Source organism: Mesorhizobium sp. GbtcB19 (genome assembly GCF_019091085.1).
In the GTDB taxonomy this organism is placed as follows: domain Bacteria; phylum Pseudomonadota; class Alphaproteobacteria; order Rhizobiales; family Rhizobiaceae; genus Mesorhizobium.
The window spans coordinates 1-49352 of sequence record NZ_JAGXJY010000030.1; the positions used below are offsets into that span (position 1 = coordinate 1).

Genomic DNA, 49352 nt, shown 5'->3' on the forward strand with positions numbered 1-49352 from the left:
GCAAACTTCCTCGGCTTCGTCAAGCTCGCTGCCATCATGCTCTGGCTCAAATAATTAAATTGTCACTACAGCCTAGAGCGTTTCGCGGAAACGGCGAACCGCTCTATCTCTTTGTTTTGACGCAATTCCTGACGGAAATCGTCTCACACTTTCCTGGAATACCGCCGGCCTATGGCGGGCGGACGATCTTACGCCGCGGGCTTGTCCGGCTTGGCTTCGTCGGTGCCTCCTTCGGCGGCTTCCTCGAGGCGCGACGCGATCAGTTCCTGGATGTCGCCGACCTCTTCCTGGATGTCCTCCAGGAGAATGCCTGCCTCGGCTGCCTTGGCGCAGCATTCCTTGGCGAGGGTCTCGGCTTGTTCGTCGATCTTGATCGGCGAATGCTGGCATTGGACCTTTTCGCCAATCCATCCGCGCAAGAACTCGATCGCATGTTCACTCATACTGCTTCTTCCCTAGCGGCTAAGCCGGTTGGTAGCCATGAACGCCCAGTTCCATTCGAGCCGAGTCGGCCTCGACCGGCAAGGCTTCTTGCCCATTGTCCGCGGAGCCGAAGGAATGGAAGGGTTCAAGGTGCACGTTCAGATCAATGAGAATGATGGTACCGTTGGCTGGGATCGAACCAGCGACCTCCGGATCCACAATCCGGCGCTCTAACCAGCTGAGCTACAACGGCACGCCTGCCTGAGCGAGATCGAGGTGAAAGCTTCATTCTCCGTGATCCGCTCTGTCGTTCGGCGATGCGTCAAATACGGGCTATCGGATTCTAATTCAAGGGCCTTGATAAGGTAAAGGATTGGTTTCCCCATTCGCCTTTCGTCAAGGCAAAAGAAAAGGCCGGCGGGAGGAGGTGCCGGCCTTTTCCTGTTACGAGCCAGCGGGAGGAGGTGCTGGCTGGTCACCCCGGAAACGGAGGGAGGAGGTTCCGTTTCCGGGTATCTGGTTGCTCAACCCTATCGCACGACTATTTGTCTGACGAAATGCGACGTTTTGATGCATCGCAGGGGTTGTGCGCGAAAATCAGGCAGCCTTGACGTCCTTGATCGCCTTCTCGAAGGCGGTCTTGACCGGCTTGGAGACGTCCTCGACCGCCTTGGTGGCGACGGCCTGGAACTCCTTCGCCTGCTCGACGGCCATCTCGACGCGCTTGCGCAGGAAGGAGGTCTGCAGCTCGACGACTTCCGAAAGGGTCTTGGCGCCGACCAGGGCTTCGAGATGCGAGAAGCTCGCCTCGGCATTGGCGCGCAGCGCGGCGATCGCCTTGAGCGAAACGTCGCTGGAAACGGTCTTGGCGGTCTCGTAGGTCGACTCCAGAACCTTCTGGGTCTCTTCGGCGCCGGTCTTCAGCTTGGAATAGGCTTCCTTCGACTGCTCGACGCCCTTCTCGGCGAAGGCGCGGATCTGGTCGGTGGCTTTGGAAGCGTCGAAGCTCGGGAATTCTACGTTTTCGATGGTCTCGGCGGTCTTGGCAGTGGTCTTGGACATTTTCCAACCTTTCGGGGCAGCGGCTTTGACAGAAAGCCGTCTCGTTCATGTATGATGGCAATATAAAGGCATTTTTTGTGCATTGCAATATCTTTGTTGCACTGCACCATAAAAATCTTCCCATACGTCAGCCATCAAACCCGTTAACCAAGAGCCCAGAGATTTCGACCGTTGCAAGCCAGGGCTTGTGGACCTTCGGGCCGCGGGCTTTTATTAACAAAGCGTTAACTGAAATGCCCGCTCCGGAGGGTTGGCCAGCGCATGCCGCCTGAAAACTACTCCTTCCTCGACGTCGCCGTGCTCGACGCGGTGCGCCAGCGCTTTGCCGCCGGCGACGCTTTGGCCATTTTGTCGACCGACCTCGAACAGGTGATCTGGGCAAACGGTCCGGGGGCATCGATGTTCGGCTATCCGGATATCGAGGCCATCATCGGCGCATCGGCGCGGCTGACGCTGATCGCGCGGCGGCAGATCATGGCTACCAGCGGCTTTCCCGAGATCGGCAACGACCGCGCCATCACGGTGCGACTGGCCACCGGCATGGTGAGCCGCGCCGTCGGCTTCCTGGCCAGCGCCGTGACGATGCCCGACGGCGAAAAGGCAATCATGCTGGCGGTGCCGGCAGCGCAGACCAGCTCGCGCAGCGCCGGCGAGATCGCCAGTCGCGCCATCGGCGGTTTCACCGAAGCCGGGCATTTCATCGCCTTCGTAGACGCGCAAGGCGGTGTCGAGGCGGCTTCGGACGGCTTTGCGGCACTCGGCATCGAGCCGGGCACGCTGGCCGCCCTGGTTGCGGATGTGACCGCCAGCGGCGACCGCCTCGTCAAGCGCCTGGTGCCGGGTACCGGCACCTCCTACCCGGCCGGCTTTGCGCGGCTCACCGACACGCGCCATCTGCTGGTGGTGATCGATGAGGACCAGCTCGACGGCTCGGACGGCGATCAGCCGGCGGCCGGCCAGGACGATCAGCCAGCCGGTCAACAGCTCGCGTCGCCGGAGGCGGTAACGGCCACGCCATCGGATGAAAGCCAGACTGCCGCGCCCGTTCAGGACAACAGCCCGGCGCCGGCAGTGGCGACCGTAGAGCGGGCTGAAGCGGCTGCGGAAAGAACCGAAGACAATGAGCACGGCGCCGCGGAACCCGTGGTAGAGCCGGAAGAAGCGGCTCCGCCAAAGCCCGAAGGCGGCGTGGAGGCCGTCACGGAAATCGTGGCCGACCAGCAGCCCACCCACATCGATCATCAGGCCAGCGCCACCGGCCAACAGGCCGCCGATGCCGGCCAGCACGACCATTGGTATTTCAACGCCGGCGAAGATGATGCCGGGCATGATCAACCGGAAGCAGTGGCGAAGGACGAGCCGAAGGAAGCCATCGCAGCCGAAGACCGTCGGCCGGACGTCGGCGGAGCCACCACGCCAGCGCAGCCGGCCCCTCCCCGCGACCTCGACCGCTCGGCGCCGCCGCTGCGCTTTGTCTGGCGTACCGACGCCGAAGGCAAGTTCAGCGCGCTGTCGCCCGAATTCGCCGAGATCGTCGGCCAGCCGGCCGCCGATGTGATCGGCCGCCGCTTCAAGGACGTCGCCACCACTTTCGGCCTCGACGCCTCGGGCGAGATCGCCGGCCTGCTCGAACGCCGCGACACCTGGTCCGGCCGCTCGGTGCTGTGGCCCGTGGCCGGGACCGGTCTGAAGATCCCGGTCGACCTGGCGGCGCTGCCCGTCTATGGCCGCAGCCGCGCCTTCGAGGGTTTTCGCGGTTTCGGCGTCGCGCGCGCGGCCGACGCCGTGGTCGACCCGGAAGCGCTTGGCATGGCCCTGGTGCCGAACGCCGCAGCAGCCGGAGCCGCCCCGGCGGGAGGCGAGCCGTCGGCAGCGGAGCAGACCACGCCCGAACAGCCGAAGCCTGAAGATCCGTTCCAGGGCGAAGTGCCGGCGCTGGCCATCGTGCCGAAGCCCGAGCGGCGCTTCGCAGACAAGGTGATAAGGCTGGCCGAACATCGCCAGCCGGCCAACGACAAGCAGCCGGGAAGCGACACACCTCACAAGGGGCTGTCGATCCTCGAACGCAGCGCCTTCCGCGAGATCGGCGAGCGGCTGCGCAAGGACAGTTCCGCTCCGGCCGGGCCGAGCGGCGCCGAAGCCGACAAGCAGCCCGACACGGCTGTTGTTGCCGGCAAGGACGAGACAACGGCGAAGGAGCCGGCCAGCGAAACGAAGCCCGAGGCAAACGAGCCGCCCGCGCTTGAAGCAGCCGCGCACGAGCATTCCGCTCGGGAAGCGACCGCGACAACCGCGCCGGAAGCTTCGGAGACTGTCGACGCGAAGGCCGATGCGGAGACCGCGGAAGCCCAGACCGAGGCGGAAGACCAGGAAGACCTGGCGCGCCTCGACGGCATCGATGACGAAACGAGCGATACGGGCCGGGCCGGGACGCCCGCCGTTTCCGGCTCGCTGCTCAGCTATGCCGACGGCGAGAAATCCACGGAAGAAGCCGGTGTCACGCCTGTATCCGAAACCGAGCAAGAAGCGGGTGCCCAGCAAGCGGCCGAACATGCCGCCGCTGAGCCGCAGCAGCTGGTCGAACAGCCAGCGACACAGCCGGTCGCGGCCGGGCCGTCCGCCCCAGACTCGACGGCGGACGACGACAGCATGACCGCCGACGATTTCCGCGATGCGCAAGACAGTGAGGATTGGGCCGACTCCGATGCCGATGCCGCCACGGCAGCAGAAGAACAATCGGAAGCGGTAGCGCCGGCGCGGTCGCGGCTCGAAGTGCCGCCACTCAAACTCTCGGGTTTTATGCCATCCGCTTTTTCGACCGGCGAGGAAGCCAAGGCGCCCGATACGTCCATCCTGGCCAGGCTGCCGGTGCCGCTGCTCATCCATTCGGGCGATGTGCTGCATTATGCCAATGAAGCCTTCCTCGAGCTCACCGGCTACGACGCGTTGGACGACCTGGTGGATATTGGGGGCCTTGGTGCGCTGTTTGCCGATCCTTACGCCGAGGACGCCGCCGCGGAAGAAAGCGACCACTCGCTTAAGCTCAAGACCCGCCAGGGTCAGGAATTTCCGATCGACGCGCTGCTGCGCTCGGTGCCGTGGCGCGGCGGCAAGGCGCTGATGCTGGTCGTGCGGCGCTCCGGCGAGGACGACGCGGCGCATTTCACCGCCGCCAATGACGAGCCGGCGCTGCAGCCGGACGTGCCGGAGTTGAAGTCGCGCATCGCCGAGATGCGCACCATCATCGACACCGCCACCGACGGCGTCGTGCTGATCGGCCGCGACGGCAACATCCGTTCGATCAGCCGGCCGGCGGAAGCCTTGTTCGGTTTCGACAGCGACGAGGTCGCCGGCAAGCCCTTTGCCTCGCTGTTCGCCATCGAAAGCCAGCGCGCGGCGCGCGATTATCTCGCGGGCCTGTCCGAGCCGGGGGTGGCAAGCGTGTTGAATGACGGCCGCGAGGTCATCGGCCGCGAGGCGCAGGGGCGTTTCATTCCGCTGTTCATGACCATCGGCAGTCTTCCCAACGACAGCGGCTTCTGCGCCGTGGTGCGTGACATCACGCAATGGAAGCGGGCCGAGGAAGACCTGACACAGGCACGCGCCGTGGCTGAGCGCGCCTCCTCGCAAAAGACGGATTTCCTGGCCCGCATCAGCCACGAGATTCGCACACCGCTCAACGCCATCATCGGCTTTTCCGAGCTGATGGTGGACGAGAAATTCGGTCCGGTCGCCAATGACCGCTATCGCGATTATCTGCGCGACATCAACCGCTCCGGCAACCACGTGCTCGATCTCGTCAACGACCTGCTCGATATCTCCAAGATCGAAGCCGGCCAGCAGGAGATGGATTACGAGGCGGTGTCGCTCAACGACACGCTGGCCGAGACGGTGGCGATGATGCAGCCGCAGGCCAATCGCGAGCGCGTCATCATCCGCTCCAGCTTCGCCTCGCGTCTGCCGGAAGTGGTGGCGGATTTGAGAAGCGTTCGCCAGATCGCCCTCAACATCCTGTCCAACGCCATCCGCTACACCCAGGCCGGCGGCCAGGTGATCGTCTCGACCGCCTACGAGGCCTCGGGCGATGTCGTCATGCGTGTGCGCGACACTGGCATCGGCATGACCCCGGCCGAGATCGAGCAGGCGCTGAAGCCGTTCAAGCAGATCAATGCGCTGAAGCGCGGACGCGGCGACGGCACCGGCCTTGGCCTGCCGCTGACCAAGGCCATGGTGGAAGCGAACCGCGCCCGTTTCGCCATCACCTCGACGCCCGGCGAAGGAACCCTGGTCGAGGTCGCCTTCCCCTCGACCCGCGTGCTTGCCGAGTAGCTGGCTTCGGACGGGATCCGGCCAAAGAAAAAAGGCGTCCTGGGGGACGCCTTGAGAAATGGGATGCTGTCACAACGGGGGCTTGAGCTGAACCTCAGGGGACGAGGAACGGGATTTCTCCCTCAAGTTACTCGCGACTATCGGGGGCGTCCCTTAACAAGTCCTTACCGGGCCGAGAAAAAATTTACGAATGTGTACCACCCGTGAAATCTAGGTAAATTCGACAGCCACATTTTGTTAACTATGCGGGATGCTGTTCGACGGCCTAACAGACCGCATGCCTTGGCGATTAGCCGAGTCCCTCGCGGCGTCGTCATCCTTGGGCGAAGCAGGAGCGAAGCGACGCGCGGAGACCCAAGGATCCATTCCGTTACCTCGGCCGAAGACTGCAGCGGAGCAGAATTCTGTAAACGTTGCAACGCCTTAGCGTCACGGAATGGATCCTAGGGTCTGCGCGCGTCGCTTCGCTCCTTGCTCCGCCCTAGGATGACGACCGCGAAGGGGGCAACCAGGAAAATCTCAGCTGGCGAAAATCCGTCTGGCTCTAGCTCGCCAGCTGCGGCAGGTCGCGGAACAGCTCCAGCGCCTCGGGATTGGCCAGCGCTTCCTTGTTCTTGACCATGCGGCCATGGACCATGTCGCGCACCGCGAGCTCGGTAATCTTGCCGGATTTGGTGCGCGGGATGTCGGAGACGGCGACGATCCTGGCCGGCACGTGGCGCGGGCTGGCGCCGGTGCGGATCTTGGCGCGGATGCGCTTCTCCAGATCCTCGTCCAGGCTCACACCGGCAGCCAGGCGAACGAACAGCACGACGCGGACGTCATTGTCGAAATCCTGGCCGATGCAAAGCGCCTCGAGGATTTCCGGCATCTGCTCGACCTGATTGTAGATCTCGGCCGTGCCGATCCTGACGCCACCCGGATTGAGCGTGGCGTCCGAGCGGCCGTGAATGATCATGCCGCCATGTGCCGTCCATTCGGCGAAGTCGCCATGGCACCATACATTGTCGAAACGCTCAAAATAGGCGGCGTGGTATTTCTTGCCTTCGGGGTCGTTCCAGAAGCCGATCGGCATCGCCGGGAAGGCCTTCGTACAGACCAGCTCACCCTTCTCCCGCCGGACCGGCTTGCCGTCGTCGTCCCAGACATCGACGGCAAGGCCGAGGCCCGGCCCCTGGATCTCGCCGCTCCAGACCGGCTCGGTCGGCACGCCGAGCACGAAACAGGACACGATGTCGGTGCCGCCCGAGATCGAGGCCAGATGCACGTCCTTCTTGATACCGTCATAGACGAAGCGGAAATCCTCCGGCGACAGCGGCGAGCCGGTGGAAGAGAGCGTGCGCACGGTCGACAGGTCGTGGGTCGAGATCGGCTTCAGCCCGGCCTTGCGGACCGAATCGATGAACTTGGCCGAGGTGCCGAAATAGGTCATCTGCTCGGCATCGGCGAAATCGAACAGCACATTGCCGTCGGGGTAGAAGGGCGAGCCGTCATAGAGCAGAAGCGTCGCGCCCGAGGCGAGGCCGGAGACCAGCCAGTTCCACATCATCCAGCCGCAGGTGGTGAAGTAGAACAGGCGATCGCCGTCGAGCAGGCCGGCATGCAGCCGGTGCTCCTTGACGTGCTGAACCAGCGTGCCGCCGGCCGAATGGACGATGCATTTCGGGATGCCGGTCGTGCCGGACGAGAACAGGATGTAGAGCGGATGCGCGAAGGGCAGCCGCTCGTAGCTGAGGGTCCTGGCGGCGAAGGGCGAGAGCGCCTCCTCGAGCGCGGCCGCCTTGTCGATGGTGGCGGCAACGTCGGCCGAGGTGCCGAGATAGTCGACGATCAGCACCTTGCGCAGCGTGGCGAGCTTGGCCGCCACCGCGCGGACCTTGTCGGCCACCTCGATCGCCTTGCCGTTATACCAATAGCCGTCCGGCGCGATGAAGACGACCGGCTCGATCTGGCCGAAACGGTCGAGCACGCCCTGTTCGCCGAAATCGGGAGAGCATGACGACCATACCGCGCCGATCGAGCTTGCCGCCAGCATCGCGGCGATGGTTTCGGGCATGTTGGGCATCATGGCGGCGATGCGGTCGCCGGCCTTGACGCCGAGCGACAGGAAGAGCTGCTGCAGCCGAGAGGTCAGCGCATGCAGCTCGTTCCAGGACAGCCGGCGCTCGACCTTGTCCTCGCCGCGAAAGATCATGGCGGAACCGCTGCCGGTCTTCTTCAACAGGTTCTCGGCAAAGTTCAACCTGGCGTCGGGAAAGAAAGCCGCTCCGGGCATCCTCTCACCGTCGATAAGGTTGCGCTCACCCTTGTCGCCGACGAGATCGCAAAAATCCCAAACCAGGTTCCAAAAGCCCTCGCGATCCTCGATCGACCAGCGGTGAAGCTCGGCATAGTTGGAGAATGACAGCCCGGCCTGCGCTTCCGCGGCTTTCGTGAACGCGGTCAGCGGCGCTGCGTCGATCCGATCCTGCGTCGGGGTCCACAAAGGCGTATCGGCTGCCATGATCGCTCCTCCCAAAGCGCGTCGCTTTTTGAGCCGTTTAGCTCAAGATCGCTTATGCCATCGTCCCAAAAACGGCGCGCAACCGCGGACCGGGATCGTGCAGACCGCTTATGCATATTGCAGCGCAGCAGAGCAAGATTTTGTTCGCCCAGCCCATGGCGGGCGCTGCGCAAATGCCATCGCAAGGCCATAAAGACTTGAAAAGCGTCGGCGCTCGGTTACACCCGTCGGGGGATTTTGTCGGCAACAGAAGCATACGGGGCGAAATGCCATCATCTTTGATCCGGCGTGGGGTGTGGGCGATCGGCGTTGCCGTGCTCGTCATCGCGCTCGCGGTCGCGGCGCTGCCACTGATTGCCTCGACCCGCATCGTACGCGACCGCATCGCCTGGGAACTGAGCGCCTGGAGCGGCTTCCGTGTCACCATCGACGGCTCGCCGCGCATCGAGGTGTGGCCGAAGTTCCGGGCCATCCTCAGCGACGTGACGCTGTCGCAATGGACCGAGACCGACGCGCCTCCGGTGGTCGAGGCCGATCGCCTGGAAGTCGATCTCTCGGCGATGGCCGCCTTGCAGGGCGATGTCGCCTTCTCGACGGCCAGGCTGGTGCGCCCGACGATCAGGGTGCAACGCACGCCAAGCGGCTTCTATCTGCCGCCGCTGCCGACCGGGGGGCGCATCACGCGCTCGATCGACACCGCGCGCGGCGTGGTCAGCGCCAATCCACAGAAGCCCGATCTCGGCAGATTGCCTTCCGATCCGTTCGGCACCGTCGAATTCCGCGATGGCCGCGTCGTGACCACGGCCGACGGCAAGGACACTGAAATCCTGAGCAGCCTGGGCGGCCAGGTGAACTGGGAAGCGATGAACAGCGAAGCATCGCTGACCGCGACCGGGATCTGGCGCGGCGAAAGCGTGCAGCTCGATTTCTCCTCGGCGAAACCGCTGGTGCTGTTTGCCGGAGGAGCCGCCCCGATCACCCTCTCCTTCAAGGCGGCGCCTGCCACGTTCTCCTTCGACGGAACGGCCTCGATGTCGGACAATGCCTATCTCGACGGCCAGGCAAAGTTCGCCGCGCCGTCGCTGCGGCGTGTGCTGGAGTGGTCGCAGGCCGGGCTTGCGCCGGGCGCTGCGATCGGCGCCGTCTCGATCGCGAGCAAAGTGAACGCTTCGGCGGGGCGTGCAAAGTTCGAGAACACTACCGTCATGCTCAACAACAATCCGGGCATGGGCGCGCTGGACCTCTCTTTCGCCGAAGGGCGCCCGGTGGTTGCCGGCACGCTCGCCTTCGACACGCTCGATCTCAAATCTTTCCTGTCGGCCTTCACGCCTGTGGTGCCGACCGGCGAGGCCGGCCCCGGCGATATCGACACCAGCTTCGCCGACCGCATCAACCTCGACCTCAGACTGTCGGCGGCGCATGCCACGGCGGGACCGGTGCAACTCGCCGACGTCGCGGCGACCGCGCAGGTCAAGAACGGCCTTGCGGTCTTCGACATATCCGATGCATCGGCCTTCGGCGGCACCGTCCAGAGCAGCCTGCGCTTCGACCGCAAGCCCGAGGGCACACAGGTCGAGATGCGGCTCCTGGCATCGGATGTGGATACGGGAGCCTTCGGCACGGCGGCGGGAATGACGCGGCTGGTGCCGGCCGGCACCGGGACGGTGTCGGTCATCCTCAAGGGACCCGGCAAAGCGTGGAACTCGATCTTCGAGAATGCCGACGGATCGTTCTCGGCGACGTTCGGGCCGGGCACACTCAACGGACTCGACCTGCCGGCCTTCCTGAAGCGCAACCAGCAAGGCGGCTTCTTCGCGCTCGACGACGTCTCCAAGGGTTCGCTGCCGATCGACGGCGCCGAGATCAAGGCAAGCATTTCGAAGGGCGTGGCGCGCCTCGACAAGGCCGAGATCAACGCGCAGAAATACAAGATCTGGCTGTCCGGCATCGCCTCTTATGTCGGGCGCGGACTGGCGCTCTCGGGCGGCGTCGTGCCCACCGGACAACCAGCACAGCAACCCCAGCCGGCCGGCGGCCAGGCAGCCAGCCCGGCTCCCGCGCCGCCCAGCCAGTCGCTGTTCTTCGTCGGCGGCAACTGGAGCGCGCCGTTCATATCGCCGATCGCTCCCGGCGTTTCGGGCCAGTAAAGAAGGCAGGGGGCGCGAAAGAGCGCCCCCGCTCCCGCGATCAACCGCGCTGCGCCGCCTGCTCGTCGAGCTGGCGCTGGATCTCGCGGCGCTTGTTGGCGATCGAGGCGATGATCACGCCGACCGCCACCACCGCGATCAGTATCGTGCAGGCGGCGTTGATTTCCGGCGTCACGCCAAGGCGCACCTGGCTGTAGATCTTCATCGGCAGCGTGGTGGCGCCGGGGCCCGAGGTGAAGCTGGCGATGACCAGGTCGTCGAGCGAGAGCGTGAAGGCCAGCATCCAACCGGAGATGATCGCCGGCAGGATGACCGGCAAGGTGATCTGGAAGAAGGTTTTCACCGGCGGCGCGCCGAGATCCATCGCCGCCTCCTCGAGCGAGCGGTCGAAAGAGACCAGGCGCGACTGCACGACGACGGCGACGAAGCACATGGTGAAGGTGATGTGCGCGAGCGTCACCGTGAAGAAGCCGCGGTCGAGCCCGACGGCGACGAAGAGCAGCAGCAGCGAGAGGCCGGTGATGACTTCCGGCATGACCAGCGGCGCAAACACCATGCCGGAGAAAAGCAACCGCCCCCTGAAGCGCGTGTAGCGCGTCAGCGTGATGGCGGCGAGCGTGCCGAGCACGGTCGCCACCGTCGCCGAGATGACGCCGACGCGCGCCGTGACCCAGGTGGCGTCCATCAGGCCCTGGTTGTGGAACAGCGAGACGTACCATTTGGTCGAGAAGCCGCCCCAGACGGTGACGAGCTTCGATTCGTTGAAGGAAAAGACGATCAAGAGCACGATCGGCAAATAGAGAAAGGCAAAGCCCAGCACGATCGAGGTGATGTTGAAGCGGCTCCAGGTCGCGTTCATCTGCCCTGCTCCTGTGCCTTCGCCTGCGCCTGCTGGAAGAACATGATCGGGATGGTCAGCACCAGAAGCAGGATGACGGCGACCGCCGACGAGACCGGCCAGTCGCGGTTGGAGAAGAATTCGTTCCAGAGCGTCTTGCCGATCATCAGCGTCTGCGAGCCGCCGAGGAGATCGGGGATGACGAACTCGCCGACAGCCGGAATGAAGACCAGCAGGCAGCCGGCGACGACGCCGGGCAGCGACAGCGGAAAGGTGATCTTCCAGAAGGCGCCGGTCTGCGGGCAGCCGAGGTCCTGCGCGGCCTCGATCAGCGAATAGTCCATTTTCTCCAGCGAGGAATAGAGCGGCAGCACCATGAAGGGCAGGTAGGAATAGACGATGCCGATGAAGATCGCGGTGTAGGTGTTGAGGATGACCAGCGGCTGGCTGATCAGGCCGGTCGCGAGCAGGACCTGGTTGAGCAGTCCCTCGGGTTTCAGGATGCCGATCCAGGCATAGACGCGGATCAGGAACGAGGTCCAGAACGGCAGGATCACCAGCATCAGCAAGGTCGGGCGGATCGTCGCCGGCGCGCGCGCCATGCCATAGGCGATCGGATAGCCGACGATCAGGGTGAGTATCGTCGAGATCCCCGCGATGATCAGGCTGGTCACATAGGCGTTGAAGTAGAGCGCGTCCTGGGTGAGCCAGGTGTAGTTGTCGAAGTTGAGCGCGCGGAAGCCGGCGAAGAATCCCGAGACGCCGTCCTTGAAGTCGAGCACCGGCGTATAGGGCGGCATCGAGATCGCCGTCTGCGACAGCGATATCTTGAAGACGATGATGAAGGGAACGAGGAAGAAGAACAGCAGCCAGAGATAGGGAATAATGATGACGAGGCGGTCGACAAAGCCTTTCACCACTCTTGTCGGCAGTGCGGCGGCAGTTTTGGCTGATGGAGCGGCGGTCGCAGCGATGTTTGTCATCTCCGCCTCCTATCTCGCCAGCACGACGCCGGCGTCGGGCCGGAAGGAGACCCAGGCGCGGTCGTTCCAGGTTAGCGGGTCCTCGCTCACACGCGAGGCGTTCATCGCGCTCGCCCGTACGATCTGCCCGTCGTCCAGCTTGATATGATAGACAGTCATGTCACCGAGATAGGCGACGTCATAGACCTCGCCCTCCAGCGCATTGACCGCATCAGCCGGTTTCTTCGACGTGACCTTGATCTTCTCCGGCCGGATCGCGAAGACGATGTCGGAACCGGCGGTGGCCTCGCCGCCATTGTCGACCACGATCTGAGCGCCAGTCGCGCCGGTGATGCGCGTCGTGCTTGCGCTGCGCTCGGTGACCTTGCCCTCGAACATGTTCACATTGCCGACGAAATGCGCCACGAAGCGCGAGGTCGGCGCTTCATAGATCTCGGCCGGCGTGGCGACCTGCATCACCTCGCCCTTGTCCATGATGGCGATGCGGTCGGCCATGGTCATGGCCTCCTCCTGGTCGTGGGTGACGACGACGAAGGTGAGGCCGAGTTCCTGCTGCAGGTCCATCAGCTCGAACTGGGTTTCCTCGCGCAGCTTCTTGTCGAGCGCGCCGAGCGGCTCATCGAGCAGCAGAACCTTGGGGCGCTTGGCGACGGAACGGGCAAGCGCCACGCGCTGGCGCTGGCCACCCGAGAGCTGGTGCGGTTTGCGCTTGGCGAACTGCTCGAGCTTGACCAGCTTCAGCATCTCGGCGACGCGCCTTTCGATATCGGGTCCCGGCATGCCTTCCTGCTTGAGGCCGAAAGCAATGTTCTTTTCCACCGTCATGTGCGGGAACAGCGCATAGGACTGGAACATCATGTTGACCGGCCGCTTGTAGGGCGGGATGCCGCGCAAGTCCTGCCCGTCGAGCAGGATGCGGCCGGCGGACGGTTCCTCGAAGCCGGCGAGCATCCTGAGCAGCGTCGACTTTCCGCAGCCCGACGCGCCGAGCAGGGCGAAGAATTCGCGCTCGAAGATGGTCAGCGACAAATTGTTGACGGCGGTGAAGTCGCCGAACTTCTTGGTGACCTTGTCGAACTGGATGTACGGCTTGGCGTTCGGGTCGTTCCATGGCGCGAAATCCCTGCGGATGCTGCCAAGCGATTTCATGGTCCCCACTCCGTTATTCTTTAAAAATTCCCCAAAAGAAAAGCGACCCCGGCAGCTGGCTGCCGGGGTCGTGTCTCAATGCTCACTGGCCGGTGACGATTTTGGTCCAGGTGCGCGTGATGACGCGCTGGGTCTTGGGATCGTATGGCGCGACGGTATAGAGCTTCTTGATCGTCTCGGCATCTGGATAGACCGAAGTATCTTCCAGGATCGCCTTATCGACGAATTGCTGCGAAGCCTTGTTGCCGTTGGCGTAGAGCACGTAGTTCGACGACTTGGCGATGACTTCGGGCGTCATCATGTAGTTGATGAACTCGAGCGCGTCGGCGACATGCGGCGCGTCAGCGGGGATCGCCATCATATCGAACCACATCTGGGCGCCTTCTTTTGGCACCGAATAGCCGATCTCGACGCCCTGCTTGGCTTCCTGGGCGCGGTTGCGCGCCTGGAAGACGTCGCCCGACCAGCCGATCGCCAGGCAGATATCGCCGTTGGCCAGAGCGTTGATGTATTCGGACGAATGGAACTTGCGGATATAGGGCCTGACCTTGAGCAACGCTTCCTCGGCCTTGGCAATGTCATCCGGCGAGGTGCTGTTGGGATCGAGGCCGAGATATTTCAGCGCCGCCGGAATGATGTCGGCCGGAGAATCCAGCACATAGACGCCGCAATCCTTCAGCTTGGCCAGCTTGTCCGGATTGAAGAACACGTCCCAGCTGTCGATCTTGTCGGTGCCGAGTGCGGCCGTCACCTTCTTGACGTTGTAGCCGAGGCCGACCGTGCCCCACATGTAGTTGACGGCATATTCGTTGCCCGGATCGTATTTGGCGGTGCGTTCGGAGATGACGTCCCACATGTTGGAGATGTTCGGCAGCTTCGACTTGTCGAGCTTCTGGAACACGCCGGCCTGGATCTGGCGCGCCAGGAAGTTGGCGCTCGGCACGACGACGTCATAGCCGCTGCCGCCGGCAAGCAGCTTGGTCTCCAGGATCTCATTGGAATCGAAGGTGTCGTAGACGACCTTGATGCCGGTCTTCTTGGTGAAGTCGTCGATGATCGAGCTGTCGATATAGTCCGACCAGTTATAGACGTTGACGACGCGGTCTTCGGCATGGCCGCCTGCCGTGAAAAGCGTCAGAAATATCGACGTCGCCGAAAGCCATAGAGCTTTGCGGATCATGATGTTCTCCTTTGGTGAGTGTTCCCTTGCCGGCTCGTCGCAAAAGGAGCGCGGGACGGCGTTTGTTTCAGACTATTGAGCTTTTGGTAGGGCGACAAGCGCGGCCTGCCGGCGCTGCGCCGGGTTGCCGGTCGGTGGTCAAAGACCTCTCGCGGCGTGCCCTTGTAAGGTATCCGGGCGGCGTCAGCGGCGTTCACCGTGGCGTGAGCAGAGATACGACGATGTGGTCCGGCCTTAGTCAGGCCGGCAGAGACACTTGGCAAGATACGCCTGTCTTGTTGTTGCCGTAATCGCAGCCTGCCCGGCCGGCAGCGGGGTTGTCAATGGGGAAGGCTGCCTAAAGCGCGTCGCGCTGAAAGGGATTCAGGCGACGCGCTTTAGGTCTTTGTTTTGATGCATGTCGTTCTCCCAAAACCGCTGCGCACTTTTGGGCGACATGCACTCTTTGTTTTGATGCATGTCGTTCTCCCAAAACCGCTGCGCACTTTTGGGCGACATGCACCAACGTCAATTCGGCGACGGCAGGCCGGTGATGCCGGGACGCGCCGGCCGTGCCTGACGCGTGAATTCGAGGCCGATATGGACGAGCAGCGCCGTGACCACGATGGCGCCGCCGATGATGGTGCGCAGCGACGGCACCTCGGAATGGACGAGCCAGACCCAGATCGGTCCAAGGATGGGCTCGAAGGTGCCAAGCAGCGCCGCGATCGCCGCGGGCACCAGCCGCGCTCCCATGGCGAAGAAGGCAAGGCCGATGCCCAGATTGACGACGCCGAAGGCAAAGAGAAAACCCATGTCTCGAGCGGAAACCGAGAATTCCGTGGCCTGGGCGGCGGCAAAAGCACCGGCAAGCAGCGCGCCGAGACAGGTGGCCGGTACCATGCGCACATGGGAGAAGCGCCGGGTGATCACGGTCGCGAACGAAAACATCACCGCGATCAGCAGCGCCAGGCCATCGCCGATCGGCGAGACGGCGCCGCCCAGGGATTCGGAGACCATGATGGCAACGCCGGCGATGACGGCGGCGATGGCGACCCAGGTGCCCTGGCTCACGCGCTCGCGAAACAAAAGCCAGGCGAGCAAGGCAGCCAGGAGCGGCACGCCGGCTTGCATCAAGAGGATGTTGGCAACCGTCGTATAGGCGAGCGCGACGATAAAGCTGGTCGAGGCGGTGGCGAAGCAGAAGGCCACGCCGAGGCCGGGTAGGCCCATATCGCGGAACAATTTCAACGTGCCGCGCCAGCCGTCGCGCCAGACCATGAAGGCGACGAGGAAGGCCACGGCCCAGAGCGAGCGCCAGAACACCACGGTCCAGCTGTCGTCGACATGGATGAAACGGGCGATGGTGCCGCCAAAGCTCCACATCAGCGCCGACAGGAAGACCAGCAGCATGCCGATCCGTTCCTCGCGCGGCGAGACGGCTGGCAAGGCGGCACGGGGCGAGGCGGTATCGGACATGGACATGACTGTCAGCGAGTTATTTGCGCTACGATGCACCAGGGACGACAGGGATTCTGTATCTTAGACGACAAGACTGTGTCTCAATCGCGTAGCGCAAAGTAGACAGCCACGCGTGATCCAGCATTCGCTGAAATTTGGGACAACCTCGCCACGGCCTTACTTGGCGCATGTCTGGGTCCGACGACCGATGCGCATGTTTCGGGCGACGTGTACTAGCCCTGGAAATCGAAGGCGCTGAGGCCCGTCACCATCTCGTCGAGGCCGAGCGGGCGCGTCACCGGCGGTTCGGCGCGCGCCAGGCAGCCGACACGTTCGCAAAGCCGGCAAGCGGGACCCACGGGCGTGGCGAAACCCTGCCCGGGCTTGCCGGCCGCGCCGGCCGGCAACGCCGCGCCATAGACGATCTCGTCGCGGAAGCCGATATCGCAGCCGAGCAGGAGCGCGGTGCGCCGCGGCCGCTCGGAGAAGGCGCCTTGCGGGCCCTCCAGCGTGCGCGCGATGCAAAGGAACTCGGCGCCGTCGGGCATCTCCACCGCCTCGACCAGGATCTGGCCCGGCTGCGAGAAGACCGCATGCACGGGAAGCTTGGGGCAGCCGCCGCCGAAGCGGCTTTGCGGATAGCCCTGGCTGCCGGCCTTGCGGAAACGATTGCCGGCATTGTCGACCTCCAGCATGAAGAACGGCACGCCCGACGCGCCGGGACGCTGCAGCATGGTCAGGCGGTTGGCCGCCTGTTCGAAGGAGACACCGAACCGGGAGCGCAGGACGTCGATGTCGTAGCGGGCACGGACGGCGGCGGCGTGGAAGGCCTGATAGGGCATCATCAGGGCGTGCGCGGCATAGCGGCCGAGTTCGAAGCGGGCGAGCCGGCGCGCCTCGTCGGTGCCGAGCTTCAGCGCCTGGATCTCGCCGGCGACGGCCACCGACATGCGGATCAGGCTCGCCTCCATGGCGATTTCGCGCAGCTGGTCGAAAGGCGACAGCCGCTCGGACAGGAACAGGCGCTGCGAATGGCGGTCGTAGCGGCGGCGCCAGTTGGGCATGGTGGCGACCGGCAGCACCTTGACGACGATGCCGTGCTCGCGCCTGAGCCAGGCCTTCAGTGCCGCAAACAGATCATCGCCGGGGTCGAGGACCGACGTGAAGGCCTCCGCCTCCTCTTCCAGCGAAGCAAAGTGGTTCGGGCGGCGCTCGAACACTTCGTGGACCTCGTCGGCGGGAAGGCGTGTGCCGGACAGCGCGGTCGCCCTGCCCTCCTTCGCCAGAAGCTGGTTGAGGTCGGACAAGCGTTCGGCCTGCTCGCGATAGGCGCGAAAGAGCTTGACCATCGCCGCCGAGGCATTCGGTGCCGTCTCGGCTAGGTCGATGAGCTCCTGATCGCCAGGCAGTTCGCCGGCAAGAAGCGGATCGCTGAACGCTTCCTTCAGCGCCGCGATCGATCCCTTGGCCTCGCCCTGCAGTTCATGCGGGTCGACCTTGTAGACGGAGGCAAGCTTGAGAATGAGCTGCACCGTCAGCGGCCGCTGGTTGCGCTCGATGAGGTTTAGATAGGAGGGCGAGATGCCCAGCCCCTCCGCCATCGCCGTCTGGGTCAGGCTTCTCGCATTGCGCAGCCGGCGCAACCGCGGCCCGGCGAAGATCTTCTGGTCGGCCATCCCGTCATCCTTGACAAGAATTTACACGAATATCATGCCCTAGGCCTGCTTCGACGCTTTTACAATCGTGACAAATTTACAGACCGAGCCTGTCAATAGCAACACAGCTTTTCCTTTATTTTCCGGGCCATTCGTCAGTTTCCCTGGGTGTTTTTCGCGCTGCAATGTAAATGATGTCACATGCAGACATCGCGAGGCATACCTTTGCGATGTAAGGCTAAAGCAGTTTCAAAGCGATCCGGAGTGACCAATGACCGATTTTTACAACCTCGTCCCTTCCGCGCCTGAAGGCCGCTTCGACGGCATCGAGCGCCCCTATTCGCCAGAGGATGTGAAGCGGCTGCGCGGCTCCGTGCAAATCCGTCAGACGCTGGCCGAGATGGGCGCGAACCGGCTGTGGAAGCTCATCCACGAGGAGGATTTCGTCAACGCGCTCGGCGCGATGTCCGGCAACCAGGCCATGCAGCAGGTTCGGGCGGGGCTGAAGGCGATTTATCTCTCGGGCTGGCAGGTGGCCGCCGACGCCAACACGGCGTCCGCCATGTATCCGGACCAGTCGCTTTACCCGGCCAATGCCGCGCCGGAACTGGTCAAGCGCATCAATCGCACCTTGCAGCGCGCCGATCAGATCGAGACCTCGGAAGGCGAAGGGCTGTCGGTCGAGACCTGGTTCGCGCCGATCGTCGCCGATGCGGAGGCCGGCTTCGGCGGCCCGCTCAACGCCTTCGAGATCATGAAGGCCTTCATCGAAGCGGGTGCTGCCGGCGTCCATTATGAGGACCAGCTGGCGTCGGAAAAGAAGTGCGGCCATCTCGGCGGCAAGGTGCTGATCCCGACCGCGGCGCATATCCGCAACCTCAACGCGGCGCGCCTCGCGGCCGACGTGATGGGCACGCCGACGCTGGTCGTGGCGCGCACGGACGCGGAAGCGGCAAAGCTTTTGACCTCCGATATCGACGAGCGCGACCGGCCCTTCGTCGACTACGATGCAGGCCGCACGGTCGAGGGCTTCTACAATGTGCGGAACGGCATCGAGCCCTGCATCGCGCGCGCCGTGGCTTACGCGCCGCATGCCGACCTGATCTGGTGCGAGACCTCCAAGCCGGATCTGGCGCAGGCCAGGAAATTCGCCGAGGGCGTGCACAAGCATCATCCGGGCAAGCTGCTCGCCTACAACTGCTCGCCGTCCTTCAACTGGAAGAAGAATCTCGACGACGCGACGATCGCCAAGTTCCAGAAGGAGCTCGGCGCGATGGGCTACAAGTTCCAGTTCATCACGCTCGCCGGTTTCCACCAGTTGAACTTCGGCATGTTCGAGTTGGCGCGCGGCTACAAGGACCGTCAGATGGCCGCCTATTCGGAACTGCAGGAGGCCGAATTCGCGGCCGAGGCTCGCGGCTACACCGCGACCAAGCACCAGCGCGAGGTCGGCACCGGCTATTTCGACGCCGTGTCGATGGCAATCACCGGCGGCCAGTCTTCGACCACCGCCATGCATGAATCGACCGAGCACGCCCAGTTCAGGCCGGCGGCCGAGTAACGGACAACAACCAGAGGAAACGCCCACAGGGCAATTAACATCGAGGAGAAGACCAATGGCATCGATAAGCCGCGTCAAGGAAAGGGCAGAAGAGCAATCGAGCGCGATGAGCGTCGACCAGCAGGCGACGATCCGCATGCTCGCCAACGATCTGCACAGGCTCAACCAGTCGGTCATGAAGGCAGTCGAAGCGGGCGTTTCGGTGGAACTGGTGCGCTCGGCCAGGCACCATGGCGGCGACGGCAACTGGGGCGATCTTCTGATCCCGGTGATCGTTACCCAGCAGAGTCACACTTGACGTAACGTCAACAGTCTTGGCGAATGTCTCCCGTGCGCTATACGTTCGGGAGACTATCGCATTTTTTCGGTTTGCCTTCGTGCTCAAGGAGCACGACTTGCGCTGAATTCGAGAATTTCTTGCTTTATTTTCGACGACGACCGTTTCAGCTTGACACCGGCCGCGATCTCACCCAATTGTGCCTCAGGTTTCAACCCTGCATTGAACCAGAGTGCCCGCCCGCCGATGTGTCCCGCCGACCGTGACGACCCTTCCGAAAAACACATCAAACCTGCGACCCGCGCCGGCGCGATGGCGGCGGATTTTTCCAAGGTGCTGGTCGTCGGAAAGTCGTCGATCAACCGGGTCGTGGTGTCGAAAATCGTCGAGAAGTCGGGGCTGAAACCGATTTCGGAATCGCCCGAGACCGCCGAGAAAGCCTTGGCCGGCCACCTGCCCGGCACCATCATCCTGGACGGTGGGCCGGACAACAAGGATTGCGACCGGCTGATGTCGGCCATCGACGCGCGTCGGCGCGCCTCCGGCAAGCCGTTGCCCGCCGTGATCCTGCTCTCAACCAGCAATGGCACGCCGGAGAGTCTTGGCCTGTCGGGCGTGATCGATGCGGTGGTCGCCAAGCCGATCACGCCCGACAGGCTGCAACCGGTGGTGGATCGCCTGGTCGGGCGCGGCTAGGGCGTTTCGGGACAGGCCGTGCCGGAGCGCCGAAGCGACACTCCGGCGTCTGTCCTCGCGAGGCGGAGTCAGTCCAGCTCACCTCTCTCCCTCATTCCGTGCGCAACCTGGCGGAAAAACTCGAGCACCGCCGGATCGAACCATAGGGATTCGGGCCTCGCCCGCGCCTCGGCGAGCGTTTTGGTGTATGCGTCGCGTATAAGCTCTTGCTCGGCCTGGGAGGCCGAACGCCTGATACCGGCGGTGCGGGATCGCACACGCCGAACGAACTCTTTGGCGGCTTCGGAATTGACGTCCCCCACCTCCCTCAGTCGGCCGGCTTCCTCCATGAGGGCCTTCAGCGCCGCCTTATGGGCGTCTCCGTCATATTCTTTCTTTATCTCGTCAAAGGTGCGGCTTGCTCGCCCAGTCGGGTCCTGCTCCGCGATCAGGGCTTCGAACCTTGCGAGGAATTTCTTTTTATCGGTGGGTTTTTGCACGAGAGTCTCCTTGGTGAGGATTGCCAACTCGTCCAGGGAAAGGTCCCGTCCCTTATCGATCTGATCTAGCGCCACCTCAATGAGGGCGGTCGCGCGTTTGATCTTGTCTTGTTGGGACTCCAGGGTTACGCGTTGCAGCCGCAGAATATCCCGAAGCCGGGAATGGTTCCCGACAAGCTTCTTGATCGATTTGAGTGACAGGCCGAGATCACGAAGCACGATGATCTGGTGCAGGCGGGCGATTTGAGCTGAGCCGTACAGGCGCCATCTCGATTCGGCGCGGTGAGGGACAACGAGCCCTTCCCGCTCGTAGACCCTGAGCGCCTTGGTGGTAACACCGAGCCGGCGAGCTGTCTCGCCTGGACCGAACCATTGCTCCTTTTCGCTGCCCATAGCCGACCTTCCGTTCCGGACCCTCGCTTCTGTAAGGGCGGCCCCAGGGTCCGATGCAAGAGCGCGTCGGCCGGTTCGTTCGCGCCTCCCGCTCGCCACCCGAACGGACGTTCAGAACGTCCGCTCACTCGACGCCGCGGAGGTATGCCCCGCTCACCCATCGGGTTTTGCACGACCCGAGAACAATCGCCCTCGGACGTCGTCAACCCGCCGTGGCGATGCGCTCTATCAGCGCCGGCAGCTCGCCCAGGTCGGCGATCTGCCGGAAACGCGGCGCCGCGACCGGCGCCTCGGCATGCTCGACCGCCCAGGTCAATTCATGCGGCACATGAATGCCCCAGCCCCCTGCCTCGATGGCCGGCACCACGTCCGACTTGAGCGAATTGCCAACCATCATGCTCTTTTGCGGCCCGTCGCCGTGGCGGCTGAAGATGCGGGCATAGGTGGCGGCGCTCTTGTCGCTGACGATTTCGACGGCGTCGAAAAGCTCGCCCAGTCCCGATTGCGCCAGCTTGCGCTCCTGATCGAAGAGGTCGCCCTTGGTGATCAGCACCAGGCGGTAGGAGCCCGCCAGCTTTTCGACCGTCTCACGCGCATGCGGCAGCGGCTCGATCGGATGGCTGAGCATCTGGCGGCCGGCAGCCAGGATTTCGCCGATGACCGAACCGGGCACCTCGCCGTCTGTGACCGCGACGGCTGTCTCGATCATCGACAGTGTAAAGCCCTTTATGCCGAAGCCATAGAGAGCGAGATTGCGCCTTTCCGCTTCGAGCAACCTCGCTGCGATGTACTCATGGTCGCCATGCCCGGCCAGCAAGGCCGCGAAGCGCTGTTCGGTCATGCGGAAGAACTGCTCGTTCTGCCACAGCGTGTCGTCGGCGTCGAAGCCGATCGTGGTAAGAGCGGACATGGCCACATCATCCTCCGAAACGGTGGTGTAGACGCGTTCGCCCGGCACTGCTAGCTAGGGATCTGCGAAGCGCGGGGGTGCATGCTGAAATCGTGGAAAGGCGAGCTGGAAAGCTTCCTGGCAAGCGCTGGTGAGCGCACGCCGACGGAGCTGATCAACGGCATTCGTGATGTCGGCGTCGCCATGGGGCATGAAGCGGGCGAAGCGCTGCTCGACAGCCATCCGGAGCTGTTTTCCCATCGGCCCATGCTGACGCGGGCTTTCATTGAAATGGTCCATGCGCAAGACGTCGCGGAAATCAGGCAGATGCTGGACCTGCAGGAGCCGACGTCGTTCGGGCAGATTGCAGCGGAAAAAACGAGCATCGGCGTCATGTCCTCAAAGGACGCCTACAAGCGTCTTGACGAGGTCTTCGAGCATGTCGACTTCAGCCGATGCGCGCGTGCCGTGATGGTTGGCTGCGGCGGCCGCCCATTCACCATGTTCCGCATCCATGACGAGACCCGGGTTCCCGAGATAGTCGGCCTGGATGTCGTGCCGCAAGCGGTCGAGACAGCGAATATTCTGGCCGCCAAACTCGGCTACACCAGGATGCGCGCCGAATTCCGCAACGGGCGCGACCACGACTATCGCGGCGCGCAGGTGGTCTATGTCGCCAGCATGGTTTCGCCCAAGGCGGCTGTGGTGTCGCGCGTCGCCGACACTGCTCCTCCCAACCTCCAGCTGGTTCTGTGGGAGCCGTATTCGCTCGCCCGCTTGTGGTCGGAGCGGGCGGAAGAGACGCTCGACCGACGGCTTGAGGTCGTCGGCCGCACGCGCGTGTCGCGCAACATGACGCGCGACGTGTTTGTCCGCTTCCGGCCAGGCGCCTCCGGGCGCAGCAGCGCGAGCTGATGGCCGCCGGCGTGGCCGATCGTGCAATCCTGGCCGCGACGATGGCCTGGTGCCTGCTTCGGTATCCGGTGATCTGGAAGAGAACCTACGATCACAGCGGCGTCTTTCCCGACCCGGCCAGACCGGCTTCCTATGTCGACAAGTTTTTGTGGCGGAAGATATTCGACCACAACCCCCTTTATGTCACGGCATGCGACAAGCTGGCTTCCAAGCAATATGCCCTGTCGGTATGCCCCGAACTGAAGACGGCCAAGGTGTTGTGGAGCGGCCGCGACGCGAAAGAGATTCCACCGGCGCTGCTCACCGGCAATGTCGTCGTGAAGGCCAATCATGGCTGCCGCTGGAACATGATGATCCGCGACGGCGAAGTGGACAGGGCGAAGTTGCTGCGGCGAACGGCGCGCTGGATGCGCAATCGATACGGCAGGAAATTCGGCGAGTGGGCCTACAAGGGGGCGAGACAGCTCATCTTCGTTGAGGAGATGCTGATCCGGGACGATGTGCCGGTTCCGCTGGAGTATAAATTCCATATCTCGAACGGAAAGACGGCTTACGTCTACGCCGCGCGGCGCGACGGACAGGGCAACGAGCTGAAAAGTCATTTCGATCGCGACGGCAATTATGCACCGGTCCCGCCGGGCAGCGGCAGCCAATGGGTGAAGATCGATCTGCCTCCATCGTTTCTGCAGATGCGCGAGATCGCGGAGCGGCTGACGGCACCGTTCGACCACATGCGCTGCGACTTCTACGAGATCGACGGCGAGATCTATTTCTCCGAGTTTTCGGTCTATCCGCTCTCTGGAAAAGGCATCATCAACACCAGGCTTCGCGATCTGGCCGGCGACAGCTGGGACATCCGCCAGTCCTGGTTTGTGTCGACGCCGCAAAGGGGTTGGCGCAAATTCTACGCGGCGGCGCTGCTGCGATGGCTCGATGCAACCGAGCGGCAAAAGCCGTAGGCCGATTCCCCAGACAAGCAGCGCCAGCGCCTCCCCTTCCCTTCCCCCATGGCGCCCGGCTATACTTCGACATCCGCAACACAATCTGGTGAATGATGCCGCCTGAGAAAAAGGAAGTCCGTCCGTCAAGCCGGGGGGGACGCGCCCGCACGCCTGCGTTCCTGAAAAACCAGCGCGGTGTGAGGAACTGGAAGGAAGCCAGCGAGTGGCTCGAATGGCGCGGCATCGAGGACATCGAGTGCATCACGCCCGACCAGGCCGGCGTTGCCCGCGGCAAGATGATGCCGTCGAAGAAATTCACCTCCAACACGTCGCTGGCTCTGCCTTCGGCCGTGTTCATGACGACGATCTCCGGCGGCTATCCCGAGGACGGCAACGGCTTTCATTACCCGGAGGATGACGGCGACCTGAAGCTGCTGCCCGATCTGTCGACGCTGACCGTGGTGCCCTGGGAAGAAGATCCGACGGCGGCGGTGATCTGCGATCTCGTCCACCAGGATGGCCGCTCGGTCGAGTTCACGCCGCGCAACGTGCTGAAGCGCGTGCTTGCCGCCTATGACGAGCGTGGGCTCAAACCGGTCGTGGCGCCCGAGATCGAATTCTATCTGGTGCGCAAGAACCCCGATCCGGACTATCCGCTGACGCCGCCCGTCGGGCGCTCGGGACGGCCGATCGGCGGCGGCGCCGGTTATTCGATCGCCGGCGTCAACGAATTCGACGAGCTGATCGATGACATCTATCACTTCTCCGAGCGGCAGGGCCTGGAGATCGACACGCTGATCCACGAGGAAGGCGCCGGCCAGCTCGAGATCAACCTGCGGCACGGCAATCCGATCGAGCTCGCCGACCAGGTGTTCATGTTCAAGCGCACCATCCGCGAGGCGGCGCTGAAGCACGAAATCTACGCCACCTTCATGGCGAAGCCGATCCAGGGGCAGCCGGGCTCGGCCATGCATATCCACCAGTCGGTCGTCGACAAGAAGACCGGCAAAAACATCTTTTCGGCCGAGGACGGCTCCGAGACCGACGCATTCTTCCATTTCATCGGCGGCATGCAGAAGCATGTGCCGAACGCGCTGGTAATGTTTGCGCCCTACGTCAATTCCTATCGGCGGCTGACGCAGCAGGCCTCGGCTCCGGTCAACAACAAATGGGGCTACGACAACCGCACCACGGCTTTCCGGGTGCCGCGTTCCGACCCGGCGGCGCGGCGCGTGGAAAACCGCATCCCGTCGTCGGACGCCAACCCCTATCTGGCGCTGGCCGCGTCGCTTGCTTGCGGGCTGGTCGGCATGAACAACAAGATCAAGGCCGAACCGCCGGTGCTGACGACCGCCAATGCGGATGAGATCGACCTGCCGCGCGGCCTGCTGGAGGCCGTAGGCCTGTTCGAGGACGACACGGAGCTCGGCGCCATCCTGGGCAAATCCTTCGCTGCCACCTACACCGCAATCAAGCGCGCCGAGTTCGAGACCTTCATGGAAGTGATCAGCCCGTGGGAGCGGGAATATTTGCTGCTGAATGTGTGAGGAAAGGCAGTAGGGGAGTAAGGCAGTAGGGCAGTAGGGGGACGATGGCGAAGATCGAATCGTATAGAGATTTGGTCGTTTGGCAGCAGGCGATGGACCTCGCGGTTTCGATCTATCAGGCAACTAGATCCTGGCCAAAGGAAGAGCTCAATGGACTAACAGCGCAGACGCGACGGGCTGCAACATCAGTCCCTGCTAATATTGCTGAAGGCTATGGACGGGAAAGCCGAGCTACCTACCAACAATTTCTGAGGATCGCCCAAGGATCTCTGAAGGAGTTGGAGACCCATCTCCTTATCGCGCAACGGGTAGGAATTGCACCCGCCGAAGCCATCGGCCCCTTGATGAGCCGCAGTGAAAGCGTCGGGAAGCTGCTACGCCTTCTGATCCGAAAGCTCTCGACGGACTAGCCCTACTGCCCTACTGCCCTACTGCCCTACTGCCCTACTGCCCTACTGCCCTACTGCCCTACTGCCCTACTGCCCTATGAGCGTCATGCCCTATCAATCCCCGATTTCTCCCGGCCGGTCCTGGTATGAGGACACGGCTGGGCCTCGTGCCGAGTATCCGGTGCTCGATGGCGACCGGACCTGCGACGTCGTCATCATCGGCGGCGGGTTCACCGGTCTGTCGGCAGCCGCGCACCTGGCCAAGGCCGGCACGAATGTCGTGCTGATCGACGCCTTTCGTTTCGGCGACGGCGCGTCGGGGCGCAATGGCGGCCAGCTCGGTACCGGGCAGCGCGCCTGGGCGGAGGAACTCGAGGCCGAATACGGCCTTACCCGCGCCAGGGCGCTGTTCGACATGGCCGAAGAGGCGAAGGCGCATCTCCTGGATTTCGCCGCCGCCAACGCGATCGACATCGACTATATGCCGGGACAGCTGTCGGTAGCCCACAAGCGACGCTATGTTGACGACTACAAGCGCCATGCCGAGATCATGGCGAGCCGCTTCAACTATCCGCATGTCAGCTTCATGGATGCGGCGGAGACGGCGGAGCGGCTGGGCTCGACGCGCTATTTCGGCGGTGCGCGCGACACCGGCACCGGGCACATCCACCCGCTGAAGCTGGTGATCGGCACGGCCATAGCGGCAGCGGCGGCCGGCGCGCTTCTCTTCGAGCAGACGCCGTCCACCGGCATTATTTCCAGCGGCGGCAAGGTGAGGGTCACAACACCGAGGGGCACGATCACCGCCGACAGAGGCCTGATTGCGGTCAACGCCTATGGCGGCAATCTCGAACCGGTGAGCGCCGCGCACATCATGCCGATCGGCTCCTTCATCGGCGCGACCGTGCCGCTGGGGTCGGACTCGAAAGTCCTGCCCGGCGGCGAATCGGTCGACGATTCCCGCTTCGTGGTGCGTTATTTCCGCAAATCGAAAGACGGACGGCTCCTGTTCGGCGGGCGCGAGGTCTATGCCGTCAACGATCCGAAGGACATCCATATCCACATCCGCAAGCAGATCGCCGAGCTCTACCCGGCGCTGAAGGATGTCGAGATCACGCATGGCTGGGGCGGCTATGTCGGCATCACTGTGCCGAGAAAGCCGTTCGTGCGCGAAGTGATGCCAAAGGTGATTTCGATCGGCGGCTATTCCGGCCATGGCGTCATGCTGTCGAACTTCTTCGGCAAGCTTTATGCCGAGACGGTTGCCGGCAATCGCGACCGCCTGAAGCTGATCGAGGACCTCAAGATCCCTGCTTTCCCGGGCGGCCGCCGGTTCCGCGCGCCACTCTTGTTTCTCGCACTCAACTGGTTCGCGCTGCGCGACCGGATTTGAAGCCGGCCGCTCGAGCCGAAGTCATCGAATCGGCTTGGGTGACTTCCACGCTGGGGGTTGTGGAATTCTTAACGAACGCGCAGAATTTCGCAAATTGGCTCACTCATGCCATAATCAGCAGTGAAAGATGCGATTATGGGCGAAAATCCGGGGGTTTAGCGGGCCTTGCCCGCGATGATTTCGGGACCGATGCCGATCACGGCCAATCTTTATGGCAATGATCGAAAGAACGTCGGCCCGCTTGTTGGAGGTGGTTTGAGTGAACGAGCCCTTCAGTTTCGGCATGCCGGAACGGCAGCGCTTTACAATGCAATTCGGCTATGACGTTCGGCCATCCTTCTGGCAGAAGGTACAGTCGAACGCGCATCTGGTGATTGCCGCGGTGGGCACCGCCGCGCTGCTTGGCGTGGCTGGGGTGGCGCTGTGGCTGTGCATTCCGGGCAATGGCCGGCAAGTGGCCGCCGCAAGCGCCGAGCAGACCGTTCCGACAATCCCGGTGAAGACCACGAAGATCGCTCCTGCCGCCGCGGCGGTCACTGTGGCGGCAGCGGTGCCGCAGGCCGCGCGCAAGGCGGATGCGGTTACGCCGCCAACGGCGGCCCGCGTAGCCAGCATTCCGGCGCTGTCTTCGAACAGCCCGCGCTGGACGGCTTCCGACGCTCAGACGGCGCCGGCCCAGGCCGACACCGAACCGGCTCCATCCAAGCAGGCCGCAAACACCAACGCAGCGCAATCGACCGATACGGCCTTCGCCGAGCCCTCCGCCGAAAACGATGCCTCGGACGCGCTGTCCAAGGTTGTCGTACCCGTCCCCGCAAGCGAGACGCCGACGACTGCCAAGAAGCCGGACGACAAGATGGATGGCGCCCAGACCGCTGCGATTCCCGAGGCCAAGCCGCAGGTTCCCGATCCGCAGCCGGCAGCGGCGGACAGCGCGGCCGAGGCCAAGCCGAAACCGCAGAAAGTCAGCGCGGCCGCCAATGGACGCATTTTGAGGGCCGTCACCATGCGCACGGGCCCGAAGAAGGGCGCCGCCGCAATCACCACGGTGCCGGCTAAGGCGTCGGTGCAGGTGGTGGGCTGCAAGCAATGGTGCGAGATCGTCTATAACGGCAAGCACGGCTGGGTCTATAAGAGCTACGTCAAGACCGGCGCGTAAGACTTACCCCGCCAAGCAGCCATCCGAAGCGGCGCCTTCTGCGCTCAAGCCTGCGCTTTGCGAGGAAGGACTTGTGTTCCTCGAAAGGCACCTCATAGAGCCCGCAGCCTTGGCAACTCTCTTTCTTGCCGCATGCCGGAATCCAGCATCTGACGTCGTGGGTCCAGGCCAGCGCGACCCTCTCCAGATGAAGATTGGACGAGCTCTTCAGCAGGATCAGTTCTCCGGGGACAGCGGTCTCTTTGATATGGTCGGAAACTTCCTTCGGGGTACGAAGCTCCAGGAGGCGGCCGCTGTCGCGGTCGGCCTGGCTGGCGCGTGAGCGATGGGCATTGTCACCGGTGTAGATGACCTCGTCAGCGATATCGCGCGCAATTCCATAGGCAGTGGCGTATTTTCTCGACGATCCGACATAGTCGGAAATCTGACCGAGCACGATGCGCTTGCGGGCGGCGCTGGCCTTCCTCATCATGTCCATGGTGATATCGATCGAATGCCAGGGCGCCTTGGCCGTGTCGACGAGGAATTGCGGACCGCCATCGACCGTCTGCACCATGCAACGGTTCGGCAAGGGTTCGAACGATGCCAGCCTTGCCGCAACTTGCTCGGGCGGGACGCCTAGTTCCAGCGCCGTGACGATTGCGGCGGCGGCCGGCAGCCAGAAGTGCTCGCCAGGGAACGGCGTTCGAATGTCTATGGTGCCACCGCGCCAGCGAAGCGAAAATCCGAGCAGGTCCGGATAGGCGGCTTGGACGTCCGTTACGCGATAGTCGGCGGCCTCCGACTGGCCGAAAGTCGCGATACGGCCCCTTGCGCTCGAAGCCATCCCGAGCACATGCGGGTCGTCGGCATTCAAGATCGCGAGCCCGCCCGGCGACAAGGCGTCAACCAGCGCTCTCTTTTCCTGCGCGACAGCCTCTATGGTCCGGAATTGGGTAACATGCTCCAGCCTGACCATCGTTACGACCGCCACGTCCGGCTTCAGCATCTCCGCCATGCCTCGGATCGAGCCGGGTTCAAACGCGCCGGCCTCGAAGACGACGTAGTCGACCTTGCCCGCGCGTTTCATCCGCTTGTAGAGCGTGCGCACAAGTGCCTTGAGCGTGTTGGCCAGCACTTGAGTATGAACCGTGCCTTGAGCCGCCAGGATATGCCCAAGCAAGCTGGTTGCAGTCGATTTGCCTGAACTGCCCGTTATGCCGATGAAGGTCGCCTTGCTTCGCGCACGCGCGCGCTCTGCTCGATAGCGGCGCAATCGCCAGCCCAGATCGTTGCGAATTTGGCGCAGACTGACCTCAACCAACCGCCAGTTTCCCCTACCCCGATCCGTTATCCTTTCCGCGGACCATCAAGTCAAACTGGGACTCGGCCTGATGGCGTCAACAGCAACCGGGAACGGAAAGCCGCGATGTGAGCGGCTCAGATACAGCGGCCGCCATCGACCTCGAGCGCCACGCCGGTGATGAAGGCGGCTTCATCCGAGGCCAGCCACAGCGCCGCGTTGGCGATGTCGAGCGGTGTCGAGAGCCGGCCGAGCGGGATCGAGGCGCGGAATTTCTCGCGGATCTCCGGCGTGTCGGCGCCCATGAATTTCTCCAGCATGCCGGTCTCGCCGGCGACCGGGCACAGGCAGTTGACGCGGATGTTCTTCGGCGCCAGTTCGACGGCCATCGACTTGGTGGCGGTGATCGCCCAGCCCTTGGAGGCATTGTACCAGGTCAGGCCTGGCCGCGGCCTGAGCCCGGCCGTCGAGGCCGTGGTCAGGATGACACCGCCGCCCTGCCGGTCCATGATCGGCACGACGGCGAGCGCCGCATGGTAGATCGCCTTCATGTTGACGGCGGTGATCAGGTCGAAGGTTTCCTCATCGACGCCCAGCATATCGCCGTTGCGGTGGGTGAAGCCGGCATTGTTGACCATGATGTCGATGCGGCCGAAGGCGCTCTTGGCGGCATAGATCATCTCGTCGAATTCGGAACGCAGCGAAACGTCGGTCTGGGTCCAGATCGCATTGGCGCCGATCTCTTCGGCGACCCGTTCGGCGCCCTTGGCGTTGAGGTCGGCGACGACCACGCGCGCGCCCTCCTCGGCAAAACGCTTCGCCATGCCTTCGCCGAAACCCGACGCGGCACCGGTGATGACGGCGACCTTTCCTTCCAGACGCATGGTTTTCCCGCTCATTGGATTCCGCAGCTTTTGACCTGACTTTTCCACCTGCCGTCCGGCCACCCCACGCCCGGCAATATCTCCCTTAGCTTTCGTCACATTCGCGTTCTATGGTGCAGGCGCGAACGCTGCCGGAAGCCACGGCTTGCCGACAAGCCCTGCCGGCGGCGTGAGTGTCGGGAAACATCTGGGCCGATGCAAGTGCAAGCGATTGGTCCTCACATGTGACACCATGGCACTGGAAAATTTAAATCGATTAGAATATACCAACCACGCTGCCGGCGCCCGGCATCAAATCGGACTGACCATGACCAGCCAGATCATCCCTGTCGATCCTTTCGACTTCATCATCTTCGGCGGCACCGGCGACTTGTCGGAACGCAAGCTTCTGCCCTCGCTCTACCATCGCCAGCGCGGCCAGCAATTCTCCGAGCCGACGCGCATCATCGGCACGTCGCGCGCGAAAATGACCGACGCGGAGTTCCAGGCTTTCGCCAAGAAGGCGATATCCGAGCATGTGAAGCCTGCCGACGTCGACGCCAAGGAGCTTGAGACCTTCCTGACGCGCCTCTCCTACGTCTCGGCCGACGCGACCACGGGCGCCGGCTTCGACAAGCTCAAGAAGGCGATCGGCGATAGCGACCGCATCCGCGCCTTCTATCTCGCCGTGGCGCCGGCACTGTTCGGCGACATCTCGCACCAGCTCAAGGAACACAGGCTGATCACGCAGAACTCGCGCATCGTGCTGGAAAAGCCGATCGGCCGCGACCTTGCCTCGGCGCGTGCGCTCAACGACGCGGTGGGCGACGATTTCCACGAAAGCCAGATCTTCCGCATCGATCATTACCTCGGCAAGGAAACGGTGCAGAACCTGATGGCGCTGCGCTTTGCCAACGCGCTCTATCAGCCGCTGTGGAATTCGGCGCATATCGACCATGTCCAGATCACGGTCGCCGAGACCGTGGGTCTAGAGGACCGCGTCACCTACTACGACAAGGCCGGCGCGCTGCGCGACATGGTGCAGAACCATATGCTGCAGCTGCTTTGCCTGGTCGCCATGGAAACCCCGTCCTCGATGGACGCCGACGCCGTGCGCGACGAGAAGCTGAAGGTGCTCAGGGCGCTGAAGCGCATCAACGGCAACGAGGCGCCCAAGCACACGGTGCGCGGCCAGTATCGCGCCGGCGCTTCGGCGGGCGGCCCGGTCAAGGGCTATGTCGAGGAACTCGGCAAGGACAGCACCACCGAGACCTTCGTCGCCATCAGGGCCGAGATCGGCAATTGGCGCTGGGCGGGTGTTCCGTTCTATCTGAGGACCGGCAAAAGGCTGGCGAGCCGGGTTTCGGAGATCGTCATCGAGTTCAAGCCGATCCCCTTTTCGATCTTCGACGACAGCGCCGGACCGATCTTCGCCAACCAGCTGGTGATCCGGTTGCAGCCCGACGAAGGCGTCAAGCAGTACATCATGATCAAGGATCCGGGACCGGGCGGCATGCGGCTGCGCCAGATCTCACTGGACATGAGCTTCGCGCAGTCGTTCCAGGGCCGGGCGCCGGACGCCTATGAGCGGCTGATCATGGATGTGGTGCGCGGCAACCAGACGCTGTTCATGCGCCGCGACGAAGTCGAGGCGGCGTGGAAATGGATCGACCCGATCCAGAACGCCTGGGAAAGCGCCAAGCAGGAAGCTCAGGGCTATACGGCCGGAACATGGGGGCCGTCGGCCTCCATCGCGCTCATCGAACGTGACGGACGGACATGGCACGAGAGCAATTGAGCGAACCGCATTTCAACTGGAACGGCTTTGCCGATCGCCCGCAGCTGGCGGCGGCGCTTGCCAGCCATGTCGCCGGCCTGCTGACCAACGCGATCGCACAACGCGGCACCGCCCTGCTTGCGGTCTCCGGCGGCACGACACCGGCGAAATTCTTTGCAGCACTTTCCGCGATCCCGATCGTCTGGGACAAGGTTGTCGTGACGCTGGTCGACGAGCGCTTCGTGCCGCCGTCCTCGCCGCGCTCGAATGCTGGGCTGGTGGCGGCCAACCTGTTGCAGAACAAGGCCGCGGCGGCGCGCTTCGTGCCGCTCTACCACGAGGCGGCGAGCATCGAGGACGCAGCAGCAACGGACAGCGAGGCACTGCGGTCGCTGCCCTGGCCGCTCGACGTGGTCATTCTCGGCATGGGCGGCGACGGCCATACGGCCTCGTTCTTTCCCGATGCCGGCAACCTCGAGGAATTGCTCGACCCGGCTTCGCGGCGGATCGTTGTACCCGTGCACGCGGCGAGCGGCGGCGAGCCGCGGCTCACGCTGTCGATGGCGCGCATCGTCGCCGCCGGCTTCGTGGCGCTGCACATCGAAGGCGAGGACAAGCGCACCGCCTTCAACGGCGCGATGGGACCGGGTTTGAAAAAGCCCATCCGCAGAGTGCTCGAGGCGGCGCCGAGACCAATAGAGGTGTTCTGGGCACCCTGATTGCAACAAGACGGTCCCGACGGCGCTGGGAGGACGTCGCCGGGCTCGAAAGGACGGACCATGACAGCCAGACGCGATATCGAAGCCATCACCCAACGCATTCGCCAACGTTCGAAGGCCGGCCGCGAAGCCTATCTCGGCCGCATCGCGGAGGCGTCCGGCCGCAGCGCCAACCGCGCGGTGCTGGGCTGCGGCAACCTCGCCCACGGCTTTGCCGTGTGCAGCCCGTCGGAAAAGATCGCTCTCGGCGGCGACCGCGTGCCGAACCTCGGCATCATCACCTCCTACAACGACATGCTGTCGGCGCATCAGCCCTTCGAGACCTTCCCGGCGCTGATCAAGGAAGCGGCGCGTGAAGCGGGCGGCATCGCTCAAGTCGCCGGCGGCGTACCGGCCATGTGCGACGGCGTCACCCAGGGCCAGCCCGGCATGGAGCTGTCGCTGTTCTCGCGCGACGTGATCGCCATGGCGGCGGCTATCGGCCTGTCGCACAACATGTTCGACGCGGCCGTGTTCCTCGGCGTCTGCGACAAGATCGTGCCCGGGCTGGTGATCGGGGCGCTCACTTTCGGCCACCTGCCGGCCGTCTTCATCCCCGCAGGCCCAATGACGACGGGCCTGGCGAATGACGAGAAGGCAAAGGTCCGGCAGCTCTATGCCGAAGGCAAGGTCGGCCGCGCTGAACTGCTGGAGGCAGAGTCCAAATCCTATCACGGGCCAGGCACCTGCACCTTCTACGGCACCGCCAATTCCAACCAGATGCTGATGGAGATCATGGGCCTGCACACGCCCGGCGCCTCCTTCGTCAATCCGGGCACGCCGCTGCGCGATGCGCTGACCAGGGAAGCGGCGAAGCGGGCGCTGGCCATCACCGCCCTCGGCAATGCCTATACGCCGGTCGGGCGCATGATCGACGAGCGCTCGATCGTCAACGGCGTCGTCGGCCTGCACGCCACCGGCGGCTCGACCAACCATACGATCCACCTGATCGCGATGGCGGCAGCTGGGGGCATCTCGCTGACCTGGCAGGATATTTCCGACCTGTCGGAAGCCGTGCCGCTGCTCGCCCGCGTCTATCCGAACGGGCTTGCCGACGTGAACCACTTCCATGCCGCCGGCGGGCTTGGTTTCCTGATCCGCGAGCTGCTCGACGAAGGCCTGCTGCATGAGGACGTGCAGACGGTGTGGGGCGAAGGCCTGCGGCCCTACGCTGTCGAGGCGAGACTCGGCGACGACGGCGCCGTGGTGCGCGAAGCAGCACCTCTGCAGAGCGGCGACGAGAAGGTGCTGGCACCGGTGAAGCAAGCGTTCCAGTCGACTGGCGGCCTGAAAGTGCTCGGCGGCAATCTCGGCCACGCCGTCATCAAGACTTCGGCGGTCAAGCCGGAGCGGCGCGTCATCGAGGCGCCGGCTAAGGTGTTCGACAGCCAGCAGGCGCTGAACGACGCCTTCAAGGCCGGGCAGCTCACCGGCGATTTCATCGCGGTCATCCGTTTCCAGGGGCCGAAGGCCAACGGCATGCCGGAGCTGCACAAGCTGACAACGGTGCTCGGCATCCTTCAGGATCGCGGCCAGCGTGTCGCGCTGGTGACCGACGGGCGCATGTCGGGCGCTTCCGGCAAGGTGCCGGCGGCGATCCATGTGACGCCGGAAGCGGTCGAGGACGGACCGATCGCCAGGATCCATGACGGCGACGTCATCCGGCTCGATGCCGATGCCGGCACTCTGGAAGTGCTGGTGCCGGGGACGGAATTCGCGCTGCGCCGCACGGCGGATGCCGACCTGATCGGCAACGAGTTCGGCTTCGGCCGTGAGCTCTTCGCCGGGTTCCGGCAGCTGGTCGGCCGCGCCGATCATGGGGCGGCTGCGTTCGGCAACGCCTGAGGTACCGGCTTCAAATGAAAAGGGCGGCCCAAGGTCGCCCTTTCTGTTTGTCCTGACCGCGGTACTACTGGACGGTGAGCTCGTTGCGCTCGCCGGCCTTCATCGTGAAAGGCGTTTCCTTGTCAGCCTTGTCGGTCGTGAAATTGGTCACGAGCACGTAGTCGCCCGCGGCAAGCGTGGTCTGCATCTTCTCGCCATAGGCGTAAGTCACCTGCTTGCGTTCGCCCTGGATGTTCTTCTTGGCCTCATAGATCTTGAAGCCATCGGCGCCTGGCGCGTCGACGGCCAGCACGCCGGCATTCAGCGTCACGTTGACATCGGTCATCTGCCCGACCGTCACGCTGAAAGGCTGTTCGGTTGAGACGGCCTGAACCTCCACCCCCATTACATAGTCGCCGGGCGGCAGGTCGAACTGGCTGTCGGGGCCGTAGGCGTAGGTCACCTGATCGCGGGTGCCGTCGAGCTTCTCGGCCGCCTTGTAGACTTTCCAGGACACGTCCGTGCCCGCCTTTTCGCCACCCTGGGTGTAGAAGGCGTTGGCCTTGGCCTTGCCGACGCCGACGATCATGTCCTTGTCGACGACCTGGCCGGCGACGAGCTGCATCGTCTCGCTCGCCTCGCCGGCCCCCAGATGCACGGTGACCTTGGTCTCGCCGGTCGGAACGACGAACTTGACCTCGCCATAGTTCGCATCCGAGGTGCCACCGGGATAGGCGATGCTGATCTGCGCGGAACGATCGACATCGGCGCCGGGCGCCGGCCGCGCATGGATGGAGATCTCCGCGGCGTTGAGGTTGAGCGCCGGCTGCGTCGCCTTGTCGGCCGTCAGCGAGACCTTCTGCTCGGCCCTGGCGGCGCCGCTTGTGGCGACGACGATGTAGTTGCCGGCGTCAAGGTGGAACTTGACGGTGTTGTAGCCGTAGTCGACATGCTCACCGCCGGTTCCCTTGGCATCGTCCTTGAAGATTTCAAAGTAGACGTCGGACTTCGGCGCCTCGCCGCCCTCCTTCAGGAAGGCCTGCGGGATAAGATTGTAGTCGACCTCGGCGGCTTTCGGCGCGGGAGCCGGCGCCGGTTCGGGAGCCGGCGCGGGGGCCGGTGCCGGAGCCGCCACCGTCTCGACCAGAGCCTCCTGCAGCGCCTTCTCGTCCGAAGCCTGGATGTATTTGCCGCCGGTGTTCTCGGCGAGACAGGCGATCTGCTTGCCCTCGTCGGCGGTCAGGCCGAAGCCAACGACATCTGCGGTGAAGTCGACGCCGCTTTGCTTCAGCTCCTTGCCAAGCGCGCAGGGGTCGCCGCCGCAGGTCTCCAACCCATCGGTGATCAGCACCACCGTTGCCTTGTCCTCGGTGTATTTCAGCGCTTCGGCGGCCTGCCTGACGGCGGCTGTCAGCGGCGTCTTGCCAAGGAATTTCATGCTGTCGGCCGCTGCCGAAATGGCGCTGGCCGAGCCCGCCTGCGGCGGCACGATCAGCTCGATGTCGTCGCAGCTGCCCTTGGTGCGATGGCCATACGCCATGAAGCCGATCTCATCGTCGGCCGGAACCGACTGCAGCACCGTGCGCAGCGATTCACGCGCGATTTCCAGTTTCGGCTTGCCGTCGATCTGGGCCCACATGGAGCCCGATGCATCGAGGATGATAATGACCTTGTTGGCGGCATAGCCAAACGTGGTCATCGACAAAAGGAGGATCGCCGCAGCGACGCTCCGTGCCAGTCCCGCCATAGAAATCTCCTGAGTGAACCCCCGTCCGCGTCCGGAAAGCTATTTGACGCAGCGTCAGGAAACAAGTCTGCAGGAGACGCCGTGCTCGGCACTCGCTTGTGGGGCCTGGGAATCAGTAGGTGGTGCGGCGTTCTTCCGAGGGCGGGCGGCCGAATTGCAGCCTGTAGCTCTGCGCGAAATAGGAATGCGAGGTGAAGCCGGTGGCGATCGCCACGTCGAGGATCGGCATGTTGGTCTGGCGCAGCAATTCGCGCGCCCGTTCCAGCCTCAGGCGCATATAGTAGCGGCCGGGCGTCACGCTGAGGTGGCGCAGGAACAGGCGCTCGACCTGGCGCACCGAAAGCCCCGCCGATTTGGCGAGCTGCACCGCAGACAGCGGCTCGTCGAGATGGTCGGCCATCAGTTCGACGATGCGCCTGAGCTTCTCCGACTTGCCGGTGAGGTCGCGCTCCGGCCCGACACGCTGGCGGTCGCCCGCCGAGCGGATGCGCTCGTGCTGGAACTGGTTGGCGACGCCGTTGGCGAGGTTGGAGCCGAAATCGCCGCGCACGATCTCCAGCATCAGGTCGATCGAGGTGGTGCCGCCGGCGCAGGTGTAGCGCTTGCGGTCGATCTCGAAGACGTTGCCGGTGCAGTTGATGTCGGGGAAGCGCTCCATGAAGCCGGCGCGGTTCTCCCAGTGGATGGTGCAGCGGTAGCCGTCGAGCTGCCCGGCCTCGGCCAGCAGATAGGAGCCGACCGACAGCGCGCCGAGCGCATTGCCGCGCCGTCCCCAACTGCGCAACGCGGCCAGCACCTTGCTCTTGCCGGGGAATTCCGTGGTGAGCCCGACCGAGACGAACAGGATGTCGACCGGCGGCATGTCGGCAACCGAATAGTCGATCTTGAGCGGCAGGCCGTTCGAGGCCATGACCGCGTCGCCATCGGCCGAAATCGTCGTCCAGCCATAGAAATCGCGGCCGAGCAGGCGGTTGGCCGAGCGGAAACAGTCGATGGCCGCCGCCAGCGAAAACATCGAGAATTTGTCGACCAGCAGAAAGCCGAACTGACGGCCGCCCTGAACGGGATCGTTCGTGATCGGCCGTTCAACAGGAGCAGTAAGATTCGGCAAGGATGCTGCTTTCGATCAGAAGGACGGCCGCTTCAACCCGGCCGCGAGGTAGGCGGAAGCTACAGTGTTGGCCATCAGCATGGCAATGGTCATCGGCCCGACGCCGCCAGGCACCGGCGTGATGGCGCCAGCATTCTTGGCCGCCTCGGCATAGGCGACGTCGCCGACCAGGCGGCTCTTGCCTTCGCCCTTTTCGGGCGCCGGAATACGGTTGATCCCGACGTCGATCACAGTGGCGCCGGGCTTCACCCAGTCGCCTTTGACCATCTCGGGACGGCCAACGGCAGCGACCAGGATGTCGGCGGTGCGGGCCAGCGCCGGCAGATCCTTAGTGCGGCTATGGGCAATGGTGACAGTGCAGTTGGCGGCCAGCAGCAGATTGGCCATCGGCTTGCCGACGATGTTGGAGCGGCCGACGACGACGGCGTTGAGACCGGACAGGTCCTTGCCGCGCACGCGCTCGATCAAAAGCATCGAGCCGGCCGGCGTGCAGGGCACGAAGGCCGTCTCCAGCTCACCGGTGCCCAGCTTGCCGACATTGATGAAGTGGAAACCGTCGACATCCTTTTCCGGCGCGATCGTCTGAATGACCTTGCCGGCATCGATGTGGCCGGGGAGCGGCAGCTGGACGAGGATGCCGTGGATCGACGGGTCGGCGTTGAGATCGCCGATGATCTTCAGCAATTGTTCCTCGCTGGTGTCGGCCGGCAGCGTGTGCTGGAGCGAATGGAAGCCGCATTCCTTGGCTGTGCGCGATTTCGAGGCGACGTAGACCTGGCTTGCCGGATCCTCGCCGACTATGACCACCGCCAGACCGGGCTTGGTGGCGCCCTTGGCCGAAAGCTCCGACGTCAGCGCCTTGACCTTCGAAACCACATCCTCGGCGACACGCTTTCCGTCGATCACTTCGGTCATCACGAACTCTCCGTTTTGAGGCCGCATCGATGCATGCCCCGTGCCTCAATCCGGCATCTCGATCCGCCAACGCAAAGCGCAATCGGCCGAAATGCCGCGCGGCATTTTCACGAAAATTCGACAAGGCAATCCCGTCAAAGCGTCGTCGGATGCCGTAAACCCGAAACCGGTCGCTTTTATCGAAGGGCGAGCCGTTAAGAAATATGGGTAGTCAAGAAATACGGGCGCTTTAGAAATAGCGGCGACGCGAGCGGTTTTCGGTCAGCTCGCGCACCGCCTCGCGGAATTCGCGCAGGCTGGCGCGGATCTCGTCGATCTCACCCTGATCGGCGGGCGACTGGCGAGCCTCGCCGGCAGTCGGCGGTTGCGGATGATAGGACGCCGAGGATGCCGGATAATGATCCTCGTAGGGATCGCTTCTCGAATGGTCCGGCCGGTAGGAATAGGAATAGCGCTGCTGGTATGGCGGCTGAAAATTCTCCCGGGCCGGGGTTTCGGCACGGGGATAGCGTTCCTCCCGGCTGGGCGCGCGCCACGCGCTTTCGGGCGGGACAGAGTCCAGATCGACCGTGTCAGCCGGCTCGCGCCGCACGAAATAGCGAAGCGCAGAGGCCAACGAGCCAAAAAAACCTGGACGGCCGGCGTCGTTGTCCGGCGTCGGTGGTGGCATGACAGGTTGGGCCGCAGGCGGCGCAGCCACCGACGCGGGCCGAGGGGCCGGAGGTGAGGCAGGCGGCGGCGTGAAGGACGCGGCTGGTGACGGCTTGAATGCCGGGGCCGGAGGCGGCGTAATTGACGGAGCCGGAGGCGGCGTGAAAGACGGCGCGGGCGTGAAAGTCGAGGACGGCGGTGGAGCGACCGGCGGGGCCGGAGGCGGTGTCACGAGCGGTGGCGGCGCCGGCGGAGCGGCGCGGTTGGAAGTGTTCTCCATCGTGGGAGCACGCTCGTCGACCCGGCGGCGCGACCGGCTATCGGCCGTCTCGCGCAGACTGGCGAGGATGCCGCGCAGCGCGCCGAGGCCGATGCCAGCGAACAGGCCGGCAAACAGGCCGGCCACGGCCATCACGGCGCGCGACGGACCCTTGGCTTGCAGCGGCGCATAGGCGTCAGAAATGACGCTGATGTTGGCGGTGTTGATGTCCTTCTGCTCGCCGGTTTCCTTGGCGCGCAGCAGGAACTGCTCGTAGACGGAACGCTTGGCGGCCGCCTCGCGCTCCAGCTCGCGCAACGAAACCAGGTTGTTGTTGACGTCGCCGCTCTGCACCTTGGCCTGCGCCAGACGCGACGAAAGATCCTGCTCGAGCTGGACCGAGCGCTTCAGGTCGACCTGCAGCGAGGACGCGATGCGCTGCAGCTCGGCGCCGATGCGTTCGCGCGCCCCGGCAAGCTGGGCATTGAGCGCCTCGATCTCCGGATGGCGCGGCCCGAGCTTGACCTCGGCGCGGTCGGCTTCCTGCTTCAGCGCCGCATATTGCGAGCGCAGCTCGCTCATCATGTTGGAGTTGATCTCTTCCGGCAAAGTGCCGCTGAGGACCGAATTGACGTTCAGCGAACGCGCCGAGGCCGCGCGGGCATTGAGCTCCAGCGTTCGCGCGCGGGCGACGGAAAGCTGCTCGTTGAGCTTCAGCATCTGGTCGTCGCTGATCAGATGGCCCTGCGCGTCGACGAGATCGTGCGTCGCCCGGTAGTCTTCGACGTTGCGTTCGGCCGTCTCGACGCCTTTGCGCAATTCGTCGAGCCTGGAGGTCAGCTCGTCATTGGCGCGGCCCGCGGTGTTCGACTGGATTTCGCTGGAGATCTGCTTGAACGCCGTGACCATGGTGTTGGCGATCAGGGCGGATTTTTCGGCATTCTGCGTGGTGGCGCTGACCGAGACCACGAAGGTCTTGCCGCCACGCTCGACGTCGAGGCTGTCGTACAGTTTGCCGACCGCCAACGCGCGCTTGCGCGCTTCGTCCGCCGCGCCGGCATCCTGCCGCGACAGGATCGAGCGCAGCGTCGACATCAGGCCGAAACCGCCATTGCCCTGGCCGTTGAACTCAGGGTCGTTGGTGAGGTTGAGATCGGTGACGACCTTGTTGAGCACGGTGCCCGAGGTGAGGATGCGAACCTGGTTCTCGACAATGGCAAGCGTCGCATCCGAGGCGACCACGTTCTGCGTCAGGTCGCGATCGGTGAGCTTGAGGTCGCGCGGGTCGACGATGACGTCGGTGGTGGCCTCATATTTCTTCGGCGTCGACAGCGCGATGGCGACGCCGAGGGCGGCGCCCAGGATCGTCGTCGTCAGGATCAGCGCCTTCGATCGCGTGACGCCGTGAACGACCTGTATCGGATCGATCAGCGGCTTCCATTCCTGGGCATCGTCTGCGGTGGATGGCCGGCTTGCATAACGAGGTTCGGGAGCGGCTTGCGTCCGATGGCTGCCCGCCGCGGCCTCGTGGCCCTGGCTGGGCGAAGCGGATCGATTTCTTCGGACCCAGTCGTCCCCGGTTTCGACCGGATCCGCGTTCAGCAGGGTCTGATCGCTGCCTAAGCCGCCGGTATCGGCGGGCTGCGGATTAGACTTCCCCTCGCGCTCGGTACGCGCGGCACGGTGGCGCGCAGCGGCGTCCTCGCGCCATGAGGAGTCGGCTTTATCGCCGATCGAAACGGTGTTGTCCTCGCCGCGCATAGCCTGACCGAGCGCGAGCAGGGAACGCTCGCGCCTCCAGTCATCACGGTTATCCCTGTCAACCATTGTCCTGGAACTTACTCTCTGGCGGCTTGGGAGCGGCGGATCGGCCAATCGTTAAGTCACGCTAAACGGGCATAGGAAACAAACAGTTAATTTCGCGTCCGGGCTCACGCGGTTTCTTGCCTTGTTCGCGGCATTTCGGCGCCGCCAAGGCGGCCGCCAGAACGCCGCGTTAAACTTTCCAGCCTATCTATCGCCCCCGACATGACCCAGGCCAGCGACATGCCGCAAAGGCGGAGCTTCGCGCGGATCGGCCACTTCGTGGCGACCCGCCGGAAACTGGTGTTCGACTATTTCTCGGCAATCAGCGGCGCCGGCGGCCGGCTGGTGTTTTCGCTGGCCTATTTCATCGCCTTGGCCAACACGCTTTCGATCGCCGAATTCGGCATGTTCGCGACTGCCTCGGCCGCCGGCATCATGCTGTCGCGCATCCTGGCCTTCGGCTTCATCTCGGCACTCTACCGCACCGCCACGATCCGCCCCAATCTGATCGGCACCTTCACCGCCGGTTTCCTGCTTCTCGGCGTCTTGTCACTGCCGTTCCTCGCCGCGGCCTCCTACGGCGTCTACCTGATCTTCTTTGCCGGCACCGTGCCTCTGTCGGCCTTCGCCGCGGTCGTCTTCGCCGAGGCGCTGTTGTGGCGGCCGGTCGAGGTGGCGCTGATCGTCAACAACGGGCTCGGCAAGTTCGGGCGCGCGGCGGTGCTTGCCATCCTGGCGACAGCGCTTCGGGCGATCGGCGCGGTGCTGTTCATGCTTGGCGCGCAGCACACGATCGGCGCGTGGTCGTTGTATTACATCGGCGCCAACGCCGCCTCGCTCGTCGTCGCCTTCGTCTTCTTCTACCCGCGCCAGCGGCTGCGGCTGCGCGCCGAGCTTTATTTCAGGCGACTCGCCGATTCCATCTATGTCGCCGGTTCCGAAGTGCTGTTCTACCTGCAGATGGAGTTCGACAAGCTCCTAGTGCTGTCGATCGGCGGACCGCACCTCGCCGGCATCTACGCCATCATCATGCGGCTGGTCGATCTCACCGCGATCCCGATCCGCACCTTCTCGATGATGCTGGTGCAACGCATGATGCGGGCGCCGGAGCTTCTGTCGCGGCTGGCGGTCAAGAGCGGCATCGAAGGCGGCGTCTTCCTGGTCTCGACGCTGGCGCTGCTGTCGCTCGGCATCGTCTTACATTTCTTCCCGAACGCGCTCGGCAAAAATGTCGCTGAGGCGGCGCCGCTGGTCGCGCTCGCGGTCTGCGTGCCGGGACTGCGCAACCTCGTCGAATACCAGGCCGAGCTTCTCTTCGCGCGCGGCCAGACGGCGGTGCGCGCGATCAATCTCGGCCTGCTCGCCGGGTTGAAAGCGGTGCTGTTGACCTATGTGCTGACGACAATTGCCGACACCGCCAACCTGGTGCTGTCACTCAACATCGTCTTCCTGCTGCTTTATCTCGCCTCGATGCTCTTGACCTACTCAGCCATGCGCAGGCCGGCCAAGGCGATCTGAGCCTTACGCCGCAAGCCCGATCAGGCGGCGGATCCGGCCGATATCGGTGCCGATGAAGGATTGCATGCCGATCGCGACCTGCTCCGGCGCCATGGTGTCGACGAAGCGGCGGAACTCGTCATCCGAGAGAGCTTTGCCGTTCCAGTGGACGCGGCAGAATTCCTCCGAACCGTGGAAATGGCCGGCGCCTTCAAGCACGTCGTCGACATAGCGGCCATAGATCATGCATTCGGAGAACTGGCGTGCCGAGCCGACGACGCCGACCCAGTCGCGGCCATGCACCTTCTCGATGCGCTCGCACATCGCGTTGACCGTCTCGCGGCGCCAGGCAATCAGCGTCGAGATATAGTCGTGGCTCGACGGATTGACGGGGTCGACGCCGAGCGCCGCGCCAGCATTGCGTGACCAGATGCGATGCTCGCCGTGGCCATCGTTCGACAGCACGCCGTCGCGCCGGAACAGCCGCACCTTGCCGTCGCGCCAGAAGGCGTCGGTGTCGAACGGTTTCAGGAAGGCGACGTCGGAATCGCAGAAGACGAGAACATCTTCCTTGACGCGGCCGGCGATGGCGATGCGGCGCAGTTGCTGCACGTGCCAGCCGCGCAGCGGCTGCGTCCTGAAGCTCAGCCAGACGCGGCGGCGGAAACCACTCAGCGGATCGTCGAAAACATGCAACCAGCGCGGCAGCAGATCCCGCTCGTCGACGACGCTGCGGCGGCCGGATTCCAGCTGGCGAAACAGCGCGACGTCGCGATGCTCGGTGAGGATGTAGTGATGCGCCATGCCGGTGACGTGGCGATCGATGGTTTCGCACAACAGCCGGCAGCGCTCGAAATCGGGCGCGTAGCTCGCGGTGACGATCGCGGCTAAAGGCGCGCGCGGCAGCGGTTCGATCTTGGTGGCGGTGTCCGGCACGAAGCGGCTGTTCACCGGCGCGCCTCCGCCGGTCGCGGCCCCAAAGACAGCTTCTGCCTGACGACTCGCCACAGGAAGACCGGATTGCCGACGATGTAGCGGCGCCAAAGGCGGCCGGGTTCGATCCAGAGGCGGAACAGCCATTCGAGCCGCAGCCGGCGCAGCCACAGCGGCGCGCGCGGCACCGAGCCGCTCATGAAATCGAGCAGCGCGCCGACGGCAACGGGCAGCGTGCAATGGCGGCTGTCGATGTGGCGCTCGATCCATAATTCCTGGCGCGGCACGCCCATGGCGACGAGCAGCACGTCCGGCCGCAGCCGGGCGATACGCTCGAGGATCGCTGGCTCTTCGGCGGCGGAGAAGAAGCCGTCATGGATGACGACGAAATTGTGCTGCACGGCGAGCGTCGAAAGCTTCGCGCATGCGGCTTCGGCATTGGCGCGCGTCGTACCGAGCAGCGCAACCGTCAGGGGATGCGACGACGCCTGCAGGAAGGCCGGAATGAAGTCGGTGCCGTTGAGGTTGCTGGGGAAAGGCGCGCCGTAAAGCAGCTTCGCCGCCATGTCGACGCCGACACCGTCCGGGAGGATGAGGAAGTCTTCCAGAGCCTCGGCAAAGACCGGATCGGTGCAGGCAAGGTTGGCGTTGTGGGCGTTGAGAAAACTCACCTTGGTGAAGCGACGCTCGTCGATCAGCCTGGTAAGCAAGGCGATTGCCTCGTCCCAGCGAATGGCCAGCACCGGAATGCCCAGAATGGTCTTGAGCGTATCGAAGCCGAAGGCGGCGCGCGCGGTGTGCATGTTCATGCGGCGACCTCCTGCCTGACAGCGCCGAGCTTCTCCAGACCGAGCCCGACCGCGGTGTCGAGCGCCTTCAACTGGCGGCGGTGGAAGGCGCTGCCATCGACGTCACGGACATTGGCCGCGGCCGCCTGGAGAGCGGCGGCGAAGGCGATCGGATCGTCGGTCACCACACAATTGTCGGGACGATAGCCGATGCCGCGCAGCGAGCGGCTGGTGGCGACGGACGGCAGGCCAAGTTCGAAGGTCTCGATGGTTTTCAACTGCACGCCGCTGCCGGCGGTGCTGATCAAGGGAATGACGGCGGCGCCGCGCACGAAGGCCTGCGCATCCGGAACCCGGCCGACGAAGGAGACGCCGGGATGCGCCGAGGTCACGCCGGAAGGCATGTTGCCGGCGATCCTGACGCGGAAATCCGGCTTCAGATGCGGCACCACCTTGGTCAGGAACCAGTCAAGCCCGATGCGGTTGGGCTGCCATGTCCAGGTGCCGATCAGCGCGGCGTCGCAATCGATGGCGCGCGGCACCTTCCTGGCCACCGGCGCCTGCGCGCGGGTCACAAGCGGCAGCACCGCCGAGCGCCTGTCGGAGGCGACACCCAGTGCCGAGCGGTCTTCCTCGGCCAGCGTGAAGACGAAACGCGCGGCGCCGCAGAGGCGCTCTTCCATGACTTTGAGGAGTCTGGCCTCGCGGCGGAACATCCAGCGCTGGAGCGCGCTGGTTGCGGCCGCGGCATTTTCCTCGGCCGAGCGATGCTCGACATTGTGCGCGACGAAGACGAATGGACGGTCAGTGAGCACCTTTTCAAAGGCACCGGCAAACTGCACCGAATTCAGGACATAGCCGTCGAAGGGGCCGGTGCGCTCGATGGCGGCGCAGACTTGCGCGTCCGGAACGACACGCAGCTTGACCGAGGCAAAGGTAAGGCCGGAGAGAACCGCCTTGCCGAGCCAGACGAGTTTTTGCAGCGGCGAGGCGCTTTCGGTGCGGACCTCGACGGCGTCGAGCACAATGGTGTTTTGCGGATCGGAAGGAACCTTGCCCGGCCAGATGAAGCCGATCACCGTCACGCGCACGCCGGCACGCCGCAACGCGTCGATGATCGCGGCGTTGGCAATCTCGTAGCCCGAGGCGAGAGCGCCATCGGGCACGATCGATGTGGCGAACAGCAGATGCATCTCACCTATCCTTAGGTGCAGCCGGTAGCAAAACGCGGTGAAGTCTTGATTAAATGGCACTGTCAAAGGCCAAAGACCCGGCTTTTCCGACAGCCGGGCGCGAAGGTGATTAACGAAACGTTATCACCGCGATGCTATCGAGAGCGCAAACGCACGCTGCTGGAAACGGATGATCCCTTTGCCGTCCGACGCTTCTGTATCGATAGCCGGGCGGTCGCCGGGGCTTGCCGCCGGGTCCGTCGAAGCGGTCGTGACGCTGCCGACCTTCAAGCGGCCGCAGCAGGTGCTGGAAACCCTGTCGTCGCTCAAGGCGCAGCGGACCGGCCGGCGCTTCGCCGTCATCGTCATCGAAAACGAGGCCGAGGCGCGCGAGGGCGCCCGCGCGGTGCTGCCGCTGTTCGAGAGCGGCGAGATGCCCGGCATGGTGATCATCGCGCATCAGCGCGGCAATTGCAGCGCCTACAATGCCGGCTGGCAGACGGCGGTCCTGCAATTTCCCAACTTCAAGCACCTCCTGGTCATCGACGACGACGAGATCGCCGAACCGGACTGGCTGGAGCGCATGTGCAAGGCAGCCGAGACGCTTCAAGCCGACATTGTCGGCGGCCCGCAAGTGCCGGTCTTCGCCGATCCGAGCCACGCGAGATGGGCCGAACACCCGGTCTTTGCGCCGCCCTATCGGGAAACGGGTCGCGTGCCGGCGCTTTTTTCGTCAGGCAATCTGCTGGTCGGGCGCAACGTGCTGGCGGCCATGGGACCGCCCTTCCTTGATTTGCGATTCAATTTCATGGGCGGCGGCGATTCCGACTTCCTCAGCCGTTGCGCACAGAAAGGCTTCGTGCTCGGCTGGTGCGCCGAGGCAAAGGTCAAGGAAACCGTGCCGGCACGCCGCGTCGAGGCCGACTGGATCCGCGCCCGCAGCCTGCGCAATGGCGTCATCTCGACGCTGGTCGAAAAGAAGAAGCGCGCCGGCACGCCGCTTGCCGGCTTCAAAGTGTTTGCGAAGAGCCTGGCGCTGCTCGCCGCCTCGCCGCTGCGCGGCGCCATCCGGCTGGCGCGCACGGGCTCGCTGACGACGGGCCTCTATCCGGTCTACGTCGCGCTTGGCCGGGTGCTTGCCGAATTCGGATATACCAATGAGCAGTACCGACAGCCTGAGAAGAATTGAGCGCGCGCCGCTCAGCGCCGCCTTCACCAGGCAAGGTGTGGCGACGGCTATCGCCGCGCTCCTGTTCACCGTCATCATCGTCTCGTTCCGGCCGTTCCAGCCGGCCGGCGCGGAACTGACCGGCGACGGCGGCGACATCGTCAACCAGCTCGGCTTCGGCTCGCTCGGCGCCGTCTCGATCTTCGCGCTGCTCGCCTTCGCCGATCCGCGCGTGGTGCGCTCGCTGGTCAGCCCCTCCTGGGCACTGATGCTGGGCTTCTTCTTCCTGTCGGTGGTGCTGGCGACCGATCCGCCCGCGGCGATGCGCGCCGCCTCCTTCACCATGATCGGCATCATCACCATGGCGACGATCCTGGTGCTGCCGCGCGACGCCGACTCCTTCGCCCGCGTCGTCGTCTTCACCGCCGTCGTGGTGATCGGCCTCTCCTATGTCGGCCTGATCGTCTTCCCGCATGAGGCGCTGCACACGGCCGATTCGCAGGAGCCCGAGCATGCGGGCCTGTGGCGCGGCGTCTTCACCCACAAGAATATCGCCGGTCCGGTGATGGCCTGCTTCAGCTTCGCCGGGCTCTATCTGTTCCGGCGGGGCCAGCGCTGGTGGGGCGCCGGCATCTTCTGCGCGGCGATGGTGTTCATGCTGCACACCGGCTCCAAGACCACGGCCGGCCTGGTGCCGTTCTCGATCATGATCGTCGTGCTGCCCAGCCTCATCGGCATGCGGCTCGGCACGCCGATCCTGTTTGCGCTGGCCATCATCGCGACCGCCGTCGGCACGCTCGGCATCGTCTTCATCCCGCCGGTGAAGCATCTGGCGGCGATCTATTTTCCGAACCTGACCTATACCGGACGCACCACGCTTTGGGAGTTCGCCGGCGAGATGCTGGCGAAGAAGCCATGGACCGGCTACGGCTACGAAAGCTTCTGGGGGACGCCGCTGCTGCTCAACCAGGACCAGCCGTTCGACCGGCCCTGGGACATCCGCACCATCGTGCATGGCCATGACGGCTATCTGGACATTGCCGTGCTGATGGGCATCCCGGCGCTCTGCGTCGCCGTCTACACCTTCCTGATCGCGCCTTTGCGCGACTACATGCGTATCCCGGCGCGCAAGGAAAACATCTTCCTCGGTGATTTCTTCATGATGGTGGTGCTGTTCACGGCGCTGAACGGCTTCCTGGAAAGCTTCTTCTTCCACCGCGGCGATCCGGTCTGGCTGTTCTTCGTGCTCGGCGTGCTTGGCCTGAGACAAGTCTCGCTGCGGCCGATCCCGGTTCGCCTCTCCCACTAGTTCCTGGACGATCTATCTCCCGCTGACGGCTCTTTTCCCCCGAGGCGCAAGCGTCTAAGGAAAGCCTTTCTCGCGGAGGCTTTCATGACGATCAGGCTCGTTCTCGCCGGTTGCGGCAATATGGGTTACGCCATGCTCTCGGGTTGGCTGAAATCCGCCAAGCTCGAGCCGTCGGCGGTGTTCGTGGTCGAGCCCAATGCCGAACTGCGCCAGCGCGCCGAACATCTCGGCTGCCATGCCGCCGCCGAGGCCGCACGCATTCCGGCCGATGCGGTGCCCGATCTCGTCGTCATCGCGGTGAAACCGCAGGTGATCCGCGAGGTGACGGCTGACTACAAGCGCTTCGGCGACGGCCGCACCACTTTCGTCAGCGTCGCCGCCGGCACGCCGGTCGCCACGTTCGAAACTATCCTCGGCGAGCACGCGCCGGTCATCCGCTGTATGCCGAACACGCCGGCTTCGATCGGCAAGGGCATGATGGTGGTGTTTTCCAATCCGCTGGTCTCCGACGACGTCCGCCGCTTCGTTGTCGAACTGCTTTCGGCAAGCGGCGTCGTGACGACGATCGACGACGAGGGCCTGATGGATGCCGTCACCGCCGTCTCCGGCTCCGGCCCGGCCTACATCTTCCACTTCATCGAGGCGCTGACGGTTGCGGCCGAAAAGGCCGGCCTGCCGACAGAGACCGCAAAGCTGCTTGCCATGCAGACCGTCTTCGGCGCCGCCTCGCTCGCCAGCGAAAGCGACGAGGAGCCGGGCGTGCTGCGCCAGCAAGTGACCAGCCCCAACGGCACGACCGCCGCGGCGCTTGCCGTGCTGATGGGCGGGGACCGGCTGACGAAGCTGGTCACCGAAGCCGTGGAGGCGGCAAGGCTCAGGTCGATAGAGCTGGGGAAGTAAGGGCCATCTGGTTCCTCGACGCGTTGATTTTGACAGAATGGTCGCCTGAGCGGGTAGCGCCTCAACGTCTTCCGAGGTCTCCAGGAACGAGGCAAATCGCCGACTGAGGAGATTAGCCGAGGCGCGCGAACTTCGTCATCCACGGGCGGAGCGGGAGCGAAGCGGACGCGCAGACCCGAGGATCCTGTGTGTTGGTTCTGGTGTATGGTTGAAGTGGGAAGGAGACCGAGTGGATCCTGGTCGT

38 protein-coding genes and 1 tRNA gene are annotated in these 49352 nt (G+C 64.1%); 18 read left to right on the forward strand and 21 right to left on the reverse strand.

What is annotated here, in order from left to right:
* Positions 1-188: 188 nt before the first annotated feature.
* The 3 genes from KVT37_RS29550 to KVT37_RS29560 form a co-directional block, all read right to left on the reverse strand.
* On the reverse strand, positions 189-443 hold the full coding sequence (locus KVT37_RS29550) for a DUF768 domain-containing protein (protein ID WP_217578559.1): 255 nt from the start codon (positions 441-443) through the stop codon (positions 189-191).
* A 156-nt stretch (positions 444-599) separates the two neighbouring features.
* Positions 600-676, reverse strand: a tRNA-His gene (locus tag KVT37_RS29555).
* Between the two features lie 344 nt (positions 677-1020).
* Positions 1021-1485, reverse strand: a complete 465-nt coding sequence (locus KVT37_RS29560; RefSeq protein ID WP_217578560.1) for a phasin — start codon at positions 1483-1485, stop codon at positions 1021-1023.
* A 261-nt stretch (positions 1486-1746) separates the two neighbouring features.
* Here KVT37_RS29560 and KVT37_RS29565 point away from each other — a divergent pair, with 261 nt between their 5' ends.
* A complete protein-coding gene (locus KVT37_RS29565) occupies positions 1747-5814 on the forward strand; it encodes a PAS domain S-box protein (RefSeq protein ID WP_217578561.1) in 4068 nt (1355 codons plus the stop codon).
* A 544-nt stretch (positions 5815-6358) separates the two neighbouring features.
* Here the strand turns inward: KVT37_RS29565 and KVT37_RS29570 are convergent.
* Positions 6359-8317: an acetoacetate--CoA ligase gene (locus KVT37_RS29570; RefSeq protein ID WP_217578562.1), complete on the reverse strand. Its 1959-nt coding sequence runs from the start codon at positions 8315-8317 to the stop codon at positions 6359-6361.
* A 266-nt stretch (positions 8318-8583) separates the two neighbouring features.
* On the opposite strand from KVT37_RS29570, the gene KVT37_RS29575 reads away from it, so the two are divergent.
* Positions 8584-10464, forward strand: coding sequence for an AsmA-like C-terminal region-containing protein (locus KVT37_RS29575; RefSeq protein ID WP_217578563.1), 1881 nt, complete (start codon positions 8584-8586; stop codon positions 10462-10464).
* A gap of 40 nt (positions 10465-10504) precedes the next feature.
* Here the strand turns inward: KVT37_RS29575 and KVT37_RS29580 are convergent, their stop codons facing one another.
* The 6 genes from KVT37_RS29580 to KVT37_RS29605 form a co-directional block, all read right to left on the reverse strand.
* Positions 10505-11323, reverse strand: coding sequence for an ABC transporter permease (locus KVT37_RS29580; protein WP_217578564.1), 819 nt, complete (start codon positions 11321-11323; stop codon positions 10505-10507).
* Complete coding sequence (locus KVT37_RS29585; protein WP_217578565.1) at positions 11320-12285, reverse strand: ABC transporter permease subunit; 966 nt, start codon at positions 12283-12285, stop codon at positions 11320-11322. The genes KVT37_RS29580 and KVT37_RS29585 overlap by 4 nt, the downstream gene beginning before the upstream one ends.
* Before the next feature lie 9 nt (positions 12286-12294).
* Positions 12295-13434: an ABC transporter ATP-binding protein gene (locus KVT37_RS29590; protein ID WP_217578566.1), complete on the reverse strand. Its 1140-nt coding sequence runs from the start codon at positions 13432-13434 to the stop codon at positions 12295-12297.
* Between the two features lie 82 nt (positions 13435-13516).
* The gene (locus KVT37_RS29595) at positions 13517-14614 is read right to left on the reverse strand and encodes a polyamine ABC transporter substrate-binding protein (RefSeq protein ID WP_217578567.1); all 1098 of its coding nucleotides are present in this window, start codon (positions 14612-14614) and stop codon (positions 13517-13519) included.
* 507 nt (positions 14615-15121) lie between these two features.
* On the reverse strand, positions 15122-16072 hold the full coding sequence (locus KVT37_RS29600) for a DMT family transporter (RefSeq protein ID WP_217578591.1): 951 nt from the start codon (positions 16070-16072) through the stop codon (positions 15122-15124).
* Positions 16073-16287: 215 nt separating this feature from the next.
* Positions 16288-17730, reverse strand: a complete 1443-nt coding sequence (locus tag KVT37_RS29605; protein ID WP_217578568.1) for a short-chain fatty acyl-CoA regulator family protein — start codon at positions 17728-17730, stop codon at positions 16288-16290.
* 250 nt (positions 17731-17980) lie between these two features.
* Between KVT37_RS29605 and aceA the strand changes: the two genes are divergently transcribed.
* The 3 genes from aceA (at position 17981) to KVT37_RS29620 (ending at position 20243) form a co-directional block, all read left to right on the forward strand.
* Positions 17981-19270, forward strand: a complete 1290-nt coding sequence (gene aceA, locus KVT37_RS29610; protein ID WP_217578569.1) for an isocitrate lyase — start codon at positions 17981-17983, stop codon at positions 19268-19270.
* Positions 19271-19325: 55 nt separating this feature from the next.
* Positions 19326-19568: a hypothetical protein gene (locus KVT37_RS29615; RefSeq protein WP_027168360.1), complete on the forward strand. Its 243-nt coding sequence runs from the start codon at positions 19326-19328 to the stop codon at positions 19566-19568.
* A gap of 291 nt (positions 19569-19859) precedes the next feature.
* Positions 19860-20243: a response regulator gene (locus KVT37_RS29620; protein ID WP_254634342.1), complete on the forward strand. Its 384-nt coding sequence runs from the start codon at positions 19860-19862 to the stop codon at positions 20241-20243.
* A 68-nt stretch (positions 20244-20311) separates the two neighbouring features.
* Here the strand turns inward: KVT37_RS29620 and KVT37_RS29625 are convergent, their stop codons facing one another.
* Positions 20312-21115 carry a MerR family transcriptional regulator gene (locus tag KVT37_RS29625; RefSeq protein ID WP_217578570.1) on the reverse strand — a complete coding sequence of 268 codons (804 nt, stop codon included), beginning with the start codon at positions 21113-21115 and terminating at the stop codon, positions 20312-20314.
* A gap of 202 nt (positions 21116-21317) precedes the next feature.
* The gene (locus tag KVT37_RS29630; RefSeq protein ID WP_217578571.1) at positions 21318-22025 is read right to left on the reverse strand and encodes an HAD family hydrolase; all 708 of its coding nucleotides are present in this window, start codon (positions 22023-22025) and stop codon (positions 21318-21320) included.
* Positions 22026-22106: 81 nt separating this feature from the next.
* On the opposite strand from KVT37_RS29630, the gene KVT37_RS29635 reads away from it, so the two are divergent.
* From KVT37_RS29635 to KVT37_RS29660, 6 genes are all read left to right on the forward strand, one after another.
* On the forward strand, positions 22107-22919 hold the full coding sequence (locus KVT37_RS29635; RefSeq protein ID WP_217578572.1) for a class I SAM-dependent methyltransferase: 813 nt from the start codon (positions 22107-22109) through the stop codon (positions 22917-22919).
* An 11-nt stretch (positions 22920-22930) separates the two neighbouring features.
* The gene (locus KVT37_RS29640; RefSeq protein WP_217578573.1) at positions 22931-23878 is read left to right on the forward strand and encodes an ATP-grasp fold amidoligase family protein; all 948 of its coding nucleotides are present in this window, start codon (positions 22931-22933) and stop codon (positions 23876-23878) included.
* 95 nt (positions 23879-23973) lie between these two features.
* The gene (locus KVT37_RS29645) at positions 23974-25407 is read left to right on the forward strand and encodes a glutamine synthetase family protein (protein WP_217578593.1); all 1434 of its coding nucleotides are present in this window, start codon (positions 23974-23976) and stop codon (positions 25405-25407) included.
* Between the two features lie 44 nt (positions 25408-25451).
* Positions 25452-25817, forward strand: a complete 366-nt coding sequence (locus KVT37_RS29650; protein ID WP_217578574.1) for a four helix bundle protein — start codon at positions 25452-25454, stop codon at positions 25815-25817.
* A gap of 85 nt (positions 25818-25902) precedes the next feature.
* The gene (locus KVT37_RS29655; protein ID WP_217578594.1) at positions 25903-27189 is read left to right on the forward strand and encodes an FAD-binding oxidoreductase; all 1287 of its coding nucleotides are present in this window, start codon (positions 25903-25905) and stop codon (positions 27187-27189) included.
* Positions 27190-27448: 259 nt separating this feature from the next.
* Positions 27449-28348, forward strand: a complete 900-nt coding sequence (locus KVT37_RS29660) for an SH3 domain-containing protein (protein WP_217578575.1) — start codon at positions 27449-27451, stop codon at positions 28346-28348.
* Here the strand turns inward: KVT37_RS29660 and KVT37_RS29665 are convergent.
* Complete coding sequence (locus tag KVT37_RS29665; RefSeq protein ID WP_217578576.1) at positions 28332-29651, reverse strand: Mur ligase family protein; 1320 nt, start codon at positions 29649-29651, stop codon at positions 28332-28334. The genes KVT37_RS29660 and KVT37_RS29665 overlap by 17 nt on opposite strands.
* A gap of 116 nt (positions 29652-29767) precedes the next feature.
* Positions 29768-30514 (reverse strand): SDR family oxidoreductase, encoded by a 747-nt coding sequence (locus tag KVT37_RS29670; RefSeq protein ID WP_217578577.1) that lies wholly within the window; start codon positions 30512-30514, stop codon positions 29768-29770.
* 307 nt (positions 30515-30821) lie between these two features.
* Between KVT37_RS29670 and zwf the strand changes: the two genes are divergently transcribed.
* Genes zwf through edd form a run of 3 tightly spaced genes read left to right on the forward strand, consistent with a single transcriptional unit; the run spans position 30822 to position 34873 of the window.
* Entirely contained in the window at positions 30822-32291 is a 1470-nt protein-coding gene (gene zwf, locus KVT37_RS29675; protein ID WP_217578578.1) for a glucose-6-phosphate dehydrogenase, read from the forward strand.
* Positions 32273-32989, forward strand: coding sequence for a 6-phosphogluconolactonase (gene pgl, locus KVT37_RS29680; RefSeq protein WP_217578579.1), 717 nt, complete (start codon positions 32273-32275; stop codon positions 32987-32989). The genes zwf and pgl overlap by 19 nt, the downstream gene beginning before the upstream one ends.
* 60 nt (positions 32990-33049) lie before the next feature.
* Positions 33050-34873, forward strand: coding sequence for a phosphogluconate dehydratase (gene edd / locus KVT37_RS29685; RefSeq protein ID WP_217578580.1), 1824 nt, complete (start codon positions 33050-33052; stop codon positions 34871-34873).
* A gap of 64 nt (positions 34874-34937) precedes the next feature.
* On the opposite strand, the gene KVT37_RS29690 is transcribed toward edd, so the two are convergent.
* From KVT37_RS29690 to KVT37_RS29705, 4 genes are all read right to left on the reverse strand, one after another.
* Positions 34938-36599 (reverse strand): VWA domain-containing protein, encoded by a 1662-nt coding sequence (locus KVT37_RS29690; RefSeq protein ID WP_217578581.1) that lies wholly within the window; start codon positions 36597-36599, stop codon positions 34938-34940.
* Positions 36600-36711: 112 nt separating this feature from the next.
* Positions 36712-37710 (reverse strand): GlxA family transcriptional regulator, encoded by a 999-nt coding sequence (locus KVT37_RS29695; RefSeq protein ID WP_095819786.1) that lies wholly within the window; start codon positions 37708-37710, stop codon positions 36712-36714.
* A gap of 15 nt (positions 37711-37725) precedes the next feature.
* Entirely contained in the window at positions 37726-38625 is a 900-nt protein-coding gene (folD, locus tag KVT37_RS29700) for a bifunctional methylenetetrahydrofolate dehydrogenase/methenyltetrahydrofolate cyclohydrolase FolD (protein WP_217578582.1), read from the reverse strand.
* Between the two features lie 229 nt (positions 38626-38854).
* On the reverse strand, positions 38855-41362 hold the full coding sequence (locus KVT37_RS29705) for a GumC family protein (RefSeq protein ID WP_217578583.1): 2508 nt from the start codon (positions 41360-41362) through the stop codon (positions 38855-38857).
* 201 nt (positions 41363-41563) lie between these two features.
* Here KVT37_RS29705 and KVT37_RS29710 point away from each other — a divergent pair, with 201 nt between their 5' ends.
* Positions 41564-42859: a lipopolysaccharide biosynthesis protein gene (locus KVT37_RS29710; protein WP_217578584.1), complete on the forward strand. Its 1296-nt coding sequence runs from the start codon at positions 41564-41566 to the stop codon at positions 42857-42859.
* Between the two features lie 3 nt (positions 42860-42862).
* Here the strand turns inward: KVT37_RS29710 and KVT37_RS29715 are convergent, their stop codons facing one another.
* Genes KVT37_RS29715 through KVT37_RS29725 form a run of 3 tightly spaced genes read right to left on the reverse strand, consistent with a single transcriptional unit; the run spans position 42863 to position 45752 of the window.
* A complete protein-coding gene (locus tag KVT37_RS29715; RefSeq protein WP_217578585.1) occupies positions 42863-43789 on the reverse strand; it encodes a DUF6492 family protein in 927 nt (308 codons plus the stop codon).
* Positions 43786-44580 (reverse strand): WecB/TagA/CpsF family glycosyltransferase, encoded by a 795-nt coding sequence (locus KVT37_RS29720; RefSeq protein WP_217578586.1) that lies wholly within the window; start codon positions 44578-44580, stop codon positions 43786-43788. The genes KVT37_RS29715 and KVT37_RS29720 overlap by 4 nt, the downstream gene beginning before the upstream one ends.
* Positions 44577-45752 (reverse strand): glycosyltransferase family 4 protein, encoded by a 1176-nt coding sequence (locus tag KVT37_RS29725; RefSeq protein WP_217578587.1) that lies wholly within the window; start codon positions 45750-45752, stop codon positions 44577-44579. Before KVT37_RS29725 ends, KVT37_RS29720 begins: the two co-directional genes overlap by 4 nt.
* Positions 45753-45921: 169 nt before the next feature.
* On the opposite strand from KVT37_RS29725, the gene KVT37_RS29730 reads away from it, so the two are divergent.
* The 3 genes from KVT37_RS29730 to proC all read left to right on the forward strand — a co-directional run bounded on the left by KVT37_RS29730 (position 45922) and on the right by proC (position 49108).
* Positions 45922-46920: a glycosyltransferase family 2 protein gene (locus tag KVT37_RS29730; RefSeq protein WP_217578588.1), complete on the forward strand. Its 999-nt coding sequence runs from the start codon at positions 45922-45924 to the stop codon at positions 46918-46920.
* The gene (locus KVT37_RS29735; RefSeq protein ID WP_217578589.1) at positions 46889-48208 is read left to right on the forward strand and encodes an O-antigen ligase; all 1320 of its coding nucleotides are present in this window, start codon (positions 46889-46891) and stop codon (positions 48206-48208) included. Before KVT37_RS29730 ends, KVT37_RS29735 begins: the two co-directional genes overlap by 32 nt.
* A gap of 84 nt (positions 48209-48292) precedes the next feature.
* Complete coding sequence (gene proC, locus KVT37_RS29740) at positions 48293-49108, forward strand: pyrroline-5-carboxylate reductase (protein WP_217578590.1); 816 nt, start codon at positions 48293-48295, stop codon at positions 49106-49108.
* Positions 49109-49352 lie beyond the last annotated feature (244 nt).

Bases quoted from the DNA above. Each gene is read 5' to 3' on its own strand.
- KVT37_RS29550 (WP_217578559.1), bottom strand. From the start codon at position 443: ATGAGTGAACATGCGATCGAGTTCTTGCGCGGATGGATTGGCGAAAAG.
- KVT37_RS29560 (WP_217578560.1), bottom strand. From the start codon at position 1,485: ATGTCCAAGACCACTGCCAAGACCGCCGAGACCATCGAAAACGTAGAA.
- KVT37_RS29565 (WP_217578561.1), top strand. From the start codon at position 1,747: ATGCCGCCTGAAAACTACTCCTTCCTCGACGTCGCCGTGCTCGACGCG.
- KVT37_RS29570 (WP_217578562.1), bottom strand. From the start codon at position 8,317: ATGGCAGCCGATACGCCTTTGTGGACCCCGACGCAGGATCGGATCGAC.
- KVT37_RS29575 (WP_217578563.1), top strand. From the start codon at position 8,584: ATGCCATCATCTTTGATCCGGCGTGGGGTGTGGGCGATCGGCGTTGCC.
- KVT37_RS29580 (WP_217578564.1), bottom strand. From the start codon at position 11,323: ATGAACGCGACCTGGAGCCGCTTCAACATCACCTCGATCGTGCTGGGC.
- KVT37_RS29585 (WP_217578565.1), bottom strand. From the start codon at position 12,285: ATGACAAACATCGCTGCGACCGCCGCTCCATCAGCCAAAACTGCCGCC.
- KVT37_RS29590 (WP_217578566.1), bottom strand. From the start codon at position 13,434: ATGAAATCGCTTGGCAGCATCCGCAGGGATTTCGCGCCATGGAACGAC.
- KVT37_RS29595 (WP_217578567.1), bottom strand. From the start codon at position 14,614: ATGATCCGCAAAGCTCTATGGCTTTCGGCGACGTCGATATTTCTGACG.
- KVT37_RS29600 (WP_217578591.1), bottom strand. From the start codon at position 16,072: ATGTCCGATACCGCCTCGCCCCGTGCCGCCTTGCCAGCCGTCTCGCCG.
- KVT37_RS29605 (WP_217578568.1), bottom strand. From the start codon at position 17,730: ATGGCCGACCAGAAGATCTTCGCCGGGCCGCGGTTGCGCCGGCTGCGC.
- aceA (WP_217578569.1), top strand. From the start codon at position 17,981: ATGACCGATTTTTACAACCTCGTCCCTTCCGCGCCTGAAGGCCGCTTC.
- KVT37_RS29615 (WP_027168360.1), top strand. From the start codon at position 19,326: ATGGCATCGATAAGCCGCGTCAAGGAAAGGGCAGAAGAGCAATCGAGC.
- KVT37_RS29620 (WP_254634342.1), top strand. From the start codon at position 19,860: ATGGCGGCGGATTTTTCCAAGGTGCTGGTCGTCGGAAAGTCGTCGATC.
- KVT37_RS29625 (WP_217578570.1), bottom strand. From the start codon at position 21,115: ATGGGCAGCGAAAAGGAGCAATGGTTCGGTCCAGGCGAGACAGCTCGC.
- KVT37_RS29630 (WP_217578571.1), bottom strand. From the start codon at position 22,025: ATGTCCGCTCTTACCACGATCGGCTTCGACGCCGACGACACGCTGTGG.
- KVT37_RS29635 (WP_217578572.1), top strand. From the start codon at position 22,107: ATGCTGAAATCGTGGAAAGGCGAGCTGGAAAGCTTCCTGGCAAGCGCT.
- KVT37_RS29645 (WP_217578593.1), top strand. From the start codon at position 23,974: ATGCCGCCTGAGAAAAAGGAAGTCCGTCCGTCAAGCCGGGGGGGACGC.
- KVT37_RS29650 (WP_217578574.1), top strand. From the start codon at position 25,452: ATGGCGAAGATCGAATCGTATAGAGATTTGGTCGTTTGGCAGCAGGCG.
- KVT37_RS29655 (WP_217578594.1), top strand. From the start codon at position 25,903: ATGCCCTATCAATCCCCGATTTCTCCCGGCCGGTCCTGGTATGAGGAC.
- KVT37_RS29670 (WP_217578577.1), bottom strand. From the start codon at position 30,514: ATGCGTCTGGAAGGAAAGGTCGCCGTCATCACCGGTGCCGCGTCGGGT.
- zwf (WP_217578578.1), top strand. From the start codon at position 30,822: ATGACCAGCCAGATCATCCCTGTCGATCCTTTCGACTTCATCATCTTC.
- pgl (WP_217578579.1), top strand. From the start codon at position 32,273: ATGGCACGAGAGCAATTGAGCGAACCGCATTTCAACTGGAACGGCTTT.
- edd (WP_217578580.1), top strand. From the start codon at position 33,050: ATGACAGCCAGACGCGATATCGAAGCCATCACCCAACGCATTCGCCAA.
- KVT37_RS29690 (WP_217578581.1), bottom strand. From the start codon at position 36,599: ATGGCGGGACTGGCACGGAGCGTCGCTGCGGCGATCCTCCTTTTGTCG.
- folD (WP_217578582.1), bottom strand. From the start codon at position 38,625: ATGACCGAAGTGATCGACGGAAAGCGTGTCGCCGAGGATGTGGTTTCG.
- KVT37_RS29705 (WP_217578583.1), bottom strand. From the start codon at position 41,362: ATGGTTGACAGGGATAACCGTGATGACTGGAGGCGCGAGCGTTCCCTG.
- KVT37_RS29710 (WP_217578584.1), top strand. From the start codon at position 41,564: ATGACCCAGGCCAGCGACATGCCGCAAAGGCGGAGCTTCGCGCGGATC.
- KVT37_RS29720 (WP_217578586.1), bottom strand. From the start codon at position 44,580: ATGAACATGCACACCGCGCGCGCCGCCTTCGGCTTCGATACGCTCAAG.
- KVT37_RS29725 (WP_217578587.1), bottom strand. From the start codon at position 45,752: ATGCATCTGCTGTTCGCCACATCGATCGTGCCCGATGGCGCTCTCGCC.
- KVT37_RS29730 (WP_217578588.1), top strand. From the start codon at position 45,922: ATGATCCCTTTGCCGTCCGACGCTTCTGTATCGATAGCCGGGCGGTCG.
- KVT37_RS29735 (WP_217578589.1), top strand. From the start codon at position 46,889: ATGAGCAGTACCGACAGCCTGAGAAGAATTGAGCGCGCGCCGCTCAGC.
- proC (WP_217578590.1), top strand. From the start codon at position 48,293: ATGACGATCAGGCTCGTTCTCGCCGGTTGCGGCAATATGGGTTACGCC.